This is a genomic window from Nonomuraea sp. B19D2 (assembly GCF_040137845.1).
GTDB lineage: Bacteria > Actinomycetota > Actinomycetes > Streptosporangiales > Streptosporangiaceae > Nonomuraea.
The window spans coordinates 1-55269 of the sequence record NZ_JBEFAK010000005.1; the positions used below are offsets into that span (position 1 = coordinate 1).

General features: G+C 71.1%; 56 protein-coding genes (1 of these 56 only partly in view). 25 read left to right on the forward strand and 31 right to left on the reverse strand.

The annotated features are described in order from the left end of the window. Positions 1 to 48: 48 nt before the first annotated feature. Positions 49 to 498, reverse strand: a complete 450-nt coding sequence (locus ABN273_RS11205) for a MarR family winged helix-turn-helix transcriptional regulator (protein WP_349448636.1) — start codon at positions 496 to 498, stop codon at positions 49 to 51. Positions 499 to 599: 101 nt separating this feature from the next. Between ABN273_RS11205 and ABN273_RS11210 the strand changes: the two genes are divergently transcribed. After that, on the forward strand, positions 600 to 2111 hold the full coding sequence (locus tag ABN273_RS11210; RefSeq protein WP_349448637.1) for an LLM class flavin-dependent oxidoreductase: 1512 nt from the start codon (positions 600 to 602) through the stop codon (positions 2109 to 2111). Here ABN273_RS11210 and ABN273_RS11215 read toward each other — a convergent pair. Beyond that, positions 2108 to 3298 (reverse strand): MFS transporter, encoded by a 1191-nt coding sequence (locus tag ABN273_RS11215; protein ID WP_349448638.1) that lies wholly within the window; start codon positions 3296 to 3298, stop codon positions 2108 to 2110. The genes ABN273_RS11210 and ABN273_RS11215 overlap by 4 nt on opposite strands. 54 nt (positions 3299 to 3352) lie before the next feature. Here ABN273_RS11215 and ABN273_RS11220 point away from each other — a divergent pair, with 54 nt between their 5' ends. After that, positions 3353 to 3745 (forward strand): MerR family transcriptional regulator, encoded by a 393-nt coding sequence (locus tag ABN273_RS11220; RefSeq protein ID WP_349448639.1) that lies wholly within the window; start codon positions 3353 to 3355, stop codon positions 3743 to 3745. Positions 3746 to 4019: 274 nt separating this feature from the next. Here the strand turns inward: ABN273_RS11220 and ABN273_RS11225 are convergent, their stop codons facing one another. Together ABN273_RS11225 and ABN273_RS11230 are read right to left on the reverse strand one after the other, a co-directional pair. Next, positions 4020 to 4361: a hypothetical protein gene (locus ABN273_RS11225; protein WP_349448640.1), complete on the reverse strand. Its 342-nt coding sequence runs from the start codon at positions 4359 to 4361 to the stop codon at positions 4020 to 4022. 617 nt (positions 4362 to 4978) lie between these two features. Beyond that, entirely contained in the window at positions 4979 to 5953 is a 975-nt protein-coding gene (locus ABN273_RS11230) for a helix-turn-helix transcriptional regulator (protein ID WP_349448641.1), read from the reverse strand. 100 nt (positions 5954 to 6053) lie between these two features. Here ABN273_RS11230 and ABN273_RS11235 point away from each other — a divergent pair, with 100 nt between their 5' ends. Both ABN273_RS11235 and ABN273_RS11240 read left to right on the forward strand, forming a co-directional pair. Next, entirely contained in the window at positions 6054 to 6437 is a 384-nt protein-coding gene (locus tag ABN273_RS11235) for a VOC family protein (protein ID WP_502910995.1), read from the forward strand. After that, positions 6434 to 7021, forward strand: coding sequence for a YdeI/OmpD-associated family protein (locus ABN273_RS11240; RefSeq protein ID WP_349448643.1), 588 nt, complete (start codon positions 6434 to 6436; stop codon positions 7019 to 7021). The genes ABN273_RS11235 and ABN273_RS11240 overlap by 4 nt, the downstream gene beginning before the upstream one ends. Positions 7022 to 7033: 12 nt before the next feature. On the opposite strand, the gene ABN273_RS11245 is transcribed toward ABN273_RS11240, so the two are convergent. From ABN273_RS11245 to ABN273_RS11255, 3 genes are read right to left on the reverse strand one after another with little or no spacing between them, the layout of a single operon-like run. Further along, positions 7034 to 7954, reverse strand: a complete 921-nt coding sequence (locus tag ABN273_RS11245) for a hypothetical protein (RefSeq protein WP_349448644.1) — start codon at positions 7952 to 7954, stop codon at positions 7034 to 7036. Further along, entirely contained in the window at positions 7951 to 9027 is a 1077-nt protein-coding gene (locus ABN273_RS11250) for a hypothetical protein (RefSeq protein WP_349448645.1), read from the reverse strand. Before ABN273_RS11250 ends, ABN273_RS11245 begins: the two co-directional genes overlap by 4 nt. Next, entirely contained in the window at positions 9024 to 9482 is a 459-nt protein-coding gene (locus ABN273_RS11255; RefSeq protein WP_349448646.1) for a DUF4188 domain-containing protein, read from the reverse strand. The genes ABN273_RS11250 and ABN273_RS11255 overlap by 4 nt, the downstream gene beginning before the upstream one ends. 253 nt (positions 9483 to 9735) lie before the next feature. Here ABN273_RS11255 and ABN273_RS11260 point away from each other — a divergent pair, with 253 nt between their 5' ends. Beyond that, on the forward strand, positions 9736 to 10056 hold the full coding sequence (locus ABN273_RS11260; protein WP_349448647.1) for a GYD domain-containing protein: 321 nt from the start codon (positions 9736 to 9738) through the stop codon (positions 10054 to 10056). A gap of 71 nt (positions 10057 to 10127) precedes the next feature. On the opposite strand, the gene ABN273_RS11265 is transcribed toward ABN273_RS11260, so the two are convergent. After that, positions 10128 to 10766, reverse strand: coding sequence for a maleylpyruvate isomerase N-terminal domain-containing protein (locus ABN273_RS11265; protein ID WP_349448648.1), 639 nt, complete (start codon positions 10764 to 10766; stop codon positions 10128 to 10130). Between the two features lie 483 nt (positions 10767 to 11249). Next, positions 11250 to 12791: a phenylacetate--CoA ligase family protein gene (locus ABN273_RS11270; RefSeq protein WP_349448649.1), complete on the reverse strand. Its 1542-nt coding sequence runs from the start codon at positions 12789 to 12791 to the stop codon at positions 11250 to 11252. A 200-nt stretch (positions 12792 to 12991) separates the two neighbouring features. Between ABN273_RS11270 and ABN273_RS11275 the strand changes: the two genes are divergently transcribed. The 4 genes from ABN273_RS11275 to ABN273_RS11290 are packed head-to-tail and all read left to right on the forward strand — an operon-like array spanning position 12992 to position 15133. Then, positions 12992 to 13393 carry a helix-turn-helix domain-containing protein gene (locus tag ABN273_RS11275; RefSeq protein WP_349448650.1) on the forward strand — a complete coding sequence of 134 codons (402 nt, stop codon included), beginning with the start codon at positions 12992 to 12994 and terminating at the stop codon, positions 13391 to 13393. Positions 13394 to 13421: 28 nt separating this feature from the next. Then, a complete protein-coding gene (locus tag ABN273_RS11280) occupies positions 13422 to 13778 on the forward strand; it encodes a DUF4180 domain-containing protein (protein WP_349448651.1) in 357 nt (118 codons plus the stop codon). Between the two features lie 32 nt (positions 13779 to 13810). Then, positions 13811 to 14398, forward strand: coding sequence for an ArsR/SmtB family transcription factor (locus ABN273_RS11285; RefSeq protein WP_349448652.1), 588 nt, complete (start codon positions 13811 to 13813; stop codon positions 14396 to 14398). Positions 14399 to 14401: 3 nt separating this feature from the next. Next, complete coding sequence (locus ABN273_RS11290) at positions 14402 to 15133, forward strand: SRPBCC family protein (protein WP_349448653.1); 732 nt, start codon at positions 14402 to 14404, stop codon at positions 15131 to 15133. Between the two features lie 509 nt (positions 15134 to 15642). On the opposite strand, the gene ABN273_RS11295 is transcribed toward ABN273_RS11290, so the two are convergent. Together ABN273_RS11295 and ABN273_RS11300 are read right to left on the reverse strand one after the other, a co-directional pair. Continuing rightward, complete coding sequence (locus ABN273_RS11295) at positions 15643 to 16662, reverse strand: ABC transporter substrate-binding protein (protein WP_349448654.1); 1020 nt, start codon at positions 16660 to 16662, stop codon at positions 15643 to 15645. Next, a complete protein-coding gene (locus tag ABN273_RS11300; protein ID WP_349448655.1) occupies positions 16617 to 17219 on the reverse strand; it encodes a UbiA prenyltransferase family protein in 603 nt (200 codons plus the stop codon). The genes ABN273_RS11295 and ABN273_RS11300 overlap by 46 nt, the downstream gene beginning before the upstream one ends. Positions 17220 to 17424: 205 nt before the next feature. Here ABN273_RS11300 and ABN273_RS11305 point away from each other — a divergent pair, with 205 nt between their 5' ends. Then, positions 17425 to 18717 carry an FAD-binding oxidoreductase gene (locus tag ABN273_RS11305; RefSeq protein WP_349448656.1) on the forward strand — a complete coding sequence of 431 codons (1293 nt, stop codon included), beginning with the start codon at positions 17425 to 17427 and terminating at the stop codon, positions 18715 to 18717. Positions 18718 to 18901: 184 nt separating this feature from the next. Here ABN273_RS11305 and kduD read toward each other — a convergent pair whose 3' ends face one another. Together kduD and ABN273_RS11315 are read right to left on the reverse strand one after the other, a co-directional pair. Continuing rightward, positions 18902 to 19663 carry a 2-dehydro-3-deoxy-D-gluconate 5-dehydrogenase KduD gene (gene kduD, locus ABN273_RS11310; RefSeq protein ID WP_349448657.1) on the reverse strand — a complete coding sequence of 254 codons (762 nt, stop codon included), beginning with the start codon at positions 19661 to 19663 and terminating at the stop codon, positions 18902 to 18904. Next, on the reverse strand, positions 19660 to 20700 hold the full coding sequence (locus tag ABN273_RS11315; RefSeq protein WP_349448658.1) for a zinc-dependent alcohol dehydrogenase: 1041 nt from the start codon (positions 20698 to 20700) through the stop codon (positions 19660 to 19662). Before ABN273_RS11315 ends, kduD begins: the two co-directional genes overlap by 4 nt. A 153-nt stretch (positions 20701 to 20853) precedes the next feature. On the opposite strand from ABN273_RS11315, the gene ABN273_RS11320 reads away from it, so the two are divergent. Further along, entirely contained in the window at positions 20854 to 22161 is a 1308-nt protein-coding gene (locus tag ABN273_RS11320; RefSeq protein ID WP_349448659.1) for an L-fuconate dehydratase, read from the forward strand. On the opposite strand, the gene ABN273_RS11325 is transcribed toward ABN273_RS11320, so the two are convergent. Then, positions 22134 to 22862, reverse strand: a complete 729-nt coding sequence (locus ABN273_RS11325) for a FadR/GntR family transcriptional regulator (RefSeq protein ID WP_349448661.1) — start codon at positions 22860 to 22862, stop codon at positions 22134 to 22136. The genes ABN273_RS11320 and ABN273_RS11325 overlap by 28 nt on opposite strands. A 220-nt stretch (positions 22863 to 23082) precedes the next feature. Here ABN273_RS11325 and ABN273_RS11330 point away from each other — a divergent pair, with 220 nt between their 5' ends. Both ABN273_RS11330 and ABN273_RS11335 read left to right on the forward strand, forming a co-directional pair. Continuing rightward, complete coding sequence (locus ABN273_RS11330; RefSeq protein ID WP_349448662.1) at positions 23083 to 24420, forward strand: MFS transporter; 1338 nt, start codon at positions 23083 to 23085, stop codon at positions 24418 to 24420. A gap of 94 nt (positions 24421 to 24514) precedes the next feature. Beyond that, a complete protein-coding gene (locus tag ABN273_RS11335; protein WP_349448663.1) occupies positions 24515 to 24742 on the forward strand; it encodes a hypothetical protein in 228 nt (75 codons plus the stop codon). On the opposite strand, the gene ABN273_RS11340 is transcribed toward ABN273_RS11335, so the two are convergent. Beyond that, the gene (locus ABN273_RS11340; protein WP_349448664.1) at positions 24684 to 25319 is read right to left on the reverse strand and encodes a TetR/AcrR family transcriptional regulator C-terminal domain-containing protein; all 636 of its coding nucleotides are present in this window, start codon (positions 25317 to 25319) and stop codon (positions 24684 to 24686) included. The genes ABN273_RS11335 and ABN273_RS11340 overlap by 59 nt on opposite strands. An 85-nt stretch (positions 25320 to 25404) precedes the next feature. Here ABN273_RS11340 and ABN273_RS11345 point away from each other — a divergent pair, with 85 nt between their 5' ends. Together ABN273_RS11345 and ABN273_RS11350 are read left to right on the forward strand one after the other, a co-directional pair. Beyond that, positions 25405 to 26817 (forward strand): FAD-dependent monooxygenase, encoded by a 1413-nt coding sequence (locus tag ABN273_RS11345; protein ID WP_349448665.1) that lies wholly within the window; start codon positions 25405 to 25407, stop codon positions 26815 to 26817. 127 nt (positions 26818 to 26944) lie between these two features. Continuing rightward, complete coding sequence (locus tag ABN273_RS11350; protein ID WP_349448666.1) at positions 26945 to 27304, forward strand: beta/gamma crystallin family protein; 360 nt, start codon at positions 26945 to 26947, stop codon at positions 27302 to 27304. Positions 27305 to 27316: 12 nt separating this feature from the next. Here the strand turns inward: ABN273_RS11350 and ABN273_RS11355 are convergent, their stop codons facing one another. Beyond that, positions 27317 to 28348, reverse strand: coding sequence for a lysophospholipid acyltransferase family protein (locus ABN273_RS11355; RefSeq protein WP_349448668.1), 1032 nt, complete (start codon positions 28346 to 28348; stop codon positions 27317 to 27319). Then, the gene (locus tag ABN273_RS11360; RefSeq protein WP_349448669.1) at positions 28345 to 29061 is read right to left on the reverse strand and encodes a GNAT family N-acetyltransferase; all 717 of its coding nucleotides are present in this window, start codon (positions 29059 to 29061) and stop codon (positions 28345 to 28347) included. Before ABN273_RS11360 ends, ABN273_RS11355 begins: the two co-directional genes overlap by 4 nt. A gap of 388 nt (positions 29062 to 29449) precedes the next feature. On the opposite strand from ABN273_RS11360, the gene fusA reads away from it, so the two are divergent. Then, positions 29450 to 31486, forward strand: a complete 2037-nt coding sequence (gene fusA / locus ABN273_RS11365; protein WP_349448670.1) for an elongation factor G — start codon at positions 29450 to 29452, stop codon at positions 31484 to 31486. Positions 31487 to 31527: 41 nt separating this feature from the next. On the opposite strand, the gene ABN273_RS11370 is transcribed toward fusA, so the two are convergent. Further along, the gene (locus ABN273_RS11370; RefSeq protein WP_349448671.1) at positions 31528 to 32043 is read right to left on the reverse strand and encodes a GNAT family N-acetyltransferase; all 516 of its coding nucleotides are present in this window, start codon (positions 32041 to 32043) and stop codon (positions 31528 to 31530) included. 139 nt (positions 32044 to 32182) lie between these two features. Between ABN273_RS11370 and ABN273_RS11375 the strand changes: the two genes are divergently transcribed. From ABN273_RS11375 to ABN273_RS11385, 3 genes are all read left to right on the forward strand, one after another. After that, the gene (locus tag ABN273_RS11375) at positions 32183 to 33670 is read left to right on the forward strand and encodes an FGGY-family carbohydrate kinase (protein WP_349448672.1); all 1488 of its coding nucleotides are present in this window, start codon (positions 32183 to 32185) and stop codon (positions 33668 to 33670) included. Positions 33671 to 33696: 26 nt separating this feature from the next. After that, complete coding sequence (locus ABN273_RS11380; protein WP_349448673.1) at positions 33697 to 34593, forward strand: hypothetical protein; 897 nt, start codon at positions 33697 to 33699, stop codon at positions 34591 to 34593. Between the two features lie 131 nt (positions 34594 to 34724). Further along, positions 34725 to 36737 (forward strand): M14 family metallopeptidase, encoded by a 2013-nt coding sequence (locus ABN273_RS11385; RefSeq protein ID WP_349448674.1) that lies wholly within the window; start codon positions 34725 to 34727, stop codon positions 36735 to 36737. Between the two features lie 37 nt (positions 36738 to 36774). On the opposite strand, the gene ABN273_RS11390 is transcribed toward ABN273_RS11385, so the two are convergent. The 5 genes from ABN273_RS11390 to ABN273_RS11410 form a co-directional block, all read right to left on the reverse strand. Next, positions 36775 to 37635, reverse strand: a complete 861-nt coding sequence (locus ABN273_RS11390) for a class I SAM-dependent methyltransferase (RefSeq protein ID WP_349448675.1) — start codon at positions 37633 to 37635, stop codon at positions 36775 to 36777. 201 nt (positions 37636 to 37836) lie between these two features. Continuing rightward, positions 37837 to 39615, reverse strand: a complete 1779-nt coding sequence (locus ABN273_RS11395; RefSeq protein ID WP_349448676.1) for a PA14 domain-containing protein — start codon at positions 39613 to 39615, stop codon at positions 37837 to 37839. A 133-nt stretch (positions 39616 to 39748) separates the two neighbouring features. Then, a complete protein-coding gene (locus tag ABN273_RS11400; protein WP_349448677.1) occupies positions 39749 to 40297 on the reverse strand; it encodes a hypothetical protein in 549 nt (182 codons plus the stop codon). 286 nt (positions 40298 to 40583) lie between these two features. Continuing rightward, entirely contained in the window at positions 40584 to 41366 is a 783-nt protein-coding gene (locus ABN273_RS11405) for a hypothetical protein (RefSeq protein WP_349448678.1), read from the reverse strand. Beyond that, positions 41363 to 42076, reverse strand: coding sequence for an ABC transporter ATP-binding protein (locus ABN273_RS11410; protein WP_349448679.1), 714 nt, complete (start codon positions 42074 to 42076; stop codon positions 41363 to 41365). Before ABN273_RS11410 ends, ABN273_RS11405 begins: the two co-directional genes overlap by 4 nt. 159 nt (positions 42077 to 42235) lie before the next feature. On the opposite strand from ABN273_RS11410, the gene ABN273_RS11415 reads away from it, so the two are divergent. From ABN273_RS11415 to ABN273_RS11430, 4 genes are read left to right on the forward strand one after another with little or no spacing between them, the layout of a single operon-like run. Then, positions 42236 to 43369 (forward strand): sensor histidine kinase, encoded by a 1134-nt coding sequence (locus ABN273_RS11415; RefSeq protein WP_349448680.1) that lies wholly within the window; start codon positions 42236 to 42238, stop codon positions 43367 to 43369. A 4-nt stretch (positions 43370 to 43373) separates the two neighbouring features. Then, on the forward strand, positions 43374 to 44021 hold the full coding sequence (locus ABN273_RS11420; protein WP_349448681.1) for a response regulator: 648 nt from the start codon (positions 43374 to 43376) through the stop codon (positions 44019 to 44021). A 20-nt stretch (positions 44022 to 44041) separates the two neighbouring features. Next, a complete protein-coding gene (locus ABN273_RS11425) occupies positions 44042 to 44722 on the forward strand; it encodes an alanyl-tRNA editing protein (RefSeq protein ID WP_349448682.1) in 681 nt (226 codons plus the stop codon). Beyond that, the gene (locus ABN273_RS11430; protein ID WP_349448683.1) at positions 44719 to 45312 is read left to right on the forward strand and encodes a helix-turn-helix domain-containing protein; all 594 of its coding nucleotides are present in this window, start codon (positions 44719 to 44721) and stop codon (positions 45310 to 45312) included. The genes ABN273_RS11425 and ABN273_RS11430 overlap by 4 nt, the downstream gene beginning before the upstream one ends. Before the next feature lie 61 nt (positions 45313 to 45373). Here ABN273_RS11430 and ABN273_RS11435 read toward each other — a convergent pair whose 3' ends face one another. The 4 genes from ABN273_RS11435 to ABN273_RS11450 form a co-directional block, all read right to left on the reverse strand. After that, positions 45374 to 46051: a carboxymuconolactone decarboxylase family protein gene (locus ABN273_RS11435; protein WP_349448684.1), complete on the reverse strand. Its 678-nt coding sequence runs from the start codon at positions 46049 to 46051 to the stop codon at positions 45374 to 45376. 13 nt (positions 46052 to 46064) lie between these two features. Further along, positions 46065 to 46883 carry an SDR family oxidoreductase gene (locus ABN273_RS11440; protein WP_349448685.1) on the reverse strand — a complete coding sequence of 273 codons (819 nt, stop codon included), beginning with the start codon at positions 46881 to 46883 and terminating at the stop codon, positions 46065 to 46067. A gap of 16 nt (positions 46884 to 46899) precedes the next feature. After that, positions 46900 to 47046, reverse strand: coding sequence for a hypothetical protein (locus tag ABN273_RS11445; protein ID WP_349448686.1), 147 nt, complete (start codon positions 47044 to 47046; stop codon positions 46900 to 46902). 257 nt (positions 47047 to 47303) lie between these two features. Further along, on the reverse strand, positions 47304 to 47903 hold the full coding sequence (locus tag ABN273_RS11450; RefSeq protein ID WP_349449001.1) for a TetR/AcrR family transcriptional regulator: 600 nt from the start codon (positions 47901 to 47903) through the stop codon (positions 47304 to 47306). Between the two features lie 83 nt (positions 47904 to 47986). Here ABN273_RS11450 and ABN273_RS11455 point away from each other — a divergent pair, with 83 nt between their 5' ends. Beyond that, entirely contained in the window at positions 47987 to 48964 is a 978-nt protein-coding gene (locus tag ABN273_RS11455; protein ID WP_349448687.1) for an SDR family NAD(P)-dependent oxidoreductase, read from the forward strand. Here ABN273_RS11455 and ABN273_RS11460 read toward each other — a convergent pair whose 3' ends face one another. After that, the gene (locus ABN273_RS11460; protein WP_349448688.1) at positions 48965 to 50986 is read right to left on the reverse strand and encodes a beta-galactosidase; all 2022 of its coding nucleotides are present in this window, start codon (positions 50984 to 50986) and stop codon (positions 48965 to 48967) included. 51 nt (positions 50987 to 51037) lie between these two features. Next, positions 51038 to 53314, reverse strand: a complete 2277-nt coding sequence (locus ABN273_RS11465; protein WP_349448689.1) for a beta-xylosidase/alpha-l-arabinosidase — start codon at positions 53312 to 53314, stop codon at positions 51038 to 51040. A 195-nt stretch (positions 53315 to 53509) separates the two neighbouring features. Here ABN273_RS11465 and ABN273_RS11470 point away from each other — a divergent pair, with 195 nt between their 5' ends. Next, on the forward strand, positions 53510 to 54520 hold the full coding sequence (locus ABN273_RS11470) for a LacI family DNA-binding transcriptional regulator (protein ID WP_349448690.1): 1011 nt from the start codon (positions 53510 to 53512) through the stop codon (positions 54518 to 54520). Positions 54521 to 54541: 21 nt separating this feature from the next. Here ABN273_RS11470 and ABN273_RS11475 read toward each other — a convergent pair whose 3' ends face one another. Then, positions 54542 to 54931, reverse strand: a complete 390-nt coding sequence (locus tag ABN273_RS11475; RefSeq protein ID WP_349448691.1) for a hypothetical protein — start codon at positions 54929 to 54931, stop codon at positions 54542 to 54544. Next, on the reverse strand, positions 54928 to 55269 hold the 3' portion of the coding sequence (gene add / locus ABN273_RS11480) for an adenosine deaminase (RefSeq protein WP_349448692.1). 606 nt of this gene lie beyond the right edge of the window; the window shows 342 of its 948 coding nt (coding positions 607-948); the start codon falls outside the window, past its right edge; its stop codon occupies positions 54928 to 54930. Before add ends, ABN273_RS11475 begins: the two co-directional genes overlap by 4 nt.

A 55269-nucleotide genomic window follows, 5' to 3' on the forward strand; every position in this document is an offset into this window, starting at 1 on the left:
CCCCCCGGGGGGACGCGGCTGGCGGTCGGCACCGCACGGGCGGCAGTGTCAGCGGCCGGGGGCGGGAGGGCGGGCGTGGGCGGTCAGGATGCCGCCGATGGTCGACGCCAGCAGCTCCCTGTGCCCCTCCGGCAGCTCCCCCGCCAACGCGTCCAGCCGCTGCGCGACCTCTTCGTGCGCCAGCACCCCGATCCGCGCCCCGTCGGGGGTCAGCTCGATGCGGCAGGCCCGCCGGTCACGGGAGTCACGCGTGCGGGTCACCAGCCCCCGTTTCTCGGCCCGGTCCACGAGCCCGGTCAGGCTCGACTTCTCCAGGTGCAGCGCGCGCGTCAGCTCCGTCATCCCCACGGGCCCGTCGATGAGCAGGCACAGCAGCTGCGCCTGCTGCGGCGTCAGGTCGTGCTCCCTGCTGACCTCTGCGAACACCTGCTGCACCAGGTGCGCCAGACGGACGAGCGCTTCGGTGAAGCGCAGGACCGGCTCCTTCGTCGTGACCACGGCACCGAGTCTACTTGACAATGGTTCATAATACGAACTAATTTCGTTCTCGTCATCAACTGTTCGTACAACCAACTAGCGGCCCGGCCAAGGAGCCACCAATGCCCGACTACGGCCACGACCTGCTCTTCGGCGCGAACTTCGCGCCCTCCGCCCACCAGGCCGACACTGTCGTAGCCCTCTCCCAGCTCGCCGAGCGCTCCGGGCTCGACCTCGTCACCTTCCAGGACCACCCGTACCAGCCCGCCTTCCTCGACACCTGGACCCTGCTCAGCTACGTCGCCGCCGCGACGGAGCGGATCCGGCTGGCGGGCAACGTGCATCCGCTGCCGTTGCGGCCGCCCGCCATGCTGGCCCAGGCCGCGGCCAGCCTCGACATCCTCAGCCGCGGGCGGTTCGAGCTCGCGCTGGGCAGCGGCGGGTTCAGGGAGGCCATCGCCGCCATGGGCGGCCCGCGCCTCACCCCCAGCCAGGCCGTGGACGCGCTCGAAGAGGGCATCGCGATCATCCGCGCCGCCTGGGACACCGACACCCCCGGCGACATCCGGCACGACGGCCAGCACTACCAGGTCAGCGCCCAGCGAGGCCCCCGCCCGGCCCACGACGTCGGCATCTGGCTGGGCGCGTACAAGCCCCGCATGCTCCGCCTGACCGGACGCCTGGCCGACGGCTGGCTGCCGTCCCTCCCCTACCTCCGGTCGATCGGCGCGATCGGCGAAGGCAACGCCGTCATCGACGAGGCCGCCGCCGAAGCGGGCCGCTCGCCCCGCGACATCCGCCGCCTGCTCAACCTCGCAGAAGAGCTCCCCGCCACCCAGCTCGCCGAGCTGGCCCTCACGTACGGCGTCAGCGTCTTCAACATCGTGGTCGACGATCCGCGCCAGATCCAGCGCTTCGCCCAGGAAACCGCCCCGGCCGTGCGCGAGCTCGTCGCCGCGGAACGCGACCGGCCCCGCCCGGCCACCGCGCCAAGCACCACCGAGCCGCCTGCCACCGCGCAGAACACCACGGAGGGCGCCGCGCTGCCTGCCACCCCGACCCCGGACGACGGCGTACGGCTCACCGAGATCCGCGTGTGGGACGAGACCACCCGCCCCACCGCCCCCCGCCCCGAACCCGAGCGGCGCTACACCCCCGCGGAGCAGGCCAACGCCCAGCACCTCATCGACGTGCACGACCACCTGCGCGGCGAGCTCGCCCGGCTGCGCGACCTCGTCGACCAGGTCGCCGCGGGAACGCTCGACGCGGGCGCCGCCCGCTCCCACATCAACACCATGACCATGCGCCAGAACAACTGGACGCTCGGCGCCTACTGCGAGTCCTACTGCCGTCTCGTCACCATGCACCACTCCGCCGAGGACGCCATGGTCTTCCCCAACCTGCGCCGCGCCGAGCCCGGCCTCGCCCCCGTGCTCGACCGCCTCCAGGAGGAGCACCACGCCATCCACAAGGTCATCGAACGGGTCGACCGCGCCCTCGTCGCCTTCGTCGGCGACCCGGCCGGCCTCGCCGACCTGCGTACCACGGTGGACCTGCTCACCGACACCCTGCTGTCCCACCTGTCGTACGAGGAGCGCGAGCTCGTCGAGCCCCTGGCCAGGCACGGCATCTAGGACCGGCGGGCGGGGAACGCGTGGCGGCGCGCCGCGACCACGATCGCCAGGGCCGCCGCCACCAGCGGAAGCGAGGTCCACGGCAGCGCACCCGCCCCCGCGCCCTCCAGCACCACCCCGCCGGCCAGCGACCCGGCCGCGATACCCGCGTTGTACACGGTGGTCTGCATGGACGTGGCCACATCCGCGTTCCCCGCGCCCGAGGCGTCCACCAGCGCCGTCTGCAGCAACGTCGGCACGCCCCCGAAGGCCGCCCCCCACAACCCCACCGCCGCGAGCAACGCCCAGCCCAGCCCCCCGAAGAGGGCCAGCACCGCCATGGCCCCCGCGACCACACCCAGCACGGCCAGGAGCGTCACCCGCAAGACCCGGTCGATCACGGCCCCGGTGATCCAGATCCCCACCACGGTCCCGACCCCGAACACGAGCAGCACGAGACTCGTCCCCCCGAAACCGGCGAAGGCCACGAACGGCACCAGGTACGTGTACATCGCCTGATGCCCCACAAGCACCAGCACCGTCACCCCGAGGATCGTCCGGACTCCCGGAAGGACCGCCACCCGCCGCAGCGGCACCCGGGCGGCGGCCGCCTCGCCGGGGAAGCGCGGCACCTTCCACAGCACCCACCCCACCAGCACGACCGCCACAACAGACAGGCCCAGGAAGGCCGCACGCCACCCGAAGGCCGACGCCAGCGCCGCACCGGCCGGAATCCCGGCGCACAGCGCCACCGTGATCCCCGCCGAGACGATCGCGATCGCCCGCCCCCGCCGCTCGACCGGTACCATCCGCGCCGCGTAACCGACCAGCATCGCCCACAGGATCCCGCCCATGACCCCGGCCAGCACCCGCGCCCCGAACGTCACCGCGTAAGAAGACGAGACCCCGGTCACCGCGTTGAACAGGGCGAACCCCACCAAAGCGGAAACCAGCACGGGCCGCCGCGGGAGCCCGCGCAGCAGCGCCGTCAGCGGGATCGCCGACAGGGTGGACGCCACCGCGTACGCCGTCACCAGGAACCCGGCCCGCCCCTCGGGCACCTCCAGCGCCTGCGCCATCCGCGGCAGCAGCCCCGCGGGCAGCAGCTCGGTCATCACCGCCGTGAACGCCGCCGAGAACAGCGCCAGCAGCCCCGACCACGGCATCCGCCCGACGCGGACCGCGTCGGTGATCGTCGCACCAGACATGCCGAATATACTGAAACCTTCACATCAATGTGAAGGCAAGCCGGGAGGCACGCCATGAAGATCGGGGAACTGTCGCGGCGCACGGGCGTGCCCACCCGCATGCTCCGCTACTACGAGGAGCAGGACCTCCTGCACCCCGGCCGCGCCGACAACGGCTATCGCCGGTATCCCGAGTCGGCGGTGTACCGCGTCCAGCAGATCCGCGGCCTGCTCGACTCCGGCCTGACCACGGAGATCATCCGCCGGATCCTCCCGTTTCTCAACGAGCCCGACGAGATCCACCTGCACCCGCAGTGCCTGACGCCGGAGCTGGCCGAGCTCCTGGAGGCGGAGGCGAGCCGCATCCAGCAACGCATCGACTGCCTCTCCCGCAACCGCGACGCCATCCGCGCGTACCTCGCCGCGGTACGGTCCGCTGGCCTTTACAACGTAGATTCTGAAAATTAGGCGACCTCACCTGCGGAAGTGCGGGTCAGTGAGCCGTGACACGTTAGTTGGAACATGGCCATGGTTATTGGCACTATCCAACTGTGCCGGCCCAGGTTCTGCCGCGCCGGTGGATCGTCGAGAGGTCCATCAGCTGCCTGAAGAGCTCGAGGCGGAACATCTGTCAGGGTCGATATCGAGATCACGGGCGACAGCGTGGTCTGCCTCCAGCTTCTGCAGGCCGTCGGCCGGAAGCTTCGGGCTCGTCGCGGGTGAGCAGGTCAAGCCGCGGTGGTCAGGCCGCGTAGGTGTAGTGGTGCGGCCAATCACCGGTCTTCGACTTCCCCCTGAAGATGGCCTGCAGGGCGATCCGCGCCTGCCCCGGCAGGGCGTCCTCATCCACTGGGGTGCTGGTCGCCTTGTGAATGCTCACCACGCCCACGAGGTCGTCGGGGCCTCCGCCGTACCCATAGGTCACGGTCTCCTCGGCTTCGGCGATCTTGACAATAAAGACTAAAAGTCCCACTTCACACTCCCACGGCGGCGGCCACCGCCCGATCGGCTCGGTAGTACCGATCAAGTGCCCGGATGCACCGGTCTCCACCGAGACCGGCACCTGGAGGTCCTCCCAGCTCACCAGATGCCACCACAACGGACCGCACCCGCTTGCCCCGCGTAACCCACCTGTCATCTATCGACCCAGGTTACGCATACGTACTAGCAAAGCGTGCAGCTCACGGCAACGCCTCGGTTCCAACTAACGTGTCACGGCACAGTCAGGTCCGCGTCCTGGCCGACGGCGTGGCGGGCGACTTGGGGAGGCCGGCCCTGGCCACGTGGAGCAGGCTGCGTGGGTCGGCGACGCCCAGCCGGACCGCCAGCACCTGCCGGGTCGGCTCGCAGTCGATGATCTGGCTCAGCGGGTGCGTGGTGCAGCCGTGCCTGGAAGGAGCCCGACGCCGCGTTGACCGAGTGGAAGAGGACCGAGGACCTGGCGTTCCTGTCCGAGGTGTCCTCGGTTCCGCTGCAGCAGACCCTCTCCGGGTCCTTCCTGCACGATCTTCAAAAAACGCGTTCTATGAAGAGCCTCGCCGCGTACTCCGCTTCACTGCCTTGGCCTCAGGGAGCGCGTAACCCGCGCCGCGACCCGGCTGACCAGTGGTCCCAACTGGCCCGTCGACCAACCCGCGCATGGTCCAGCGTGCCCCACCTGAGAACCTGCGTGCGGTCTCCCGCACGAGTTGGCGTACGGGGTCAACTGGTCTTGCGAGGGAAGCCGCGGATGGCGTTGCCCGCCCGCTCGGCGATCGATGCCAGGTGCTCGGCCAGGAGCGGCGGGTCGAGCAGGGTGTAGTCCATGGGCAGCAGGGTCAGACGGTAGGCCAGGTAGTGGGGCGCGTCGGAGTGGGTGCGCAGCCGGCAGGTGTGCTCGTCGACGGGTTCCAGCTCGCCCTGCCAGGCGGGGACCTGCTCGGCGGCCCGCTCGATCGGCGCGTGCAGGAGCACCGTGGCCCGGATGGAGCCCGCCGCGATCGCCTGCTTCACCCAGGTGAGAGCGTCGACGCCGCCGGGTAGCTCGCGGGCGGGCACGTGGACGCCGGTGCGCTGGACGTCGGTGAGGCGGTCCAGGCGGAAGGAGCGCCAGGCGGAGCGCTCGGCGTCGAAGGCAACCAGGTACCACAGCCGCCCCGAGGCCACCAGCCGGTGCGGCTCCACCAGGCGGCGGCTGGTCTGACCGTAGGCCGTGGTGTAGGCGAAACGGACCCTCTCGTGGATGACGCAGGCGGCCGCGAGCGCGGCCAGGGCCTCGGCGTCGGTGGTGGGTCCCTGGGTGGGCGGCAGGATGACGGTCGCGCGTGAGAGCGAGGCCACCCGGCGGCGCAGCCGTTGCGGCAGGACCTGTTCCAGCTTGGCCAGTGCGCGCAGCGAGGTCTCCTCCGTCCCTGCGATGGCCGCGGTGGCGGCGGTGCGCAACCCGATGGCGATGGCGACGGCCTCCTCGTCGTCCAGCAGCAGCGGTGGCATGGCCGTACCGGCGGTGAGGCGGTAGCCGCCGATGTTGCCCTGGGTGGCGTGCACGGGGTAGCCGAGCTCGCGCAGCCGGTCGATGTCGCGGCGAATGGTGCGGGTGGTGACGCCGAGCCGGTCCGCCAGTTCGGTGCCGGGCCACTCTTTCGGGGTCTGCAGCAGGGACAGCAGTTGCAACAGTCGTCCAGATGGATCGCGCATGTCTTCACTCTGCCGCACTACTAGGACATTCACTGACCTATTAAGGGTCTACTGTTCAGTTATCAAGCGAACGGCAAGGGAGAACACCATGTTGCGCGGAATGACCACCATCAGTTACTGGGCCGAGGACCACCTGGAGGCCGTCCGTTGGTACACCGAGCTGCTGGGCATTCGCCCCTACTTCGAGCGGCCCGGATACGCCGAGTTCCGCGTCGGTGACTTCCAGCACGAGCTGGGCCTGATCGACAGCCGCTACGCCCCCGAGGGTGCGGTGAGCGGCCCGGCGGGCGTGATCGTGTACTGGCACGTTGACGACGTGGCGGCCACGATGGAGCGGCTCATCTCGATGGGCGCGAAGGTGTATGACCCGCTCACCGAGCGCGGCCCCGGGTTCGTGACCGCCTCGGTGGTCGATCCCTTCGGCAACATCCTGGGCGTCATGTACAACGCCCACTACCTGCAGGTTGTGGAGTCGGCCCGATGAGCGCGGAGGAGGCTGTCCTCACCTTCGAGGACGCCGCTCAGTGGGAATACTGGCTGGCTGAGCACCACGACGGAGGGACGGGCGTCTGGCTGAAGATCGCCAAGAAGGGGTCGGGCGCGACCTCGGTGACGCAGCCGCAGGCGTTGGCCACCTGTCTGTGTTATGGCTGGATCGACAGCCACCGCCGTTCCTTCGACGAGAAGTTCTACCTGCAGCGGTACTCGCGGCGCCGTACCGGCAGCCCGTGGTCGCAGGTGAACGTCGAGCAGGCGGAGGCGCTGATCGCCGAGGGGCGGATGCGCCCCCCGGGACTCGCGGAGATCGCCTCCGCCCAGGTGGACGGGCGGTGGAGCGCCGCCTACCCCTCCCAGCGCAACGCCACCGCCCCGCCCGACCTGGTCGCGGCGCTGGAGGAGCATCCCAGGGCCAAAGCCGCCTACGACTGCCTGGGCAAGACGGGCCAGTACGCCGTGATCCTACGACTGGCCAAGACCCGTACTCCCCAGGGCAGAGCCACCTGCCTGGCCACGGTGATCGCAGGGCTGGAGGCCCAACCCGCGGCGGGCGGCAGGTCGAAGTCGTAGGAGGAGCGCCGGTCAGGTCCGTGTCCTGGCCGACGGCGCGGCGGGCGACTTGGGGCGGCCGACCCGGGCCACGTGGAGCAGGCTGCGCGGGTCGGCGACGCCCAGCCGGTCCGCCAGCGCCTGCCGGGTCGGCTCGCAGTCGATGATCTGGCTCAGCGGATGCGTGGTGTAGCCGTGCCCGGACAGCGTGAGCCAGTGCCGCATCAGCACGCGGCCCAGCTCCAGCTCGTCGGAGACCGGCCCCACCAGCACCAGCACGTCGCCGTCGTAGTCCAGCAGCCCCCGCGAGGCCCCTGCCAGCACCCTGGGCAGGCCCAAGCGGCGCAGCGCGGGATACAACGCCAGCGACGCGCGCAGCCCGGCCACCTCCGCCCGGCTGAGGGCCAGGGCGCGGTCGGTGAGGCCGTCGAGCAGGTAGCGGCGGTGGCGCCGGGTGAGCCGGAGCCAGTCGCGCAGCTCCCGCGTCACGTCCCGGTCCCCGAACTGGTGCAGGTCGGCCGCGTACAGCAGGTCCGCGAGGTCGCGGCAGGCGAGCCTGCGCATCCCGGTCAGCTCCGCGACCAGGGAGTCCGGCAGGCGCCCCGGGTGGTACTCGCCGCGGTTGGCTCCGCGGGCCCGGATGTCCGCCGTGGTGAAGGGCGTGGCGTACGGCTGCGCGGCGGCGTACAGGAAGCCCACCCGCCGGGGGCCCGGGTCGGGGCGGAAGGCGACGGACAGGCCCGCGCCGGCGCACACGATCAGGCAGCACTCGATGAACGCTCCGAGACTCAGGCGCAGGTCGCGGCCCGTGGGGTCGCTGACGGGCAGGGCACGCGACGGGTCCCATCCGATCTCGGCCTCGCCATCCGTGTAGGTGAGGGTCCAGGGCTGGGTGTTGTGGGCGCTGGGGGCGCGCCAGAAGTCCGGCTCCAGGCGCCGCAGCCGGTCTTTCACGGCTTCAGGTCCTTCTCGTAGAAGGTGTAGCCGTGCAGGGGGCCGCCGCCCATCGCGGTGTACTGGGCGGCGGAGCCGGGGTTGGTGCGCTCCACGTACGTGCTGCGCAGCGCCTGGTACCCGCCCCGGCGCAGTCCCTCGTGCAGCTCGCGCGAGAGCAGCCGCATGTAGCCGTGGCCCTGCTCCCCCGGGACCGTGCCCTTGACGATGAGCACGGCCTCGCGGCGGTAGCGGGAGCGGGTGGCCAGCAGGCGCAGCTGGTGCAGCAAGTGAAGATTGCCTCCAATTTTCGCGATAAATCGCGAAATGTCTGGCAAGCAGAGCACGAACGCGATCGGCCGCTCCGCCTTCGTCAGGTACAGCAGCAAGGATTCGTCGAGCAGGTACGCCAGCCCGTCCGTCTGCGCGGCCAGCTGCTGCGCCGAGATCTCCGTGTAGTAGCCGAGCTGGGCGAAGCTCGCGTTCAGCATCTCGCGCAGGATGGGGAGCTGCTCCCCGATCCGCCGGCGGTCGCCCCGGTGCACCCGCAGCCGCTCGGCCTCGATCCGTTCGTCGTCGAACGCGAACACCGGCTCGTCCGGCACCGGGCAGATCCAGGTGTCGGACTCGAAGCGGCGGGTGAAGCCGTACGCCTCGTAGGCGGCCGGATAGTACGGGTGGTTCCAGGCGCTGTCGATGAAGCCGCGTTCGCCGAAGCCCGAGGTGATGACGCCGCCCGACTGGTTGGGCAGCAGCGACACCGGCCCGAACGCCGCCTCCTTCCCCGAGGCGCGACCGGCGGCGAGGACGCCGTCGAACAGCTCCTCCGCCGCCTCCTCCGCGAACTCGGTCAGCCCGAACAGCTGCGTGGCCCGGCCCAGCTTGGCGTCCAGCGCGGCGTCGGCGTGCAGCGTGGTGCGCGCGACCACCTGCCCGCGCCGCCTGAGCACGTACAGGCGCACCCCCTGGCGGTGCCACGTGCGTACCTGGGCGTGCAGCGGCGGGATGAAGCGCGGCTCGTCCGCGTAGACGCGGTCGGTCAGCGCCAGGAAGTCACGCAGGTCGCGGCGGCTCTCGACGGGCTGCAGCGTCACCCGCGCCTCACTTGCGGCCCCTCGCCGTCCCCCTTGGACAGCTCGGTGGACAGCGGGGTGAATGTCTCGATGTGCGCCATCGGCCCGCCCTCCGCGCGCCAGACGCCGTTGCTGTAACCCTCGGGCTCGGCGGTGTAGAGCCGGATGTATCCGCCGGTGGCGTTCTTCGTGCCGTCCGTCACCCACTGCATGAGCTTGCGGTGGTGGCGGGAGCGGGCGAAGCGCAGCAGCGCGTCGCGGTCCTCGAAGAAGGCGAGCGTGCCGAGCGTGAACGGGAACTCCCAGTAGACCTTGTGCCAGCAGTAGCCGCGCATCCGCTTCATGTCGCGGACCATCCGGAACCACGTCAGCGTGAGCGTGACTATCGACAGCGGCCCACGGTAGCGGGTCGCGCCGACGAACATCGCCGCCGCCCGCCCCTGCGGCGGCGCCTTGCTGAAGTCGGTGGTCCTCATGCGTCCTTCACCAGATAGTCGGGCTCGGCCGACAGGCCCCCGTCGCGACGGAGACTCCGCATGGGAACAATATCGACCAAACCGATTCCCGCTCAGGATAGTGATGAGCGTCGTGGCGCTGGGAGGCTGTCGCCAGTTGCCGGAATGAAGCCCTCCCAGTGGGCTTACCGTCAACTGGGGCTGAGAACTTCGTCCACATGACCGCATTCGCGGTCGTCACCTGCGGGAGCGGTAGCACGGAAGGGGTTCAATCATGCCCAAATACCTCATTCAGGCGAACTACACGGCGGACGGCCTCAAGGGGGTGCTCCGAGAGGGAGGCACCGGACGGCGCCAAGCGGTGGAGCGCATGGCGGCGAGCGCCGGCGGCCGGGTCGAGCAGATGTACTTCGCGTTCGGCGAGAACGACGTGTACCTCATCGTCGACATGCCGGACAACGTGGCTTCGGCCGCCGTGGGGTTGAAGGTGTCGGCGAGTGGCGGAGCGCGGACGAAGACGATTGTCCTGTTGACGCCGGAGGAGATCGACGAGGCCGCGAGCAAGGACGTGGAGTACCAGGCCCCCGGCGCATGACAGGGCGCCCGGCCGACTTCAGCCTGGATCGGTCAGCCGTCGGCTGCGCTACGTGCCCAAGCAGCAGGTGGTCACGCGCCGTGCGTGCCGTACCAGCGCCACTCGGTGAGTCGTGGGCGATCAGGGAGGGCGATGCGTCCGGTTGCCCACAGCAGGACCTCCCAGGCGTCACCATCAACGGTGACATGGGGAAAGAGCCTCTTCATGACCCGTTCGCACAACTCTCTCGGCGGCGACCACTCCAGATCCAACCCCTGAGCGATGTCATGGGTGTGCACGAGGGTCTCAACAACGGCCATTGCGGCAAAGCCCTCTGGATCCGAGGGCCCGAAGACATGGTAAGCAACGGTGGTCGAGGGGGCAGCGCGTAGGACGGACGTGAGCAGCCCGCCACACGCCTCCAGGATGGTCATGAGGGCCTCGGGGCCTGAGTCCCGCTCAACGAAGATGACATTTGCCGGTCCACCGCTTCGCTCACTGCTCGTCCGGAACGGCAACACCGTGGACATCGGCGGCTTCGTGAGCCCGAACCTCGCAGCGTACGTGAACAGGTCATCGGCCAGATGCTCGAGCGTCTCCCAACACGTCCAGTCGAGGGTGCCGGCCTTGGCCTCCCACGCCTGGGGATCTGCACGCCTCAGAGCGTCGATGGCCAAGGTGACAACCCGACGCACGTCCTCTTCGTCGACCACGGTGTCTGCCTTGCGCATGCGGAGGATCTTGACCTGCACCTCGCCCTGAAGGGACGAGGATTCCCGTGCCGCCTTTGGCGGCAACCCACAGCGTTGGACGCCTAGGTTATGGAACGGGGTGCTTGACGCTTCACAGACCGGGCAACCCCAAAGTCTCCACGTCCTGAGACGACCAGCCCGGCCGCCTTGTTCCATAAAAACGATCTCCCGCGCGGCTTGGTTATCGCTCACTCGTTCGACCACCACCGACTGTAGACCCGGCCACGTCACTGCTGCAAGTGATTTCGGCAAGGTTCTGGGTCCGCGCTGTGCGCTCCGGCCTGCCCCGCCTTCGGCGGCCATCCCCTGGCGGGGCCGCATTCATCCACGGCCTGAAGGCCGATGGCTTTCTGCGGCTTCTTGGTAACAACGGCCGCCGTGGACCTGCGCCACGAAGGCGCGGACGCCGTCAGGCTGTAACCCCACAGATATCGAGGTCACAGGGACTCTTGGCTGGTCGTCTCAAACAAGATAGACGTTCTTCATCTTCGTGAACCCGGCGAACGGCCCCTCGCCCAGGTCGTAGATCTTGACCCGAAGGTCGGCGGCCGTCGGGTCCTCCTTGAGCGACTCGGCGAAGTCGCGCGAGACGGCGCTCAGGTGGGCGACCACACCCTTGCGGCAGATCTCGGCCAGTTCCTCGCGGTCGGCAGCGCCGATCTCCGGGCCGCGCAGCTCGATGTTGATCACTGGGCGGTACTCCAGACCGGGTAGTTCCTCCAGCGACAGGCAGAACCTGTTGATCGCGGCCGCGTACGGATTGCCCTGGTAGAGGCCGTACTCGACGTCCTGCGGATACAGGTTGGCCCCCATGTAGGAGATCGTCGAGTCCTTGCGCCCGAACAGGAAGAGCAGCGGCAGGTTCATCCGCTCATCGGTCCACGCCCGCTCGTACTCGTCGGCGCCGAGGGCCTGCTTGACGTCGGCGAGGGTGTGCAGCCTGGCCTCGTCGCCGACGTTGTAGCGGAGCTTGGGCTGCAGGCAGCTCTTGGTGTTGATGGTGCACAGGAGCTCGCCTTCGGCGTTCACCTCGAGGAACGTCTCCAGCGGGTTGTAGTGGAAGATCATCGGCAGCCGCTGCTCGCCCGGGCCGAGCAGCAGGTCGCGCAGGCGCTGGTCGATGGCCAGGCGCTTGCGCAGCCACACGCTGAACCCGCTCTCCGCCCCCATCCCGATGGTCAGGTCGCTGGCGCCGTAACCGGAGCGGACCTCCTCGAAACGCTCCTCCAAGTAGTCGCGCAACGCCTCGGTCATGCCCTCGCCACCGACCATGCCGCGGATGCGGTAGTCCCGCCACGGGAAGCCCGCCTCGTCGAGGCGGTCGCGCAGGTGCTTGAGGAACGGCGGGTACGCGGCCACCACGTAGTCATAGCCGGGCCCGAAGTGCTCCAGCGTGTCGGCGATCTTCTCCAGGTCGGGGCCGGTGTTCTTGACCATCGCGATGCGCGCCATGGCGGCGCCCGTGGTGGTGCCGGTGGCCCAGGCGCCCATCGAGTACGCGTTGATCACGAACAGCCTCTTGCCGGGGAAGACCAGCTCGATGTACCCGGCGGCGTTGCGGTAGATGCCCTTGAGCTCGCGCGGCCCGCGTACCCAGTTGTACGGCTTGCCGCTCGACCCCGACGACTCGTCCACGATCACGCCGGGGCGGTGCAGCCGCCCCTCCTGGCAGCGGCTCTCCTCGTCGTACCTGGCGGCGTAGTTCTGCTTGGTGGTCTCCGGGAAGTCCGCCAGGCGCCTGGCGTGCTCGGCGCCGTTCGCGCGCAGGAAGTGCCGGTACGCGGGCACGTCCACGGCGGCGAACTGGCAGGCCACCCGGGCGTGCCTGGCCGCTAACCAGTCGAGCACGGGATGGTAGCCGCGGGCGACGAGCCGCCAGACGACGGGATGCATCGCGCCCAGCCGGTAGGCGCCGGTCAGGGACCAGGAATATGCCTGCAGCCGAACCCTGCGCCAGCGCTGGCGGAGGGTGAGCGGCCCGAGGGCGGGACTGAGCCGGGTCATGGATCGTGAGACTAGCGGTGCCGGATAAAGGATCGCTTCATGCGGTGGGCGGCCGAGGCGTTCGGCGGCGCGGGCGCGGGCAGGCGGGCAGGCGGGGAGGTGATGGAGGGCCGCCCGCGTCTGACCATCGGTCCGGTCACGGTCGGCGCTCACGCTTGATTCCCTATTACTCCTTTATATATGGCATTATAGGGAGTGATATGGAGCAATACACCGTCGATCAGGCGGCCAAACTGCTGGGGCTGCACGTCAAGACCGTCCGCAACTACGTACGGGACGGGCGGCTGCCCGCCGTGCGCGTCGGCAAGCAGTACCGGATCGCCAAGGAGGACCTCGCAGCCTTCGCCGGGCTGCCGATCGGCGCCCCCGCCACGCCCCGCCACGCCGAGGTGTCCAGCATCGTCCAGATCGACGGCATCACCAGGGGCGAGATGGACCGGGTCAGCACGATGGTCCTGGGATCCCTGGCGGACCGCCCGCACGGCCTGCGCGTGGAGTTCGTCTACGACGAGGAGCGCGCCCACCTGAAGGTCATCGTGCTGGGCGGACTGGAGGAGAGCGCCCAGATCCTGCGGATCGTGGACGCGCTGGTACGTGACTGAAGCCCCCGAGAGATCATGGAGTTCCTGGATGCTTGACGACCGCGTGTACGTCTGCGAGCCGCACGGCGCGCCGCTGCGTGAGACCAGCGACGCATTGGACCTCCTCGGTGAGGCGTTCGGCAGGGGCGCCAGCTGGGTGGCCGTCCCGGCCGAGCGGCTCCACGAGGACTTCTTCGCGCTGCGCACCGGCGTGGCGGGTGAGTTCGCGCAGAAGTTCGTCAACTACCGCATCGGCCTGGCCATCGTGGGGGACGTCTCCCGCTTCACCGCCGTCAGTTCCGCGCTGCGCGACTGGGTGCTCGAGTCGAACCGCGGCCACCACATCTGGTTCGTCGGCGACCTTGCGGAGCTGGCGGCGCGGCGGTCAGCAGCCCGCTTGCCTTGACAATGATTTTTGTCGGGTGCCATCGTTTCTCCATGCACGAAGTCGCGGTGATCGAAGACGCAGCAGCGGCCGAGGCGTCGCTCGATCCCATGCGGTCGAAGCTGCTGGCCGCACTGGTCGAGCCGGGCTCGGCCACGTCGCTGGCGGCCAAGGTCGGACTGGCCAGGCAGAAGGTCAACTACCATCTGCGCACGCTGGAGCGGCACGGCCTGGTCGAGTTGGTCGAGGAGCGCAGGAAGGGCAACGTCACCGAGCGGGTGATGCAGGCCACCGCCGCGTCCTTCGTCATCTCGCCGACCGCGCTGGCCGCCGTCCAGCCCGACCCGGGCAAGTCCCCCGACCGGTTGTCGGCGCGCTGGCTGCTGGCGCTGGCCGCCCAGCTCGTACGCGATGTCGGCACGCTGATCACCGGGGCCGCCAAGGCGCAGAAGCGGGTGGCGACGTTCGCCATCGACGGCGAGGTGCGCTTCGCGTCGGCGGCCGACCGGGCGGCCTTCGCGGAGGAGCTGGCGCAGTGCGTGACCGAGCTGGTCAGCAAATATCACGATGAATCGGCTGAAGGCGGGCGCGATCACCGGCTGGTCGTCGCCGTGCACCCCGCCGTGAAGAAGGAGCGCTGAGCGTTGGGGCAATCGTTCGAACTCCCCCATGAGGCCGTGGTGGAGGCGACACCCGAGGAGGTGTGGGAGGCCATCTCGACGGGCCCGGGCATCGACTCGTGGTTCATGGGGCGCAACGACGTGGCGGACGGCGTCGTACGCACCGCTTTCCTCCACGGCGAGCTGCCCCCGTCCACGGTCACCGCCGCCGAGCCGCTCCAGCGCCTCGCCCACAGCAGCGACAAGGCGGACGACGGGCGGTTCGTCGCCTACGAGTTCCTCGTCGAGGCCCGCGGGCAGGGCAGCACGCTCGTGCGCATGGTGACCAGCGGGTTCCTGCCGGGAGACGACTGGCACGACGAGTTCGAGGCCATGTCGCTCGGGATTGAGATGTTCTTCGCGACGCTGGTCGAGTACCTCTCCCACTTCGCCGGGCGGGCGGCGAGGCCGGTCACGGCGTTCGGGCCGATGGTCCACGACTGGCCGCGCGCGTGGCAGACCCTGTACGCCGCGCTGGGCGGGCCGCCCTCCCCCGGCGACCGGGTGCGTTTCGGCCCGGCCGAGCGGCCGGTCGAAGGAGTCGTGTACCTGCGCAACTCCCAGACGCTCGGGATCCGCGCCGAGACCGCCGTCTACCGCTTCCTCCAGGGATTCAACGGTCCCATGATCGCTGCCCACGTGCTGTTCGACGGGCCGGACGAGGGGCCGCTGTGGCAGGACTGGCTGAAGGAGCTGTACGCGGACGACGGCGCGTGACGGTCCTGCCGGGGCACCACCCCGGCAGACCCTTCCTCAGGTTGACGGGGTCGTCTCGGCGCGACGCGCGCATCTTCAACCGTTCCTCGACACTGAGCAGGGATTGAGTCCTGCGCAGCGGCACGCCCCGAACGGTCTTGGGCGCACTGATCCCCCACGTACAACCCCAGGCGGCGATGCACGTCCCGCGTGCGGTCCGATCCAGGGAGGCAGGTTCCCTAACGACCCGGCTGTGCCAACACGGACAGAGGCTACCAAGGAGGCCCCGACCCATCGCTCCGGTGGAACGGGGGCCCGGAAAACCGACGCCGCGCCAGCTGTCCAGATCGCGCACACAACGTATACGAGCCACTTCAGCGTGTCAACGTAAACACTCACTCAAGCAAGCCCATGCTTTCTACATGAACAATTCCTCCGGCTCCCCCACGACCGCCGCCGCCAGCCGCACGGCACGCTGGGCCTGCTCACCATCGAGGACGGCGTCCTGACCCGCGCCGAGATCGTGCCCGTCACCTGACGAGGTCGTCGCGGGCCTTCTCGAGGTTGGCCTTGAGCTCCTCCATGACCTTGGCGTAGCCGAGGTGGCTGTAGCGCTCGGCCGCGTGCCACGGGTAGAGCTGGCCCGCCTTGACCGCGGGCAGCTTGGCCCAGGTCGGCTTCTTCGCCATTTCCCCGATCTTCATCGACTGCGAGCGCGCGTCCACGAGGATCACATCCGCCTGGTACTTGTCGGCGTTCTCCCAGCTCAGCACCTCCCAGAAGCCGCCCTCGCGCTCGGTCGGCCGCTCCGGGGAGACGATGTCGAGCCCGAGCTCTCCCCAGTACTTGATGTCGGGATGGTCCGGCAGGTAGGCGACGTACAGGTTGTCGGGCGTGGCGGTGACCACCATGACCTTGAGGCCGGGCTTGGCGGCGGCGAGGGCCTTGAGCGCGGCGGAGGCCGCGTCGAAGCGGTTCTTGGCCTCGACCACGGGCGCCGCCTGCGGGTCCGCGCCGAGCGCGGCGGCCAGCTGCCCGTACTTCTCGATGATCTCGACCAGGGGCTTGCCGCTGAGCTGCACGCCGACCGACCGGGCGATCTGGTCGACCGCCGGGGCGGACTCCTGGGGGACGTACCAGAGGGTGTTCTTCTGGTACATGCCCGCCACCAGCAGGTCGGGCTGGAGCGAGGCGTAATTCTCGACGTTGAACTCGCCCCACACGTTCCCGATCGACTCGACCTTGGCGATGTCCACCTCGCCCACCTCGGGGTCCCGGCCGCCGTCCTTGAGCCGGTGCGGGCCGAACACCGCGATCGGGCGTACCCCGAAGTCCCACAGGGCGGCCGCCGCTACCGACTGGGCGACCACGCGCTGCGGCCGCCGGGGGAGGAAGATGTTCTTGCCGCGGTCGTCGGTCCAGGTCCAGGCGCTCTGGCCGGCGGACGTGGAAGCAGTGGCGGGCGCGGGCCGCGCGGCCGTTCCGCCGCAGGCGCTGACGCCGATCAGGGTGGCGAGGGCGAGCAGGGTTCGTCGCGGGACAGCGGCCATGGATTCTCCTCGCTAGGGGTTTCTCCAGGGCATATTAGATTAGCCTTACCTAAGTAGGAAGCCTGCTCGGCCTGCCAGGCCAGCCAGCCCTGCCAGGCCAGCCAGTAGCTCATGGCGAGCAGCGCCAGCAGCACCGCGCCCCACACCACACGGCGCCGGGCCGAGATGACCAGCACCGCGGCCGCGTACGCGATGATCCCGAGCAACCCCACGAAGAGCACCCAGGAGAACACGGAAAGGGTTTCTGAGAGCAGGAACGCGGCCTCGTAAGCGGGCCACCACAGCGCCACCACGAACAGCGCGCCCACGATCACGACAGGCCAGGCGGGACGCACCCGGAAGAGATGCAGCGCCGCCCACGACACGGCGCCCGGCACCACGATCAGCAAGATCATCAGGGTCGGCTCGCTCAGACCGGAGATCGGAGCCAGTGCCATCGCCGCCAGGAACATCGCGACGAGCACGGCCATCCCCAGCAGGCCCGCGGCCGCCGCACGGGCCATCCGCCCGGGCAACGGCGGGCCGGACGGTGACGTGGACGGCGCTTTCATGATCATTGTTTCATGATGCCACGCACGGGTGACGTCGCCGCGCGGGCCATACGACCGCCGGCGTAGCGGAGAAGGCGACGGCGGGCGGATTCTGTCCGACCCGGTTGCCAGGATCCTGAGGACTTAAGGGCGGCGGTAAGGCGACGAGAACGGCGTCGTAAGCGCCCTCCAGCACAGTGGTCACAGATCACCGGAGAGAAGGGCCGAGAAGATGAGCCAGCCGTACATCGTCCAGGACGAGATCGCGCTTCCCGGGTTCGCCGGGGCCGTGCACCTGCCGGGCGAGGCCGGATACGACGAGCTTCGCCGCTCGCTCAACCCGCGGGTGGACTCCCGTCCGGCCGTGGTGGCCGAGGCGCACAGCGTGCGGGATCTGCGGACGGCGCTGCTGGCGGCGCGGCAGCACGGGGTGCCGTTCGCGGTGCAGGCGACCGGGCACGGCACGCACGCCGCGTGCGACGGCGGCGTGCTCGTCAGGACGTCCCCCATGGCGTCGGTGTTAGTGGACCCGGATCGGCGGATCGCCCGCGTCGGGCCGGGCGCGCAGTGGGGCGAGGTGATCGCCGCCGCCGCGCCGTTCGGGCTGGCGCCGCTGTCCGGGTCGTCGCCGTCCGTCGGCGTCACCGGTTACACGCTCGGCGGCGGGCTCGGGTGGCTGGCGCGCATGCACGGGTTCGCGGCCGACAGCGTGGTGCGGGCCGAGGTGCTGCTGGCCGACGGCCGCCACGTCGTGGCGAGCGCCGGCAACCACCCTGAGCTGTTCTGGGCGCTGCGCGGGGGCGGCGGCGGGTTCGGCGTCGTCACCTCGCTGGAGTTCCGGCTCTACCCGGTGGCGCAGGTCTACTCCGGGTTCGCGTACTTCCCCATCGAGGCGGCCGGCGAGACGCTGAGCGCGTACCGCGGCTGGATCGAGCACGCCCCCGACGAGATCAGCACGGCGGTCGTGCTCAAGCGGATGCCCGATGACGCGCCCGAGCCGGTCCGGGGCAGGCACGTCGTCATGGTCAAGGTGGTGCACGCGGGCGACGCGGCGCGGGCCAGGCGGCTGCTGGCGCCGCTGTGGCAGGCGGCGGGTCCCGCGCTGCTGGACGAGACGCGCCCCAGCACGTACGCGGCCACGTCCATGGGCGGCACGCCCAACCGGCACATGGACATGTTCGAGACCGTGCCCGACGAGGTGATCGGCACGCTGGTGCGGGCGGCCGAGGTGGCGCAGACCGTGGAGGTCCGCCACTGGGGCGGCGCGATGGGCCGCCCGGGTCCGGACGCCGGGCCGGTCAGCCACCGCGCCACCAAGCTGTCGGTCATCGTGGACACGCCGGTTCCGGGGCTGGCCGAGGCCCTGCGCCCGCACGCGGGCGGCGGCACGTTCCTGAACTTCCTGTCCGACACGTCCAGGACGGCGGCGGCGTTCGCGGCGCCCGACTACGGGCGGCTGCGCGACGTCAAGCGGGCCTACGACCCGGACGGCTTCTTCCGCGTCGGCCACGTGGTCTCCGCGTAGCTCCGCGGCGTTGGCGCAGATCCGCTCCACGGGCGATGTCCCCGTGGGGCCGGCCCATGATCGTCAACTCGGCGCCCCGCGCGCGCATGGGTGAGCGGCCGCACCCCGCCTGCCGGTGGCGCTGGCCAAGGTCTCCGGCATGGTCATCGACTACGCACGCCCAGGCCTACTCCGCTGAACACGGTCAGCGGGCGAGCCAGCCGCCGTCCACGGGGAGCACGATGCCGGAGACGTAGTCGGAGGCGCGGCTCGCCAGGAACACCGCGGCGCCGCCGAGGTCGCTCGCCGCTCCCCACCGGCCGGCCGGGATGCGTTCCAGGATGGACCTGCTGCGGTCGGGGTCGTCCCGGAGCGCCTGCGTGTTGTCCGTGGCGATGTAGCCGGGGGCGATGGCGTTGACGTTCACGCCCTTCGGCATCCACTCGTTGGCCAGCGCCTTCGTCAGCCCCGCGATCGCCGACTTGGACGCGGTGTAGCCGGGCACGTTGATGCCGCCCTGGAAGCTCAGCAGCGACGCGACAAAGATGATCTTGCCGCGGCCGCGCTCGATCATCGACCGGCCGACGGCCTGACTGAGCACGAACTGGCTGTTGAGGTTGGTCTCGATGACCTCGTCCCACAGCTTGATCGAGTGCTGGGCGGCGGGCTCGCGCTCGATGGTGCCCGCGTTGTTCACCAGGATGTCGACGCCGAGCCCTTCGAGGTGAGCGGCCAGCTCGGTGACGGCCTCCCGGTCGGAGAAGTCGGCACGGAACGGGGTGAAGGTCCGCCCCGCCGCTTCCACGCGGCGCGCCACCTCGCTGCCCGACGGCTCCATGGCCGCGCTGACGCCGATGATGTCGGCGCCCGCCCTGGCCAGCGCCTCGGCCATGGCCAGGCCGAGGCCGCGGCGCGCGCCCGTCACGACGGCCGTGCTCCCGGTCAGGTCGAAAAGTTCCGTGCTCATGCCGTACCCCCTGAGACGTCGACGAGGATCTTCATGGCCCGCCCCGACTCCAGGGCCGCGAACGCGTCCGCCGTCCCGGAGATCGGCACGATCCCGGTGATCAGGTCGCCGGCCGGGATCACCCCCGTGGCGAGCAGCTCGACGGCGCGCTCGAAGTCGGCGCGCTGGTAGACGCGCGCGCCCAGCAGCCGCAGCTCACGCCAGAAGACGCGCTGCAGGTTGACCGGCCTGGGCTGCGGGTGGATGGCCACCACGACGACGGTGCCCCGCACCTTCACCAGGTCCGTCACGCCGAGGATCGCCGCCGCCGCGCCGGACACCTCGAACGCCACGTCCGCGCCGGCTCCCTGAGTCCATTCCTCGACCCAGCCGACCTGGTCGGTGGCCGAGGGGTCGAGCACCTGGAACCCCAGGGCCGCCGCGGCCTGCCTGCGCAGCGGGTCGATCTCCACGACCACCACCTCGGCGCCCTCGTGCCGGGCGACCGCGGCGATGAGCACGCCGATGGGCCCGCCGCCGACGACCACCACGCGGTCGCCCGGCGCGAGCTCGGCGCGCCGTACGTCGTGAACGGCGACCGCCACGGGCTCGACCAGCGCCGCGTGGTCCAGGCGGAGGGTGGCGGGGAGGGGGACCAGAAGATCGGCGTCGACGTTCCACAGGCCCTGGAGGGCGCCGGGCGAGTCGATGCCGACGAAGTTGAGGTTCTGGCAGATGTGCTGGTTGCCCGCGCGGCACGCGGGACAGGTGCCGTCCCAGTCCAGCGGCATGACGGTGACATGGTCACCGGGGTCCCACCCGCTCACTCCGTCGCCCACCGCGGCGATGACGCCGCTCATCTCGTGGCCGACGACGGCGGGCCGTTTCACCCTGGCGTCCATGTGTCCGTGGAGGATGTGCAGGTCCGTGCCGCAGATGCCGGTGTAGGCGACCTTGATCTGCACCTGGCCGGCCTTCGGGGGCGACGGATCGGCCTCACGGATCTCGATCTTCCGGTCCCCCACGTAGTTGGCGGTCAGCACCGTTCGGGCTCCCATCGTTCTGGTGTCGCGGACAGCATACACAGGAGTACGCGGCAAACATCAGATGAAAGATGCTCGATCTGCCGAAGTTATCCCTGCAATGGCAGTTCGTGGCGGGCAGTCGTCAGATGTATTCTGGCGACGATCAACCTGAGGCAGGAGAGGTGAATGACCGCAATCATCGGCGTCGACGCCTACGACGTACGCTTCCCCACGTCATTGAGCCAGGACGGCTCCGACGCGATGAACAAGGACGGCGACTACTCGGCCGCCTACGTCGTGATCAGGACCGACGACCCGGACCTGTCCGGGTTCGGCTTCACGTTCACGATCGGCAGGGGCAACGACATCTGCGTGCTCGCCGCCGAGCAACGCGGCCTCCCCCTGATCGGCATGGCGGTGGAGGACGTGGTGCAGGACCTGGGCGGCGTCTACCGCCGGCTCAAGTCCGACTCGCAACTACGCTGGCTGGGGCCGGAGAAGGGCGTCGAGCACCTGGCCATGGCCGCGGTCATGAACGCCGTATGGGACCTGGCGGCCCGGGTCGCGGGCAAGCCGCTCTGGCGGCTCCTGGTCGACATGACCTCGGAGGAGCTGGCCGATGTCGCCGACCTGTCGTACCTGTCGGACGTGCTCACCCGCGACGAGGCGGTGGCGCTGCTCAAGGAGCTGGAGCCGAACCGCGCCGACCGCGTCGCCGAGCTGGCCCGGACCGGCTACCCGTGCTACACGACCAGCGCGGGCTGGCTCGGATACTCCGACGAGAAGCTGCGGCGGCTGTGCCAGGAGGCCGTCGACGCCGGATACAAGCACGTGAAGCTGAAGGTCGGCGCCAACCTCGACGACGACATCCGCCGGCTGCGCATTGCCCGCGAGGTGATCGGCTACGACGCCAACCTGATGATCGACGCCAACCAGGTCTGGGACGTGCCGCAGGCGATCGAGTGGGTACGCGCGCTCGCGGAGTTCAAGCCGCTGTGGATCGAGGAGCCCACCAGCCCCGACGACATCCTCGGCCACGCCGCGGTCCGTTCGGCCGTCGCGCCCATCGGCGTGGCCACCGGCGAGCACGGGATGAACCGGGTCCTGTTCAAGCAGATGTTCCAGGCCGAGGCCATCGACTTCTGCCAGCTCGACTCCGCCAGGCTCGCCAGCGTGAACGAGATCCTCGCGGTGTACCTGATGGCCAAGAAGTTCGGCGTGCCGGTGTGCCCGCACGCGGGCGGCGTCGGCCTCTGCGAGCTGGTCCAGCATCTGTCGATCTTCGACTACGTCGCCGTGTCGGGCTCGCTCGAGAACCGGGTGACGGAGTACGTCGACCACCTGCACGAGCACTTCGTGGACCCGTGCGTCGTCAGGAACGGCGCGTACGTGCTGCCGGACCAGCCTGGCTACAGTGCCCGGATGCACGACGCCACGCTGGAGACGTTCACCTTCCCCGGCGGCGGCTACTGGGCCAAGGTCACGGAGTCCTGATGCGCCGAAAGATACTGCTCCACCGCGAGCAGGTGCACCCCCATCCGTAGGCGGGCCGCGTCGGGATCCCGCCTCTTGAGCGCCTCGAGGATCGCCTGATGCTCCTTGTGGGTGTCGAACTCGGCCCGCTCCGCGTTGATGGCCCGCCACAGGCGGGCCCGCACGGTACGGCTGGCCAGCGCCTCGATCAGCGCTTCCAGCGTCGTGTTGCGTGACGCCGCGGCGATGAGGCGGTGGAACATGAGGTCGGCGTTCATGACCGCCTCATGGTCGATGGGCTCGGCCTGGAGCAGCAGCTCCATGGACGCCAGGATCTGCCCCGCCCGGTCGAGCTCCTCCTCGGTGACGCGCATCGCGGCGCGCCCCACGGCCTCCGTCTCCAGCACGCGCCGCACGGCCTGCAGGTCGGCGACGTTCTCCGGCCGGTGGAGGTCGACCAGGAACCCGATCGGGCTCAGCAGCATCCCCGGGTCGAGCGCGGTCACGTACGTGCCGTCCCCCTGCCGGGTCTCCAGCACCCCGGTGATGACCAGCGCGCGAACCCCCTCGCGCAGAGAGCTGCGCGAGACGCCGAGCTGGGCGGCCAGATCCTTCTCCACGGGAAGGCGCGATCCCGCCGTCAGCACGCCATTGATGATCATGCGCTTGATGCCCTCGACCACGATGTCGGACTGCGATGCGCGCGCCTCGCGGATAGTCATCCGACAAGTCTAAGACCCGCACCGAACCGCGATACCGGACCACCAACCAATCATCAGATCAATCTGGCCAGACAGGACGGTTAGATGGGCGAAATATGGCCGAAGCCTTGACGTAGCGCGACCATTCATCAGATGATTCCGGAAAGCTGCCGGAGGTCATCGCTGCCATTCATCAGGGCACCACCGGCGGCTCCTCCACCTGCACGAAGGAGGCGTCACAATGGCGCAAGCGCATCCCCCACCGGTCACTCAGCGCACGGGAACGACCCGGGTCCGCTGGATGATCATCTGGCTGGCCTTCGCCGGTCTGTCGATCAACTATCTCGACCGCGCGAGTCTCAGCGTCGCGCTGCCGTTCATGGGGATGGACTTCCACCTGACCGCGACGCAGCAGGGCATGGTCTTCGCCGCCTTCTTCTGGGCCTACGACGCCTGCCAGCTCTTCGCCGGATGGTACGTGGACAAGGTCGGGCCGCGGCGCTCCTTCTTCCTCGCCGCGGTGTGGTGGTCGATCTTCACCGCCCTGACCGGGCTCGCCCGCGGCTTCTGGTCCCTCATCACGCTCCGCTTCCTGCTCGGCGCGGGCGAGAGCCCGGCTCCCAGCACCGCGGCCAAGGTCGTGGGCACCTGGTTCCCGACCAGGGAGCGGGCCTTCGCCACCAGCGTCTGGGACTCCGGCTCCAGGGTCGGGGCGGTCATCGCGCTCCCCGTGGTGACCGGCCTCATCGCGCTGCTGCACTGGCGTGCCGTCTTCGTCGTCATCGGCGGGGCCGGGGTCGTCTGGGCGCTGATCTGGTGGAAGTTCTACCGCGACCCGCGGCAGCACCCGGCCGCGAACGCGGCCGAGGTCGAGTACATCGAGGGCGGCGGCGCCCGCACCGCGGAGACCGACGCCGAAGAGGCCACGCGGATCCCGTGGCGGTCGTTGTTCCGCCACCGCACCGTGCTCAGCATGATGTTCGGCTTCTTCTGCCTGAACAGCGTCATCTACTTCTTCATCACCTTCTTCCCGACGTACCTCGTGACCGAGCGCGGTTTCTCCCTGCTCAAGCTCGGCTTCTTCGGGGCCGTCCCGGGCCTGTTCGCGGTGCTGTCCGGCTGGGCCGGCGGCTTTCTGGCCGACCGGGCCATCCGCAGGGGCGTCTCGGTCACCCGGGTCCGCAAGACGGTCATCGTCGGCGGGCTCGCCGGCGGGTCGGTGATCATGTTCGCCGCGCTGGTGCCGGAGGCGTGGATGGCGCTGACCCTGCTGTCGATCTCGTATGGCAGCCTCACCATCGCGGGCACCGGCATCTGGTCGCTCCCCGCTGACGTCGCGCCCAGCTCCAGGCACGTCGGATCCATCGGCGGTGTCCAGAACTTCGCGTCCAACTTCGCCGGGATCATCACGCCGATCGTGGTGGGCGCGCTGGTCGACGCCACGGGGTCGTTCGTCGTGCCGCTGCTGGTGATCGGGGTGATCGCCCTCGTGGGGGCGTTCAACTACCTGGTGATCATGGGACGGGTCGAGCCGCTCAAGCTCGCCGGCACCACCCCCGCGAGCACCAGCGGGTCCTGACGAGGGCTCGCCGCGGCGTTCGGCGTGCTCGGCCCCGGCACGTGACAGCTCGGCGAACACGCCGGGCAGCCACGACACCAGGTCGAAGCAGGACGTGACCTGGCCCTACGCGATGATGACGGGTCTCGGCCCCCGCTCCGCGCTCGAGGCGGTGCGGCTGCAACTGACCGCCGACCGGCCCGAGCGCACCGCCGTCCACGCGGGTGAGGAGTGGGTGTACGTCGTGCACGGCCAGGTCCTCGCACGCGGCCCCGCCACCGTCATCATCGTCTCCGTCTCGCCTCCGCCGGCCCGTCCCCCGCACGGTCCGGCGGGCGGATGATCAGGTCCAGGCCGAAGTCGAAGCGTTCCTCGAACGTCCCCCCGGCGAGGTGGCCGAGCGCGCGGGACAGCGACGGATGCGCGTCCGGTGCCACGGCGCCGGAGAGCACGTCGCCGATCGAGGCCGGCGCGCCCTGCTCCTCCTGGGTCAGACCGAGCGTGAAGTACACGGCCGTCCACGCCGTCCACGCCGCCTCCCGCTCGTCCCGCCCGCACTCCAGCAGCGCGCCCACGATCGCCTCCGCCGCGCGCAGCGTGTGCTCCTCAGCCGCGTACGTCCCCGCCACCACCTTCGCGCCGTCGCGGACGGCCAGCAGCGCCCGCCGGTAGCGGCGTACCAGCTCACGGAACCGGTCGGCCGGCTCTGGCGGCAGGCCCTCCAGCGACATGCGCCCGACGATGGCGTCGGCCATCAGCTCCAGCAGCCGCCCCTTGGTCTTGACATGCCACGAGACCGTGTTCAGCCGCACGCCCATCCGCTCGGCCACCGCGCGCAGGCTCACCGCGTCCGCACCCTTTTCGTCGAGCAGCTCGAGCGCCGTCGAAACGATCTCGCTCTGGCGCCGCGCGTTCGCCATCGGGACCAGCCCTCCCCATCTCTTGGTTGGTGACCAAGAATATCTCGTGCATAATGTTGGTCACTGACCAAGAAATGAGATGACGATGGAAGATGTGATCGTGGTCGGGGCCGGACCGGTCGGCCTGTGGCTGGCGGCCGAGCTGCGCCGCGCCGGCGTGGCCGTCCTCGTGCTCGACCGGCTGGAGCGGCCGAGCCCGCACTCCAAGGCGCTGACGCTGCACCCGCGGACGATCGAGGTGCTGGCCATGCGCGGGATGGAGAAGGCGTTCCTGGACGAGGGCAGCGCCCTCCCGAACGGGCACTTCGGGATGCTGGAGACCCGGCTGGACTTCCGGCCGCTGCCCACCCGCCACCCGTACACGCTGTTCTTCCCGCAGGCGCGCACCGAGCAGCTGCTGGAGGAGAGCGCCGTCGCGCTGGGCGCCCGGGTGCTGCGCGGGCACGCCGTGACCGGGCTCGCGCAGGACTCCGACGGCGTCAAGCTGAGCGTCGAAGGCCCCGACGGCCCGTACGCGGTCCGCGCCCGCTACGTCGCCGGCTGCGACGGGGCGGGCAGCACGGTGCGCCGGGCCGCGGGCATCGGCTTCCCTGGCACCGACGCCACGGTGCACGGATTCCTCGGCGACGTCCACCTGGACGACCCGCCGCCCGGCCCCGGCACGTCCGCCCATACCGGGAACGGCGGCCTGATGGTCGTCGGGATGCCGGGCGGCTACCACCGCGTCGTCGGCGTCGTGCCCGGCCGGCCCGACGGCGAGCTGACCCTGGACGAGCTGCGCGCCCATGTGGTGCGCGTGATCGGGCGCGACCTCGGCATGCGCGACCCGGTCTGGCTCTCCAGGTTCGGCAACGCCTCCCGGCAGGCCGCGGCCTATCGCGCGGGCCGGGTCCTGCTCGCGGGCGACGCCGCGCACATGCACTTCCCGACGGGCGGCGTCGGGCTCAACGTGGGCGTCCAGGACGCCATGAACCTCGGCTGGCGACTGGCCGCGGTCGCCCAGGGACGCGCCACGGAGAGCCTGCTCGACGGCTACCACGCCGAGCGCCACCCCGTGGGCGCGGCCCTGCTGGAGAGCAGCAAGGCACAGACGGCGCTGATCACGGCGTTCACCCCCGAGGGGCAGGCGCTGCGGGCACTGCTCGGCAAGCTGATCGCGGCGCACCCCGAGCTCTCTCTGGACCTCGCCGCCAGGCTGGCCGCGCTGGACGTCGCCTACCCGGCGACCGCCCCCGGCACCCACCCGCTCACCGGCGCCCGCGTCCCCGACCTGCCGCTGCGCGACGGCCGTACCGTCTATGAGCTGCTGCACGAGGCCCGTCACGTGCTGCTCGACCTGGGCGCGGGCATCCCCGCCGCGATCGCCGGCCACGCCCGGGACCTGGGTGCGACCACGTACGAGGGGACGCTCGGCGACGACGCGCCCGCGGAGTGGCGGGACGTCCGCGCGGCCCTGATCCGCCCGGACGGTCACGTGCACTGGGCCACCCCGACCTGACGCACACGGCAGACTATGTTTACTCTACGTATTCAGTTGATTACACATCGCTATATGGTGTGAGCTGTCTGCCCGCCGGACCCGCGCGACGAGCGGCCGGCGGCCCCCAACAGCACGAGGAGTGAACATGAGAACTGCCCTCCGCAAGACGGCCCTGGGCGCCGCGGCCCTCGCCACGGCGGTCGCCTACCTGGCCGCGCCCACATCCCCCGCCTCAGCCCAATCCGGCTTCCCGTGTCCGCGGATCATGGCGATCTGCGCGTACACCGAGCCGGGCGGCCAGGGTGCGCTACGGCTGATCTTCGAGGACACGCCTGAGATCGAGCCGCCCTTCCTCAGCGCGCAGAACCAGACCTCCGGCCCCTGGTGCTTCTATTCCGAGCCGGGCTTCGCCGGCCAGCGCCGCGAGGTCTCGGCCGGGGAGGCCGTCGAGGACTTCGGATTCCCCGTCCGCTCCCTCAAGGAGGGGCTGTGCGAGGAGCCTTAGACAGCCCCGGCATTACGGAGACCCCGCCTCGGTGGCGGCCGCCTCCTCGTGATGGTGCGGTTCGAGCATGTTGGAGCGCACCCGGCTCTCGGCGGTCCTCGCCAGAGCCGCGCGGGCTTCCTGCCGTATGCCCGTGGCAGTGGCGGGCCGCACGGAGGCGAAGAGCGTGACCTCCACGGCCAGGTCCCGGGTCGCGGCCACCCGGACGATGGAGGCGAGCAGCGAGTCGTCCCCGACGTAGCAGGCCCGGGTCGAGGTCGCCGCCCCTTCGCGGTAGCGCAGCACGGCCGGGCGGACCGGGGCGCCCGCGTCCACGGCCGCCTGGAACACGGCCGGGCGGAACCGCCCCATCCCCCGCCCGCACCAGGTGGTGCCCTCAGGGAAGGCGACCACGGTGTCGCCCGCCCTGAGGGCGTCGGCGACCGCGGCGACGGCCGACGGCAGCGCGGACAGCCGCTCCCTGTCGATGAACAGCACGCCTGAGCCGGCGGCCAGCGTGCGGATGACGGGCCACTCGCCGATCTCCCGCTTGGCGAGCAGCCGCGACGGCACCGTGGCCGCGAGGACGAGCGGGTCCAGCCAGGACACGTGGTTCGCCACGACCAGAGAACCCGTCTCGGACGGCGCCCCGCCGCCCGGCGCCGCGCCCGCCCCCGACACCGCACAGGCTTTCGACTCCGCATCACTTCCCGACTCCGTGAACTCGAGCCGGATGCCGAGCGTCCGCAGGAGCAGTCGCGCCCAGGCCATCGTGAGCTCCGTCCGCCACACCGCCCGTACCCGCCCCACCAGGGACATCGGCACCCCGGCGAGCAGCACCACGAACGCCGCGGCCAGCCGGGCCGCGAGGCGGGCAGGCCCGGCGACGGCGACCGCGGCCTCCACGCAGGCGTCCACGGTGCAAGGGCCGAGCGGGCGCCACGGGTCGGGTGCCTTGGCCGGATCCGGCGCGGTGGGTGAGATCGGCGCCGTGGGTGAGATCGGCGGCGCGGGTGAGATCGGTGCCGCGGGTGAAATCGGCGCCTTCGCCGCGACAGCGCTCACAGCGACTCTCCGAGGAAGTACCGCAGGTAGCGGGTGTTCACGTTGGCCATCGAGAGCAGGACGAAGAAGTCCGCGGTGCCGAAGTCGCGGTCGTGCGCGGGCGCCCCGCACACCCACGACCCCAGCCGCAGGTAGCCGCGCAGGAGGGCCGGCGGTACGAACCGGTCGGAAGGGACCGCGCTCTGGGGACGCCACGGTGTGCGCGGCGTGACCCGGTACTCCTCCGGCCCGAGCGGCACCCGCTCCACCACCGTGGCGGCCAGCGCGCCCCGGTCGTCGAGCGGCACCGAGCAGCAGCCCGCCAGCCACTGGTGGCCGCCGGAGAGCATGTACCGGGCGATGCCCGCCCACATCAGCGCGACCACCGCGCCGCCCCGGTGATCGGGGTGCACGCAGGTGCGGCCCGCCTCCACCAGGCCGTTCCTGATCGGCGCGAGGTTGGCCAGGTCGAACTCGGCGTCGGAGTAGAGCCGGTCGGTACGCCCCGGGGGAAGCAGCCGGTAGGTGCCGACGACTTCGTGGCCGTCGCGTACGAGGAGGTGGTCGCAGTAGGCGTCGAACCTGTCCACGTCGAGACCGGAGAGCGGGCTGTCGAGCCGCGCCCCCATCTCCCCGGCGAAGACCTCGTGCCGGAGTCGCTGCGCGGCCTGCACGTCGGCGGCGCTGGTGGCCATGCCGACCGTGTACCGCCCGGTGTCAAGAGTGATCGTCATGGGCGCGCGTCCTTCCATGAAAACGTCTCGCGCCAATGTCGACATGCCGAAATGACGGCTGAGTCTCTCATCGGGGGCAGCCAGGCGACCTCGTGGTGAACCTCACATACAGCGGAAATAAATCGCTTTCTTCGCCCGCGCCCCTTCATTACACTCGCCAATGATCATCGACGAGGGAGAGGAGAACGGCCGTGCGCCACCGCACCGCTGCCGTCGTCCCCCCGTCGCGCTACGAGGTGATCCTGGTGTCTCCGTCGCCCCGGTGCCGGCTGCGCGCCCGCCGCTGGACGACGCCCTGACGAACACCTGACCCGCCATCCCGGGCCGTCTCGTCTGGGGAAATCGCGCTGCCCCTTTTTTCCGGAACGTCCCGAAAGGGTCATGGGCTGTGCGTGCTCACCTCTCGAATCAATCCAACCCGCTGGCCGTCGTACGCAACCTCGGCATCCTCGCCCACGTCGACGCCGGCAAGACCACCGTCACCGAGCGGATGCTGTACCTCGCCGGCGCCACGTACAAGCGCGGCGAGGTGCACGACGGCACGACCGTCACCGATTTCGACTCCCAGGAGCGCGACCGCGGCATCACGATCTTCGCCGCCGCGGTGAGCTGCGCCTGGGACGGGCACCGCGTCAACCTGATCGACACCCCCGGCCACGTCGACTTCTCCGACGAGGTGGAGCGCTCGCTGCGGGTGCTCGACGGCGCGATCGCGGTGTTCGACGCCGTCGCGGGCGTCGAGCCGCAGAGCGAGTCCGTGTGGCGGCGGGCCGACCGGTACGGCGTGCCGCGCATCGCGTTCGTCAACAAGCTGGACCGGGCCGGCGCCGACCTGGACGCGGCGGTCGAGTCGATCCGCCGCCGGCTGCACAAGGCCCCGCTGGTGGTCCAGCTGCCGATCGGGCAGGAGGACCGGTTCGCCGGAGTCGTCGACCTGGTCCGGATGCGCGCGCTCGTCTGGGAGGGCGGCGCGTGCCAGGAAGGACCGGTGCCCGAGGACCTGCTGGCGGAGGCGCGGCGGCGGCGCAGGCTGCTGGAGGAGTCGGTGGCCGAGTTGCACGCGGACGCGCTGGAGGAGTTCTGCGCGCTGCCGTCGATCTCGGACCGGACGCTGGCCGCCGCGCTGCGCGACCTGACCCGTGGCGGCGAGGGCCTGGTGGTGCTGTGCGGGTCCGCGTACCGCGACCGCGGGATCGAGCCGCTGCTCGACGCCGTGGTGGCGTACCTGCCGTCGCCGCTGGACGTGCCCGCGGTGCGCGGCGGGGACGGCGCGGAACGGGCCGCGGACCCGCGGGCGCCGCTGGCCGCGCTGGCGTTCAAGGTGAGCTCGACCGCCACCGGGCGGCTGACGTACGTGCGGGTGTACTCGGGAACGATGCGGAAGGGGGACACGGTGCTGGACACCGGCACGGGCCGCACCGAACGCGTCAGCCGCATCCTGCGCGTGCAGGCCGACCGGCACACCGAGGTGGAACAGGCGGTCGCCGGTGACATCGTCGCGGTGGTCGGGCTGAAGTCGGCCCGCACCGGGAGCACCCTGTGCGCGCCCGAGGCGCCGCTCGTGCTCGAACCGCCGAGCGCGGCGGAGCCGGTGGTGTCCGTGGCGATCGAGGCCCGCCGGAGCATCGACGCCGGCCGGCTGGCCCCGGCGCTGGCGCGGCTGGCCGAGGAGGATCCGTCGCTGGCCGTCCGCACGGACGCCGAGACCGGGCAGACGCTGCTGTCCGGCATGGGCGAGCTGCACCTGGAGATCGCGGCGGAGAAGCTCCGGCGCGACCACGGGCTGGCCGTCGCCGTGGGCCGCCCGCAGGTGGCGCTGCGGGAGACGGTGGTGCGCGGGGTGTCCGGGCTGCTGTACCGGCACGTCAAGCAGGACGGCGGCGCGGGGCAGTTCGCCCACGTCGTGCTGGACGTGGCGCCGCTGGACGGCGAGCCGGGCGGCGGAGGCTTCGAGTTCGGCTCGACCGTGGTCGGCGGCCGGGTGCCGCGCGAGTACGTGCGGGCAGTCGAGGCCGGCTGCCGGGACGCCCTGGCCGGCGGGCCGCTCGGCGGCCACCCGGTGACCGGCCTGCGGGTCACGCTGACCGACGGGGCCACTCATCCGAAGGACTCCTCGGACCTGGCGTTCCGCACGGCGGGGCGGCTCGCGCTGCGCGAGGCGCTGCGGGCCTGCGCGATGGAGCTGCTCGAGCCGGTGGTGGAGGTCACGGTCACCGTGCCCGGCGACACGGCCGGCGGCGTGCTGGGCGACCTGGCGGCCCGGCACGGCCGGATCTCGGGCTCGGCGGCCCGGGGCGGCACGGTGGTGATCACGGCCGTGGTCCCGCTGGCCGAGGTGTTCGGGTACGCGACCCGGCTGCGTAGCCGTACGCAGGGCCGCGGCACGTTCACCACCAGGCCCGCCGGTTACGCCCCGGCACGGTAGACCCCGGAACGGCCCCGCCCGCGCGGGCGGGGCCGTTCCGCTCAGACGGCGGTCTTGAAGGAGATCCACACGTCCGGCGGGTCGTTGGGCAGGTTCGGCACGGGCCTGCGCTCCTCGGTCCAGTCGTCTCCGGCGATCTCCGTGGCCACGCGCCGCCAGAAGGCCACGGCGCCCACGTTGGCGTCCTGGAAGGCGATCTCCCAGTTTCCCGGGTGGCGGACGACGATCTCCTTGACGGCTCGCAGCCCGATCCCGCCTCTGCGCGCGCCGCGGACCACGAAGAAGCTGTTCAGCACCCGCGCCGGACCGTCCAGGGCACGGACGAACGCCAGCCCCACGGGGTGGTCGCCGCTGGTGATGAGGTACGGCGCCCAGCCGGGGTCGTGGAAGGCCGAGTGGAGCCGTTCGCTCCTGAACGTGCCGTCGGGATGGGGCAGCCCTCCTTGGAACTCCGACATGTCGTGGCGGAACATCAGCCAGAGGCGTTCCACCGTGGCGTAGTCGGCGCCGGTCGCGAGCCGCACGGAGAGGTCGGGTACGGAATGATCAATAGGCATGAAAAAAGCCTCCCGGGCCGGAAGGCCGGAAGGCTTGAGCAGTGCGGAAACAATAGCAGACTAGGTGATCTCCCCGCGAACCCATCCGGCACGGCGTCGGTCACCAGGCGCTCGACCGCGTCCCTTTTATAGTGACAAGATGGCACGGCGAGCGCTGCTGGCAGGGATCGACGTGGGCACCACTCACGTCAAGGCGGGCTTCTTCGACGAGCGGGGCGCCTGCGTCGCATCAGTGCGCCAGGCCACCCCGCGCGAGCTGCCCGCCCTCGTCGCCGCCGTGTCCCGGGCGCTGGGCGAGTGCGCAGGACGGGCCGGGCGCGGGCCGGACGCGATCGGGATCGCGGGCATGGCCGAGACCGGCGTCCCGCTGGACGGTTCCGGCCGGCCGCTCACCCCGCTGCTGTGGTGGAACGACCCCCGCGCCACGCGGGAGGCCGCCAGGCTGAGCCGGGACGCCGAGGCTCTGTACGCGCTGACCGGCCGCCGGGCCGACCCCAAGTCGCCGCTGGCCAAGTGGCTGTGGCTGCGGACCCACTCCCCGGACGTGCTGGGGTCGATGCGGTGGTGGGCGCACGCGCCCGACGCCGTCGCGTACGCGCTCACGGGCCGGCTGCGGACGCACGAGACGCTGGCCGCCCGCACCCTGGCCTATGACGCCGGGGCCAGGACCTACGACCCGGACCTGCTGGCGCTGGCGGGGCTGCGGGTCGAGCAGCTGCCTCCCACAGCCGGGGCGGTGGAGCCGGTCGGCCCGCTGACGGCCCAGGTGAGCGGGGTGGCGGCCGGCGTCCCCGTGGTGATCGCGGGGCACGACCACGCGGTGGGGTCGTGGGCGGCGGGGGTGCGGCGTCCCGGCGACGTGGCCGACTCCCTCGGCACGGCGGAGGCGGTGATGGTGCTGTCGGACTCCCGGCCGGACCCGCGCACCGCGCTGGCCCTCGGCATCACGACCGACCCGTCGTTGGACGGCGCCCGCACCGTGGTGGTCGGCGGGCTCCCCACGAGCGGCGCCATGATCGACTGGCTGCTCGGCCTGCTGGCGCCCGAAGGCGACGCCCGCGATGGGACACACGCTCCCCAGACGCCTGATGGGCGGGAAGGCGAGCCTGCCACCACCGGCCGGGCCGGGTATGACGCCTTGCCGGAGCTGCTGGGCGGGGTGCGGCTGCCGACGGGGATCGTCGTGGAGCCGTACCTGCGGGGCCGGGTCGCGCCCGCGCCCGACCGCGACCGCCGCGTGACGGTGTCGGGGCTCGGGCCCGGGCACACACCGGGCGACCTGCTGGCGGCCGCCATCGAGGGCACCTGCCTGCATGCCCGCTGGATGCTCGACGAGCTCACCACCGTGGCGGGCACCGCCCCCGAGCGCCTCGTGGTCCTCGGCGGTCAGGTCAGGATCCCGCTGTGGATGCGGGTCAAGGCGGCGGTGGCACCCGTTCCCGTCGAGGTGGTGCGGTCCGGCGACGCGGTGTGCGCCGGTGCGGCGCTGATCGCCGGGCAGACCGGCGGCTCGCTCAACGACGTGCCCCTGCTCCCCCGTGACATTCCGCCGCACGACCCCGGCCTCGCCGCCGCCTACCTCCCCCTGTACGAGCGCTTCCTGGCCTCGGCCCGTGAGCCCAGATGACCAGCCTCCACCGGATCGGAGCACTCATGACCAGTCCGCAGACCACCCCCGCGCCGGCGCTCGACCTGCTGGCCCGCCCCTCCGGTGGGTTCGCCATGGTGGCGATGGACCAGCGCGAGAGCCTCAGGCAGATGTTCGCGGCGGCGACGGGCGAGCGCGTGGGCGATGAGACCTTGACCAGGTTCAAGCTGGCGGTGGCGCGCGAGGTCGGGCCGCACGCCTCGGGTTTCCTGATCGACCAGGACTACGGGTTCGGCCAGGTGGCCGCCGAGGGCCTGGTCCCCGGCGGCTTGATCGTCGCCGTGGACCGCCTCCGGCAGGACCCTGACGGTCCCGTCGAGGACACCTCCATCGATGAGCGGGTCGATCTGGCCGCCGCCCGCCGGGCCGGCGCCGTGGCCGCCAAGCTGCTGCTGATCTGGCGTGACGACGAACACCGCGGGCGGCGGCTGGAGACCGCCGCCGAGTTCGTACGGCGCTGCGCCGGCGCGGGCCTGCTCTCCGTCCTGGAAGGCGTGGCCAAGCCCCCGGCTCACGCCGGCGGCGCCTTTGATGGGACTGCCGCGATCCGCGAGGCCGCCCGGGAGCTGGCCGGGCTGCGGCCCAGCCTCTACAAGGCGCAGGTGCCGCTCGGCGGGGCCGCGCCCGAGGAGCGGCTGGTCGAGGAGTGCGCGCGGCTCGACGAGGTGATCCCGGTGCCGTGGGTGGTGCTCTCCCAGGGCGTCGAGCGGGACGACTTCCCCGCCGCCGTGCGCGCCGCCTGCCGCGCGGGCGCCTCCGGGATGCTCGCCGGGCGGGCCATCTGGAGCGACGTGGTGGGCTCCGGCGATGTGGCCGCCGAGCTGCGTGCCCGTTCCGTGCCCCGCCTGCGGCAGCTGGCCTCGATCGTCGACGCCTGCGCCCGCCCGTGGAACGCCCGCTGAATCATCTCCGGCGTCTTTCCGCCGGATGGGCGGCGGTCCTTGCCCGTTCGATCAAGTCAGCTTTCAATTGAGCCCCATACGGGTGATCCCTGGAGGGGCCGATGCGTGGCTTGCGGGCGTCCGCTGTCGCTTTGCTGATCGTTCTCACGACGTTCGCCGCCGCGAACTTCTCGGCACCGTCCGTCGCGGCGCCGGCCGAGGGGCCGGCCGATCCGGAGGCGGCCTCGCTGGTCACCCTCTCCGTGCCGGACCGCACGGCGATGGAGCGGCTGGCGGCCGCGGGCGCCGACCTCACCGAGCGGATGCGGCCGCAGCCGGACGGCAGCATCCAGGTGGACGCGGTGGTCACGCCCAGCCAGCTCGCGGCCTACCAGGCACTCGGCGCGGCCCTGGCTCCGGAGACGCCGCCCCCGCCCAAGGCGACGGCCACCACGGAGAAGGACCAGCTGGTCGTCGAGCGGGCGGTCTGGTTCAGGTCCCGCGACGAGTACTTCCTGTCCGTCGAGGCGTCCAGCAGCGCCGGCGAGGCCGCCACGCTCACCGTGACGTGGAAAGGCAAGAACGGCTCGACCGGCCGGGCCCCGATGGTCGCGTACGTGGACGCGGGCGCGTACCTGGGCCACCAGTTCGGCGACCCGGTGCCGGCCAGAAGCCGGCCGCAGTGGGTCACCGTCACCTCGGCGGCCGGCGGCACGGCCGAGGCGAAGGTCAGGGCGTGGCCCGACGGCCAGCGGCCGGACCGGGCCGGACCCGGCTACCAGAAGGACTTCGTCACCCAGTACATGCCGCCCGCGCAGCTCAACGAGCGGATCAAGGCGCTGCACCGGCGCTTCCCCAAGCTCACCGAGCTGATCACGCTGCCGTACCCGACCAACGGATACCGGCGGCACGCCCAGGCCCTGATCGGCACGCCGCCCGCCGCCGCGGTCGTCGTCACCTCCGACGCCTACGGCTCGGACGGCGGCAACGACCTGGCCGTCGAGCTGGTCGACCCGGGCGCGCCCGGCAGGGCGCTGCAGGTCACCGTGAACGGCAAGCTCATCACCGTCAGCCTGGCCACCGACGGCTCGGGCGCGCCGGCCGACACCGCCGCCCAGGTGGCCGCCGCGATCAACGCCACCGCGGGCACCGGCGTCAAGGCCACGACCTACCGCGCGGACCCGGGCGACGGAGTCATGGCGCCCGCACCGCCCACCCGGCTCAGCGACTTCCTCCGCGCGCCGGCCGGCGTCCCCCGGGCGCCCGCGCAGGTGCTGGCCCTGCGCATCGGCGCGCACCGCGACGGCACGCGCACCGGCGTGCTGGCCTACGCCCAGGAGCACGCCCGCGAGTGGGTGACGCCCCTGGTCGTCGTCGAGGCGGCCGAGCGGCTGCTGCGCAACCACGCCCGCGACAAGGCCACCCGCCGGCTGCTGGAGCGCACGGACGTCTTCATCGTGCCGACAGTCAACCCGGACGGCGCGAACTACAGCTTCTACGACTTCAACGCCCAGCGGAAGAACATGACGAACCACTGCCCGCCGCAGCAGTCCGACCCGGCGCTGCGCAACACCTGGGGCGTGGACGTCAACCGCAACTACGCGGCCGGCTCGCTGTCCGACGGGTACGCCGGCGCCTCGGCCAACTGCCAGAGCGGCACGTACGCGGGGCCCGGCGAGCACTCAGAGCCCGAGAGCCGCAACGTCATGTGGCTGGCGCAGACGTACCGCAACATCCGGTTCGCCATGAACGTGCACAGCTACGGCGGCTACTTCATGTGGCCGCCCGGCGCCTACAAGCTCGCCGGCCGCGTCACCCTGCCCAGGCCCACGGCCCAGCAGGAGGCGTACTTCCTGCACTCGGCCCGCGCGATCGAGGAGGCCATCGCCGCCGAGCGCGGCACCGTCACCTGGCCCCAGCAGACGGGGCCGGTCACGGACGTGCTCTACTCGGCCGCCGGGAACTCCGCCGACGAGCTCTGGTACGACCACGGCGTCTACGGGTGGGACTTCGAGGTGGGCGCCGACCTGTGGAACCCCGAGACGCGGGCGTGGGAGGGCGTGGGCTTCCAGCCGCCGTTCGCGGAGGGGCACGCCGAGGCCATGGAGTTCGCGTCCGGGCTGATCTCGCTGGTCGGGGTCGCCGCCGACTTCCGGGAACCCTGACGCGGCTCGCGGCGGCCCCGCCCATGGGGCCGCCGCGTCAGCCGGCGTCCGTGACGGTGGCTCTGGCCAGGCGGCACAGGTCGGCCGGCTGCAGGGTGTCGGAGCGCTCCCACAGCCCCGGATCGACGCAGTCGGCCTGCCGTACGTGCTCGACCGCCTCCAGCCCGTGCTGCTTGAGCAGGGCCGACAGCTCGTCGGGGGCGAAGAAGGACAGCCAGGGCTCGCCGCGCTCGGCGGCGGCGGGCAGGGCGAACTCGGCGTAGGCGCTGCCCCGCTCGTCACGCAGGCCGGGCGGGAGGGCGTACTCCATGATCAGCTCGCTGCCCGGGGCGAAGTGCCCGACGACGGCGAACGTGGCGGCGATCGCCTCCGGCGTGAGGTACATGGCCACGCCGAGCCAGCTCACCAGGGTGCGCTTACCCGGATCGAATCCCGCCGCGCGCAGCCCGTCCATCAGGTCGCCGGACTCGAAGTCCACCGGCGCGAAGGTCAGGCCGTCCGGCCGGGCGAGGCCGGCCGCGTCCGCCAGCTCGCGCTTCCACTGCTGCGTGGCGGGGTGGTCCACCTCGAAGACGCGCGGGCCGGCCGGGTCCGAGCGGTAGGCGAAGGTGTCGAGCCCGGCGCCCAGCACCACGTACTGTTCGAGGCCGTCGCGGGCGAGCTCGGCCAGGCGGCGCTCGGCGTGATGGCTGCGGGCGGCGACCTGGGCGCGCGTGCCGGACAGCACGATGTGGTCGCCGTGCATCCGGTGGTAGCCGAGCAGCTCCTCGGCGCGCTCGCCGAGCAGGGTCGCGGCGACGGTGTCGCGGAAGATGAAAGGCTCGTGGTCGACGATGAGGTGCGCCGCGCGGGCGGCGGCGGCGATGACCGCGGTCTGGCTGGGCTGCGCTTCATGCATGAGCGGCCGTTCCTTTCGTTAATCCGGGAACGCCGATGCTAAACGCAATTTTCAGCTTTATGCAGACATCATAACATAAGAAAATAAATTTCCGATCACGGGCCGATTAATAGGGCAACTCTTCTTTTCAGCGTTTATCCGGTAAAAGGCCCATGCTGCGGCCAGGAAGAACATTCCCGGCCGCAGCGGCCGAGGGGCGGGTCAGCTCGCGAGCAGCTTCTCCGCCGGGATGGTCTGGCGCGTGATCGTGGGGCTGGACCAGTGGAGCTGGGCGATGGCGTCGTAGCCGCTGTCGTAGAACTCCATCTTGATGTCGTGCGCTCCGGCGGTCAGCGCGATCTGGCCGCTGTCGTCGCGCTTGGAGTGGTCGGTCCAGTTGTCCACGACGAGCGTGCCGTCCACCCAGAGCCGGACGCCGTCGTCGCTCGTGGTGATGAACGTGTACGTCTCCGCGCGGTCCGCGATCACCTTGCCGGTCCAGCGCACGCTGAACGTGTCGGCGGACACGGCCGGGTCGGGGGCGTTCGCGCCCCAGTCGAAGTTCACGCCGGGGTCGATCCGGGTGAGCTTGGGCGCGGTCAGGTCGGCGTTGTCGAAGTACGTCGCCGACAGACCCTGCTGGTCGACGACCAGGGTCGTGACCGAGCCCGCAGGAAGCGTGAGCGTGCCCTTGCCGCCGGCGACGGTGACCGTGCCGGCGCGGTGCGGGGTCCACGCGGCGGCGGTGCTCTGCCAGATCGCGGCCGTGCCCGCCGTCAGGCCGGTGAACGTGAGCGCGGTCTCCAGCGGCTCGGTGCCGACGTTGACGAGCACGACGTTCCTGGCCGCGTCGGAGGCGAACACGTGCAGGAGGTCGCTGTCGGCCGTCGCCTGCACCATGGTCGTGCCGAACGGCCTGAACAGGCCCTCGCCGGTGAACATGCCGATGCCGTGATAGATCGGCAGCGGCTCGCTGCGCTGGATGCCGCCCTCGCCGTTCGTGCTGGTCAGGCCGAGCTGCCCGTTCTTGTCTCCGTACTGGTAGGCGGCGGCTCCGGCGTGCAGGATCTGGCCGAGCGCCGCCGCGCCCCACAGGGTGTTGAAGTGGGTCAGCGTGCGCTGGCCGCCCGGGTCGTCGTAGTCGGAGTTGAACTCGCCGATCTGGATGTCGATCTTGCGGCCGAGCACGGACTCGGCGAGGGCGCTCACCTCCTTGAGGTCCGTCTCGTAGCCCCGGACGACGGCGCCCAGGAGGTCCTCGTCGGTGACGGGGTCGGAGCCGTTGCCGTAGTCGTGGTAGTCGAGGAAGTCGACGCGGTCCTTCGAGCCCTCCAGGAACGTCCTGATGTAGGGGAGGTCGTTCCAGGCCGTGGCGGGGCCGCCGACACGTACCGCGGGGTCCTGCGCGTCGAGGGCGTCGGTGATCAGGTTGAACCGCCGGCTGTACTCAGATGCCGACATTTCCGGCTTTTCCGGGGTGCAGGTGCAGTTGAGCTCGTTGCCGAGGATGAACCGCCGCACCGGCGTGCCAGAGGCGGCGAAGTGCCGGTAGAGGGCGACCGCGTCGTCGCGGTTCACCTCGGCGCTCTGGCGGCCGTCCACCTGGAGGATCACGACCGGCTCGGCGCCCAGATCGCGGATGGCCGCGATCCAGGCGTCGCCCGAGACGGTGGTGTCGCATTTGTAGCCGCCGCAGACGATCGGGCCGGCATGGTTGCCCGGCTCCTGGTAGTGCAGCTCGATCCGCATCCGGCCCGGCTTGAGCACGCGCAGGCGCTCACGATGCTTGGCATCGTTCGTGATGTACGAGCCCTCGCCGTACCCGGTGATGCCGATGCCGTAGTCGGCGGCGGACAGCGTGCGGACCGGCCTGGTGAAGTCCACCGCGACGGCGGCGGACGCGGCCGCCTCCGCCGGAACCCCCGCCGGCCAGATCGCCGCGGCGGCGGCCAGGACGCCCGCGAGGGAGGCACGCAGCGCGCGACGCGCTAATCCAGTCATCCTTCTCCTGTCACAAGATCCGTGAGAACCCGTGGATCATGACATATGCGGATGACGGCGAGGTGAAGTCAAGGGCCGTACCGGCACGCGCAAAGGGCGCCCCTGGTCAGGGGCGCCCTTTGCGGAGGGGGGCTCAGTTGGCGGGGAGCTTCACCGACATCTGCTTGGTGACGGGGTTGGCGTCTTTCTCGCCCCAGGCGCCGGTGGAGAAGGCGACCGGGTAGTTCTTCTTGCCGACGCCGCCGCCCCACTTGGTGACGACGTACTCGACCTTGATGTGCCCCTCGCCGCCGACGCCGTCGACGCCGAGGGTGTCGGGGTTGAACGTGCCGCCGGTCAGCTCGGCGAACGTCTTGGCGTCCAGGTCGAGCATGACGCCGCGGTTGGAGGGGTTGCCGGGACCGCGGTCGCCGACGAAGAAGGGCATCTTCTTGCCCTTGTAGATCACGTAGCCCTCGGTCATGAGCGGCCAGCTCGGGCTGGCGACCAAGCCCTTCTGCATGGGCTTTCCGGCGGCGGGCAGGCCGGTGTCGCCGGCGCGGCCGGAGGAGTCGTCCCAGAAGTACGACGCGGTGGTCGAGCCCTTGAGCACGGCCTTCTGGGTGGTGCTGCCGGCGTCGGCGTCAGCGTGCGCCGCGGGCGCACCGACGGCGAGAGCCGTCAGCACGGAGGCGGTGAGCATGGCGAAAGGGCGCAGGCAAGCGGGCATAGGTAAACTAGGTCCTTCGTTCGACGACAGGGGGCAGGCTCGTGGACGCACGTAGCCGGGCATCCAGCCATACAGTCGCTACGTGGAGCGCTGCGGGATCCGCGAAACGGATCCCAGAGCCCGGACGAGTGATACCTTCCGCCTGGGTAAGGTCCAGGTCACTCGCCGGTAACGCTTACTACGTTATGTGCACATAACGGACAAAGGCAAACGAAACCCCATGAATCGGACAAAGATCTACGTTCGCGGGTAAAGCGCCTCAGCCGATGTCCTTCCTGGAGACGCGCAGAACGCCTACGGCCATGGGGATGGCGATCCAGACCAGCGCCGACGTGGCCAGCCTGGCGAGTTCGCCGCCGGTCATGCCGCCGTTCATCAAGGGGTTGGTGGTGCTGTTGAGGTCGAGCCATCCGGCCAGGACCTCCCCCACGTGGCCGAGCCGGCCCACGGCGCTCCACAGGATGGGAGCGGAAAAGTAGATCACGATCGCGGCGGGCGCGTTCAGCAGCAGCACGCCCATCGCCAGCCCTTCGGCGGTCAGGATCACCATCGCGGCGATCCAGCCGAGGACGGTGTGCGGAGCGACCTGCCAGTCGGCGGGCACCCCCTGGGCGGCGGCGACGGCGGCGGTCACCGGGACCGCGACCAGCAGCCCGAGCAGGCAGGCCAGCACGGCCGCGACCAGCGGCGGCAGGCACTTGGCCGCCAGCACGCGCCCGCGCCTGGGTTCGAGCGCGAACGTGGTCAGCGCGGTGCGGTGGCTCCACTCGCCGGTCATGGTGAGGATGGCGAGCACGGGAAGCAGTGTTCCGAACGCGATCGCCGAGGTCCCGGCGAGGGTGAAGAAGTGCGGGCCCGCGACGAGGCCGCGGGCGGCCACGGACCCGAGCCCGAGTGTCACCAGGATCGCGGTGAGGATCTTGCTGCTGCGGGTGTCGAACAGCTTGCGCGTCTCGACCCGTACCAGGGTCATGAAGGAACGACGGCTCGTGTGCCCCTCGGCGGCGGTCGCCGGGTCGGGCCTGGTGGCGGTGTCGGTCATGAGGCGCTCCGGTCGGCGTTCGCGGTCAGTTCGAGGAAGGTCTGTTCGAGGCCGCGGCCCCGGCTCAGCTCGGCGACCGTGCCCTGCGCGAGCACCCGGCCGCGCCCGATCATCACGATGCGGTCCGCCACCTGCTCCACCTCGTGCAGCAGGTGCGAGCTGAGCAGCACCGCGCACCCCGCCCCGGCCAGGTCGCGCAGCAGCCCGCGCATCCACTGGATCCCCTGAGGGTCGAGGCCGTTGGCCGGCTCGTCCAGGATGAGCGCGCGGGGCCGGCCGAGCAGGGCATGGGCGATGCCGAGCCGCTGCCGCATGCCCAGCGAGTAGCCGCCCACGGCCCGGCCGCCCTCCTTGCCGGTCAGTCCCACCAGCTCCAGGACCCCCTCCACACGCGACTTGGGCAGGCCGAGCAGCATCGCGCCCAGGGTGAGGGCCTCCCGTCCGGTGCGGCCCGGGTGCTGCGCCCCCGCGTCCAGCACCGTGCCCACCTCGAACCCCGGACGGTCCAGCTCGGTGTACGGCCGCCCGAGCACGGTCGCCGTGCCGGAGGTCGGGCGGCAGAGCCCGGTCAGGATGCGCAGCGCGGTGGACTTGCCCGCCCCGTTGGGCCCGAGAAACCCGGTGATGGTGCCCGGCCGTACGGTGAAGGACACGTCGTGGAGCGCCTTCACCCCTTTGTACGCCTTGCTGACGTGCTGAAATTCGATCACCGTCCCAGTCCACCGGAAACCCGGCCCCGCCTCATCGGACCTGGGTCGAGCGATGCGCGCGCCGGGGCTATCGTCATCGCCGCCGATGTAGACCTGGGGCGCTACGGAGATCGACCCGGGTCTCTAAGGGGAGGCCGCGATGGTCTCTAGGCTGAGATCGTGTACGACCCACTGCCCCTCGACAGGCTGGGCATCGCGCTGCGCTACCTGGTCGCCGCGGTGCCCCTGCTGATCTCCGCCCTCCCGCTGATCGCGATGGCCTGGCGCCCCGTGAGCCCCAGCGGGGTCCAGGCCATGCTGACCGACGTGGCACTCGGCGTGTTCGCGCTGGTCCTGATGTGGTGGCGGCGCCGGTGGCCCTGGCAGATCGCGCTGGCGACCGCCACGCTGACCGTCTACTCCTTCTCGGCCATCGGCCCCGCCCTGGTCTGCTTCGGCTCCCTGGCCATGCACCGGACGTGGCGCCAGTGCGTGCCGGTCGGGCTCACGTTCTGGCTGTGCATGGTCGGCTCGACCACGTGGTACGGCACCGACCAGATGACCATCGCCTACGGGGTGGCCGGGGTCGGCGTCCTGATCGGGGCCGCGCTCCTGGGCCTCTACCTGCGCGGACGCCGCGATCTGGCCGCCGTGCAGCGGGAGGCGGAGCACGCGGCGCAGCGGCAGCGGATCGAGCAGGCCCAGCTGGGGGAACGGCTCAAGATCGCCCAGGAGATGCACGATGTCCTCGCGCACCGGATCTCCCTGCTGGCGATGCTCGCCGGCGGCCTGGCCTACCGTACGGACCTGACCGCCGAGCAGACCCGCGAGACCGCCCTGGCGATCCAGGAGAACGCCCACCAGTCACTGAACGAGCTGCGAGCCGTCCTCGGCACGCTCCGGCGCGACGGCGGCATGGAGGCGCCGCAGCCGACCCTGGCCCAGCTGGACGCGCTGTTCGAGGAGGTGCGGGCGGCCGGGCAGCAGGTGGAGGTGGACGACGTCATCGACCGGCGCGAACTGCTGCCGACCCAGATCGGACGGCACGCGTACCGGATCGTGCAGGAGGCGCTGACCAACGCGCGCAAGCACGCGCCGGGCAGCCGCGTACGGGCCGAGCTGGGCGGGCGTCCCGGCGAGGGGCTGCGCATCCAGGTGAGCAACCCCGCCCCGTCCGGCGCGCCTGCGGGCCCCGGCGGCCGGCTGGGCCTGGTCGGCCTGGCTGAACGCACCCGGATGGCGGGCGGCACGATCACCCACTCCATCCACAACGGCCGCTTCGTCCTCGACGCCCGGCTGCCGTGGGAGGCTTGAGGTCATGATCAAAGTCGTGATCGTGGACGACGATCCCATGGTGCGCACCGGGCTGCGCCTCATCCTCGGCGGCGAGCCCGACCTGGACCTGGTGGGCGAGGCCGGGGACGGCATGCAGGCCATGACCGTGATCCGCGACCTCAGGCCCAACGTCGTGCTCATGGACCTCCGGATGCCCCAGCAGGACGGGCTGACCACCATCGAGCTGCTGCTGGGCCGCCCGGCGCCGCCCCGGATCCTGGTGCTCACCACGTTCGACGCCGACGACATGGTGCTGCGCGCCCTCCAGCTCGGGGCCGCCGGCTTCCTGCTGAAGGACACGCCGCCGCCGAAGATGATCGAGGCCGTCCGCACCGTGGCCAGGGGCGAGCCGGTGCTGTCGCCGAGCGTGGCGCAGCAGGTGATCGCGGCCGCCACCGGCAGGTACGCGGCGCAGCGGCCGGAGGCGCTGCGGGAGCTGGCCAGGCTCACCGAGCGGGAGCGGGAGGTCGCGATCGAGCTGGCCAGGGGCAGCTCCAACGCGGAGATCGCGACGAGCCTGTCCGTGAGCGTGGCGACCGTGAAGGCCAACGTCACCCGGATCTTCGCCAAGCTGGGGACCGACAACCGGGTACATGTCGCGATGAAGGTACGCGACGCGGGGCTGCTGTGAGCGTTCGATATGATGAACGTATGGTTCAACTTAGCGACCAGGTGGTCATGTACCTCGAGGACACGTACCTCATGGAGCTCACCACGGAGGTGATGGCGGCGGGGCGGCACGACGACGGCGCGGCGTGGGTCGCGGTGCGGCGCAACATCTTCCACCCCCAGGGCGGCGGCCAGCCCGCCGACCGCGGCTGGGCCGGCGAGCGCGAGGCAGCTGCCGTCCGGGATCCCGCGACGGGGCTGGTGGTGGTGCGCGGCGGCTTCGACGACCTGGCGGTGGGCGACGCCGTCCACACCCGGATCGACGCCGAGCTGCGCCTGCTGCACGCGGCCCTGCACACGGCGGGCCACCTCGTCGAGGCGGCCGGGCGCGTCGAGGGATGGACGATGGCCGGCAGCGTGCACTTCCCCGGCCAGGCGCGAATCGAGTTCACGCCGCAGGACGCCCTGGATGACCGGGACAAGGCGGCCGCGCGGCTGACCGAGTACGTGGAGGCGGCGGTGGCCGACGACCTGCCGGTCACCGCGGACCACGACGGTGCGGGGCGGCGCATCGTACGGCTGGGAGAAGCGCACGCCGCGCCCTGCGGCGGCACCCATGTTCGGAGCCTGGCGGACCTGGCACACGTGACGATCGGCTCGGTGAAGGTGAAGAAGGGCCGCGTCCGCGTCTCGTACGACGCCGCGCACAGGCCACGCGCATGACCCCCGACGAGCGGGACTCGAGCACCGCACGGGAGCGGCGGGCCGCGAGCAGCGCCGCCGCCGCGGCCGGGGCTCAGGTGCAGCGGCGACGGCAGCAGCGCGGGATGAGCCAGGCCGAGCTGGCCCGGCGGACCGGCCTGAGCAAGGCCACCCTGTCGCAACTGGAGGCGGGCGCGGGCAACCCGACGATCGACACGCTCGACGCCATCGCGGTCGCGCTCGCCATCCCGCTCACCGACCTCCTGTCGCGGGAGAGCGCCCCCACCGCGTTCCACCTCCAGGCGACCGCCGCGAACGAGGACGGCCCCACCCGTGAGCTGTTGCGCCGCATCAGCGGCGGGCACAGCCTGGAGCTGTGGCGGCTACGGCTGCCCCCGGACACCGCGGTGGACGGCGTCCCCCACGCGCCCGGCACGGTCGAGCACCTCCTGGTCGCGTCGGGCGAGCTCACCGCGGGCCCCGTCACGGACGCCCGCCTTCTCGGCCCCGGTGACCTGCTGGCGTTCGCCGGAGACGCCCCGCACCTCTACCGCACCGGCGACTCCCCCGCCGACGTCACCGTCGTCATCGCCTCACCGGCCATCGGCTGACCGGACGACGCGCTCGTGCGAGCCGGGCGCGTAGGCCGGCCGCCGCCGGTGATGACGGCGTTCATGTTGCGTTCTCCGTGTCAGAGTCTGGCTGAGGGAGCAGGGTCTCCGCGGCTGCCCAAGCTCGGGCGAGCCCGAACTCCGCCCAGCCGCGGATCAGATCGCGAAAGGTCTCCTCGGTGGCCCCGTCCGCCTGCGCCAAGGCGGCGTGCAGGCGCATCGACTGGCCCAGCGTCTGGTAGAAGACGTCCACGGTCAGGCAGGCGATCGCCCGTTCACGGAGGCTGAGGTGCGGACGGGCCCAGCGCTGGGCGAGCTGGTCCTCGGTGAAGGCAGCCAGCCCCGGGTCCACGTCCTCAAGATCGTGTACGGCGCGGGCCAGCGCTCCGGTCAGCGGCACCGGCTTGACCGGGTCGGTGTCCTGTGCCGGGGGCAGTCCGAGTTCGGTCAGGCGCTGGAAGGCTGGGACGAGGATGGGGTAGCCCACGTACGGGGCCAGGTGGCGGTAGAGCTCCCGGATGGATTCGGGGTCGACCCCGTTGGTCAGGGCCATCTGGACGTGCATGGCCAGGGGCAGGTCCAGGTGGGGGTGGCACAGATCGGCGGTCAGGCAGACGAAGGCCTTCTCGCGCATCGTCAGGTGGGTCAGACCCCACAGGTTGTCACCCGCGCCGACGGCGAGCTGGGCGAAGACGGGGTCGAGCGCGATGAGGGCGTCGGCTCCAGCGAGCTGGGTCATGGGTGTGCTCCGTTCAGGACAGTCCGAGCGCGCGCAGGCGCAGGCGGTCGAGGGTGTATTGGGGGACGACGCGGCCGAGTGTGCTCATCAGCCGGGATTTCTTGCCGACCGGGTAGCGGGAGCGGGGCTTGCGGGCGGTCAGGGCGTGCAGGACGGCGCGGGCGACCACATCCGGGTTGGAGCCCGAGCGTTCCTCCTTCAGCCCGGCGGTGGTCATGGTCCGGTAGGCGGTGCCGTACAGCCGCCTGCCTTCGGCGCCGAGGGAGGCCAGCCGGGGTTCGACCTCGTCTTCCAGCTTGTCGACCGCGTCGGTGTGGATGGAGCCGGGTTCGATGAGGACCGCCGCCACGCCGAAAGGCTTGACCTCCATGCGCAGCGCGTCGTTCAGCGAGCGGATGGCGTGCTTGGAGGAGCAGAGCGGGCCACCGAAGGGCAGGGTGATCCAGCTGCCCACCGAGCCGACGGTGACGACCCGGCCTTTCGACGCGCGCAGCTTCGGCAGCATGGCCTGGATGACGGCCACCTGGCCGAACACGTTGACCTCGTACTGCCGGCGCAGCGCGTCCAGCGGGACGAACTCCAGAGGCCCGGTGACGCCGATGCCGGCGTTGTTGACCAGGGCATCGAGGTGACCGATGCGCTCGGCGGCCTCGGCGATCTGGCCGGCGTCCGTGACATCGAGACGGATCGGGATGACGGCCGGGCCCAGGGCCTGGCCGTCGGCCTCCTTGCGAACGCCGGCGTAGACGGTGAAGCCCTCGCGGGCCAGCAGCAGCGCGCTGGCTCGCCCGATTCCGGTGGAAGCGCCGGTCACCAGGACGCTTTTCGACATGAGTGGTCCTTCCGGGTCAGTAGTAGGTGCGCATCAGCTCGGTCGCCCACTCCGGTTGCACCGTCGGGCCTTGCGGGCCGAATTCGGCCATATAGGGCTTGATGTCCAGGCTCCACCACAATGGTCCGCACAGCCTTCCTCCCGTGGTCAGATGGCTGATCACGACCGTACGGCCCGCCGGTTCCGGCCGAATCAGTCATGGTGGCTGAAGTCTCGCGAGGCTCCCACCGGCTGGTTAGGTAAGGAGCTGATCGAGCGGCCCGCTACCTGACCAGCGACTGAGCCTGCTGTTCCGCGGTCTTGAGCAGGCCAGGGAGGTAGCCACCCCTGATGATCGGGAATTCTCCGGCCGGTCCCGAGGCGAGTCGAACAGCTCGACGAGCTCGTGGGGGAAGCCGCCGGTGTACTCCTCGGCCAAAGTCAGGTGACGGATTGCGCCACCAAGGCCATGGCCTGCCGCATGGCGTTCCGTACCTCGTCGGGTCCGTCACCGCGCTGCAGCGCGGTCAGTGCGGATGCGCTGACCGCGCCCACCATCGCGCCGACCAGGGCGGAGGCGGTGATCGTGTCGAGTCTGTCGGGGAATGCCCGCTGCAGCGCCTGGGCCAGTTCGGCCTGCGCGGTGAGGTATCGCTGCAGCAGCCGGGCCTGCAGCGCCGGCACCGAGGCCGTCAGCCGTGCCCGAAGCGCCGCGAGTCCGCTGGGGAGGTCGCTGACCCAGGTGTCGGCGACCATCTGGTCCATCGCCCGCACCAGCACTTCGGGCAGCCGTTCCCCGGGGCGGCGCTCGGCTATCGCCTGCAGCGCCAGGTCGACGCGCACGTCGGCGTTGGCCAGGAGCACGTCCTCCTTGGCCGGGAAATGGAGGAAGAAGGTGCGGGGGGACACCTCCGCGGCGTCGGCGATCTCAGCCACGGTCACGTGGTCGTAGCCCTTGTCCTCGAACAGGCGAACCGCCGCCTCGATCAGTGCCTGCCGGGTGCGCTGCTTCTTATGCTCCCGCAATCCATGTTTCTCCATCACGCAGGGCAGTCTATTTCATCTTCTGAATTGCTGCATACTATGAATCGCTACAGAGACTGCATCCACTGAAGGGTGATCACATGGGAAGTCTGGACGGACGCGTCGTGCTCATCACCGGAGCAGGGCGCGGCATCGGGCGGGAGGAGGCGTTGTTCTTCGCCGCCGAAGGCGCCAAGGTCGTCGTCAACGACCCCGGCGTCGCCATCGACGGCACGGGCGGCGATGCCGGCGTGGCAGCAGACGTCGTCGAGGAGATCACCGCGCGCGGTGGGCAGGCCGTGGCCAGCACCGACAGCGTCGCCGACTGGGACGGCGCCCGCCGCATGGTGGAGACGGCCCTGCAGTCCTTCGGCGACCTGCACGCGGTGGTCAACAACGCGACCATCGAACGGAACATGGGCCTGGCCGACCTGTCGGAGGAGGACTTCGACGACGTCGTGGCCGTCAAGCTCAAGGGCACCTTCGCGGTGACGCACTGGGCGGCCCGCCACTGGCGCGACCAGCACCACGCGGGAGTCCACGCCGACCGCGCCGTCGTCAACACCTCCTCCGGCTCCGGACTGCTCAACCCGCTGCCCGCGCAGGTCTCCTACGCGGCGGGCAATGCCGGGGTCGCGGCGCTGACCACCGTGGCGGCCCTCGAACTCGGCCGGTACGGCGCGCGGGTCAACTGCATCTCGCCCTCGATGGCCCGTACCCGCCTCACTCTCGCCGTTCCCGGCATGAGTCAGGAACCGCCGGCGGGCCGGTTCGACCCGCTGGACCCGGCCGCCTGTGCGCCTGTCGCCGCCTACCTGGCCGGCGCGGCCTGTCCGCTCACCGGCCAGGTGCTGTCGGTGCGGGGCGGGACGGTCGCGGTCAACCACGGCTGGTCCCTCGGCGACCACATCCACAAAGACGGGCTGTGGAGCGTGGCGGAACTGGCCGAGAAGGTGAAGGAGTTGCCGATGGACGACCCGTTCGACAAGCTCGCCCAAGCCCTGACCGGCGCGCTCGGCACCGTCGGACGCACCCGGCTCCAGGAGATGATCAACGCCCTGCTGGACCAGGGGGGGTAGCTAGGCGCGGGCGCGCTGGATCACCGCGGCTCCAAGGGGCGCCAGATTGACCGAGCCCGACACGGTCTCGCCCGTGAGCAGGTCGGTCCCCTCCCCTTCGAGGGGCACGGACGTGCTCTCCTCCCCGCTGTGGTTGAGCAGGAACACGTACTCGTGCTCCGCGTCCCCCCGCACGGCGCACTCCACGTGGGCGGGCACCCCCGGGAAGGGCGAGCGGACGCCCGCCGCCTCCACGGCCGCGACCAGCTCGGCGTCGAAGGCCGCCTGCTCAAGCAGCGTGGCGAAGTACACGACCCGCCCCGCGCCGAAGCGGTTCTCCACCACGGCCGCCCGTCCGGCCAGCAGGCCGTCCCCGTACGTGGCCAGGGCCGTGCCGGTCTCCAGGTGGAGGTCGTCGCGCCACCAGGTCGAGGTCGCCCGCCGCCCGTCCGCGAACTCCACGGAGAAGACCTCGTGCGGCCTGGCCGGCCAGTACTCGTCGATCTTGGCCCCGATGAGCTGCCGGAACGCCCCCGGGTAGCCGTCGGGGCGCACCCGGTTGCAGTCGTCGACCACGCCGGAGAAGAACGACATGATCACCGTCCCGCCGTCGCGGGCGAACTCGGTGATCCGCCGCACGCCCTCGTCGTCGATCAGGTACGCGTTCGGCACCACCAGCACCTTGTACCCCGCCAGCGAGGACCCGGAGGACACCACGTCCACCGGGAAGTGCTGCGACCACAGCGGCGTGTAGTGCCGCATGACCGTGTCGGGATAGCTGAAGTCCTGGCGCGGCAGCCCCGCGGTCTCCTCCAGCCCCCACCAGCCGTCCCAGTCGAAGAGGACCGCGATCTCGGCACGCGAGGTCGTCCCGGCCACGGGGGCGAGCTGCTTCAGCTCCCGCCCCAGGTCCACGACCTCCCTGAACGTGCGCGAGTCCGGACCGGAGTGCGGCAGCATCGCCGAGTGGAAGCGCTCCTGCCCCCCGCGGCCGGCCCGCCACTGGAAGAACATCACCGAGTCCGCCGCCCGCGACACCGCCTGGAGCGAGCCGAGCCGCATCCGCCCGGGCTCCTTGACGATGTTGAGCGGCCACTGGCTGACCGCGCTGGCCGCCTGCTCCATCAGCAGCCACGGCTGCCCGCCCTTGAGCGAGCGGAACAGGTCGTACTGGAAGGCCGCCGAGACGTGCGAGTCGGCGTCGGCGGGGTTGGGGTAGATGTCGAGCGCGACCGCGTCCTCCTCGGGCGCCCACTTCCAGTAGTCGGCGTGCTTGAAGAAGCGCATGAAGTTGGTCAGCACCGGGAGGTCGTCGCGGAAGGAGCGGACGATGTCGCGTTCGGCGATGTAGCACTCGAGGAGGGCGTCGGAGGTGAACCGCTTGAAGTCCAGCCTGCGGGCCGGGTTCATCCAGTTGCGCGGGATGTGCGGCACCTCGATCTGGTCCCAGTCGGTGTAGCGCTGGCTCCAGAAGCGGGTGTACCACGCCTCGTTCAGGGTCTCCAGGTCGCCGTAGCGGCGCTGCAGCCAGCGCCGGAAGTTGACCGAGGCGGCCTCGTTGTACGCCGTGGGCCCGTACTCGTTGGAAATGTGCCACATCGCCAGCGCCGGGTGGAACGAGTAGCGCTCGGCGAGCTTGGTGGTGATGCCGGCGGCGTACTCACGGTAGATCGGCGACGACGGGTCGTAGTGCAGCCGGTTGCCGAAGCCGAAACGCTCGCCGTCGGCCATGATCGGGAACACCTCGGGATGCAGCTGCGTGAGCCAGACGGGCGGCGCCGCGGTGGGGGTGGCAAGGTTGACGCTGATGCCGTTCTCGTGGAGGAGATCCATGATCTCGTCCATCCAGCCGAACTCGTACTTGCCCGGCTCCGGCTCCAGCGACGCCCACGCGAACACGCCGAGGGAGACGACGTTGACGCCGGCCTCGCGCATGAGCCGGACGTCCTCCCGCCAAACGGCGGGGTCCCATTGTTCCGGGTTGTAGTCGCCGCCGAAGGCGAAGCCCCCGAGGCGGTTCCTGAAAGCGTCCAAGCGAGACATGTCATAGCTCCTGTAGGGATGGAAGGATCGTGAGGCAGAGTCCACCGGCCATCAGGCGTCCTTCCCCGGCTCGACGGACACGGCGGTCAGGCGCCGCTCGGAGCCGGTGATCTCATACAGGGGGCCGGTCAGCTCCACGGACTGCTCGGCGATCGGTTCCGCGACGGAGCGGCGCACCGACAGGCCGATCTCGCCGGGCTCGACGACGCGCCGCCCGTCCCGGCCGGTGAAGGCGAGCAGCCTCGTCGGCACGTCGAAGCCGACCTTCGCGCTCTCGCCGGGGGCCAGCTCGACCCGGGCGTACCCGACGAGCTGGGCGACGGGCCTGGTGACCGAGGCGACCTTGTCGGAGGCGTACACCTGGACCACCTCCGCGCCGGCCCGCTCGCCGGTGTTGCGCACGACGACCGAGCAGCAGATCGAGCCCGCCGTCTCGGCCGTCCCGGCGACGGTCAGGTCCTCGTAGGCGAAGCTCGTGTAGCTCAGCCCGTGCCCGAAGCTCAGCGCGGGGGCGGGGTCGACGTTGCTCACGGAACTGGCCGCGCCGAGCCTGGGGTGCAGGTAGCTGTAGGGCTGGCCGGCGGTCGTGCGGGGCATGCTCATGGGGAGGCGTCCTGAGGGGTTCACGGCGCCGGTCAGCACGCGGGCGATGGCGCCCGCGCCCTCCTCGCCGGGGAAGTACGCCTGCACGACGGCGGCGGCGTCCCCGAGCAGGCCCGGTACGGCGTAGGCGCGGCCGGTCATGAGCACCACCACGGTCGGCGTGCCCGTGGCGATGACGGCGTCGGCCAGCTCCTGCTGCGCACCTGGCAGGTCGAGGCTCTCCGCGTCGCAGCCCTCGCCGGAGGTGCCCCGCCCGAACAGCCCCGACCGGTCGCCGAGCACGAGGATCGCGAGATCCGACTCCTCCGCCAGTCGCGCGGCCGCGGCGATGCCCGTACGGTCGCCGTCGTCCACGCCCGTGCCCCGCTCGACCCGGATCGTCGCGCCGGGCAGCTCCTCGCGCAGCGCGTCGAGGAGCGTGGGCGCGGCGATGCCGGACTCGACCTCGGGGAAGTGCGGCAGGACGTGGTTGACGAACGAGTAGCAGCCGAACAGGGCGGTGACGCTGTCGGCGTTCGGGCCGAGCACGGCGACGGTCCTGCCCGCGGCGTCGCCGAGCGGGAGCACGCCGTCGTTCGTGAGCAGCACGACCGACTCCTCGGCCAGGCGCCGGGCCAGGTCACGGGACTCGGGGTCGTCGAGGTCCACCGGCCCCGACGGCTCGGGCTCGTAGCCGTCGGCCAGCAGGCCGAGCTGTGCCTTCTGACGCAGCACGCGGCGCAGCGCCCGGTCGACGTGGGCCTCGTCGATCCTGCCTTCGGTGACCGCCTGCTTCAGCGGCTCCAGGTACGCCACCCCGGTGGGCAGCTCGACGTCGATGCCCGCGGTGAGCGCCTGCACGGCCGCGTCCTCGGCGCCGGAGGCCACGGCGTGCAGGGTGTGCAGGAAGGCGACCGCGAAGTAGTCGGCGACGACCGTGCCCTCGAAGCCCCATTCGTCCCGGAGGATCCGGGTCAGGTAGTAGGGGTCGGCGGCGACCGGGATGCCGTCGATCTCCGCGTAGGAGTTCATGACCGAGCCCGCCCGCGCGTCCTTGACCGCGACCTCGAACGGGAACAGCAACGTGTCGGCCACCTCGCGGGCACCGGCGTGCACGGGGGCGAGGTTGCGGCCGGCGCGGGAGTTGGAGTAGCCGACGAAGTGCTTCAGCGTGGCGATCACGCCCGTGGACTGCACGCCGCGCACGTAGGCCGCGCCGATGGTCGCGACCTCGTACGGGTCCTCGGAGACGCACTCCTCGACCCGCCCCCAGCGCTGGTCGCGGATCACGTCGAGCACCGGGGCGAGGCCCTGGTGCACGCCGAGCGCCCGCATGCTCGCCCCGATCCTGGCGCCCATCCGCTCCACCAGGTCGGGGTCGAACGACGCGCCCCACGCCGGCGGCACCGGGTACGTCGTGGCCCGCCAGGCCGCCAGCCCGGTCAGGCACTCCTCATGCGCGAGCGCGGGGATGCCGAGCCGGGTGTGGTCGCGGAGCCAGCGCTGCCGCGCGGCCAGCGCCGTGCTCGCCCACTCCGGATCTACGGGCCGGGTGCCGTAGTGGCGGGTGATGTGGCCCAGGCCGTGGCGGGCGAAGCCCTCGAACTCGACGTCCTCGCCCTGCATCGAGTCCTGCAGCGGCGCGACGACGCCCTCCGCGCGGTTGACGTTCAGCCACACGCCCACGAGCTGAGCGAGTTTCTCGTCGAGCGACATGTCCGCGAGCAGTTCCTCGACCCGTTCCATACACCCTCGATCGGCGATTGTGGCTCGGAAAGTTTCTGACACACTTTCCGAAAGATTACCGTGACATTGCCGAGTCGTTACGCTAGGCTCGGGCCTGCAGAGATGTCAACAGCACTGATCGGGCAGCACCATGCTCCCAGGTCAGCGGGAGACCTGCGGTTTCCCGCAGTTTCCGAAAGTTGTCTGGGAGGCCCTGTGGCTCGAGCAACGCTGGCCGACGTCGCGGCCGCCGCCGGAGTGTCTGTGCCGACGGTCTCCAAAGTGCTGAGCGGGAAGAAGCACGTCTCGGCCGCCACCAGGGACAAGGTGCTCGAGGCGGTCAGGGCCTTCGGATACGAGGCCCCGCGCCCGCCGAGCACTCCCCGGGTCGGCCTCGTCGACCTGCTCATCGACGGGCTCGGCTCGCCGTGGGCCCAGGTGCTCATCAAGGGGGCGGAGCAGGCGGCGTCGCGGTGGGGGTTCTCGCTCGTGGTGACCTCTTCCGCCCGGGCCGACTTCGACCTGCGGCGCTGGATCGGGATCGTACGCAAGCGCAGCACCGACGGGATCGTGCTGGTGCTGTCGCGGGCCAACCAGGAGGAGATCGCGGCCATCGAGGAGCTGCTGCACGTCCCCCTGGTGCTGCTCGACCCGGTGGGCCAGCGCGATCCGCGCATCTCCACCGTCGGCGCCACGAACTGGTCGGGCGGCGTCATGGCCACCACCCACCTGCTGGAGCTGGGGCACACGAGGATCGGCTTCATCGGCGGGCCGCTCGACACGCAGTGCACGCTCGACCGGTACGAGGGTTACCTCGCGGCGCACCGTACGTTCGGGATCGACCCCGATCCCGCGCTGACCCGTTACGGCGACTTCCTCATCTCGGGCGGCAGGGAGTTCGGGGCCGAGCTGCTCAACCGCCCCGACCGGCCGACCGCCATCTTCGCCGGGTCGGACCTGCAGGCCGCGGGGGTCTACCAGGCGGCGACCGAGCGCGGGATCCGGGTGCCGGACGAGCTGTCGGTCGTGGGGTTCGACGACTCGATGTTGTGCGAGATGATGTCGCCGCCGCTCACCACCGTCCGCCAGCCGCTCGACGACATGGCCAACGAAGCGGTCCGGCTCATCTCGGAGGAGCTGACCCATCCGAGGGGCCCGGCGGGGACGCGCATAGAGCTCGCCACCAGCCTCGTCGTCCGGGCCAGCTCCACACGGCCCAGCTCGTGACGTGCGTGTCCGCGTCAACGGTCACGGTGCCCGGGACAGGATGAAGTCCTCATATCCGTCGGGCAGCCGCATGCCGCGCGACAACATCCAGTGCACCCGCCCGGCCCCCGTCAGCGCGAGCGTGGCGCGGTAGCCCAGCTCGACGTCCGCCCGCTGGAACCGGCCGCCCGCCCCGGCCAGGTAGTCCTCCACCGGATCCACGAACGTGCTCAGCGCCAGCGCCGCCAGGTCCGCCCCGACGGGAGCAGCGCCGAGCGTGGCCCAGTCGAGCACTTCGGCTCGCCACAACGTCTCGGGCAGGGACTCCACCGGCTTGAAGACCAGCGGGCCGACCTGCCACGCCCCGCCGAGGTCGACCGGCTCGCCCGCCACCTCGTAGGCCACGACGACGTCGGCCGAGGGCGGGGTCACGGGGCGGCGAGCCAGGCGTCCACCTGCGCCCTGAGCTCCGCCTTGAGCCCTTCGGCAGCGAACGACGCGTCGATCGAGGCCCGGGCCAGCTCCGCCAGCTCGGCGTCCCCGTATCCGAACACCTCCCGCAGCCGGGTGTACTCGCCGGCCAGCTCCGTCTCCCCGTCCGTGTTGATCGTGACCGCCAGCCCCGCCTCCCGCAGCCGGGGCAGCGGGTGCTCGGGCAGTGAGGGGACGAGCCCGAGCAGGACGTTGGAGGTGGGGCAGACCTCCAGCGGGATCCCGCGCTCGCGGACCTCGGCCACCAGCGCGGCGTCGTCCAGCACCCGGATGCCGTG

Coding starts and splice junctions, on each gene's coding strand:
- ABN273_RS11400 (WP_349448677.1), bottom strand. CDS start 40,297: ATGCTCACCGCCTCCGTGCTGACGGCTCTCGCCGTCGGTGCGCCCGCG.
- ABN273_RS11375 (WP_349448672.1), top strand. CDS start 32,183: ATGGCACGGCGAGCGCTGCTGGCAGGGATCGACGTGGGCACCACTCAC.
- ABN273_RS11320 (WP_349448659.1), top strand. CDS start 20,854: ATGACCGCAATCATCGGCGTCGACGCCTACGACGTACGCTTCCCCACG.
- ABN273_RS11420 (WP_349448681.1), top strand. CDS start 43,374: ATGATCAAAGTCGTGATCGTGGACGACGATCCCATGGTGCGCACCGGG.
- ABN273_RS11395 (WP_349448676.1), bottom strand. CDS start 39,615: ATGACTGGATTAGCGCGTCGCGCGCTGCGTGCCTCCCTCGCGGGCGTC.
- ABN273_RS11380 (WP_349448673.1), top strand. CDS start 33,697: ATGACCAGTCCGCAGACCACCCCCGCGCCGGCGCTCGACCTGCTGGCC.
- ABN273_RS11340 (WP_349448664.1), bottom strand. CDS start 25,319: ATGGCGAACGCGCGGCGCCAGAGCGAGATCGTTTCGACGGCGCTCGAG.
- ABN273_RS11360 (WP_349448669.1), bottom strand. CDS start 29,061: ATGACGATCACTCTTGACACCGGGCGGTACACGGTCGGCATGGCCACC.
- ABN273_RS11220 (WP_349448639.1), top strand. CDS start 3,353: ATGAAGATCGGGGAACTGTCGCGGCGCACGGGCGTGCCCACCCGCATG.
- ABN273_RS11465 (WP_349448689.1), bottom strand. CDS start 53,314: ATGGAACGGGTCGAGGAACTGCTCGCGGACATGTCGCTCGACGAGAAA.
- ABN273_RS11275 (WP_349448650.1), top strand. CDS start 12,992: ATGGAGCAATACACCGTCGATCAGGCGGCCAAACTGCTGGGGCTGCAC.
- ABN273_RS11215 (WP_349448638.1), bottom strand. CDS start 3,298: ATGTCTGGTGCGACGATCACCGACGCGGTCCGCGTCGGGCGGATGCCG.
- ABN273_RS11240 (WP_349448643.1), top strand. CDS start 6,434: ATGAGCGCGGAGGAGGCTGTCCTCACCTTCGAGGACGCCGCTCAGTGG.
- ABN273_RS11235 (WP_502910995.1), top strand. CDS start 6,054: ATGACCACCATCAGTTACTGGGCCGAGGACCACCTGGAGGCCGTCCGT.
- ABN273_RS11285 (WP_349448652.1), top strand. CDS start 13,811: ATGCACGAAGTCGCGGTGATCGAAGACGCAGCAGCGGCCGAGGCGTCG.
- ABN273_RS11455 (WP_349448687.1), top strand. CDS start 47,987: ATGGGAAGTCTGGACGGACGCGTCGTGCTCATCACCGGAGCAGGGCGC.
- ABN273_RS11405 (WP_349448678.1), bottom strand. CDS start 41,366: ATGACCGACACCGCCACCAGGCCCGACCCGGCGACCGCCGCCGAGGGG.
- ABN273_RS11440 (WP_349448685.1), bottom strand. CDS start 46,883: ATGTCGAAAAGCGTCCTGGTGACCGGCGCTTCCACCGGAATCGGGCGA.
- ABN273_RS11300 (WP_349448655.1), bottom strand. CDS start 17,219: ATGATCATGAAAGCGCCGTCCACGTCACCGTCCGGCCCGCCGTTGCCC.
- ABN273_RS11345 (WP_349448665.1), top strand. CDS start 25,405: ATGGAAGATGTGATCGTGGTCGGGGCCGGACCGGTCGGCCTGTGGCTG.
- ABN273_RS11460 (WP_349448688.1), bottom strand. CDS start 50,986: ATGTCTCGCTTGGACGCTTTCAGGAACCGCCTCGGGGGCTTCGCCTTC.
- ABN273_RS11265 (WP_349448648.1), bottom strand. CDS start 10,766: ATGCGCAAGGCAGACACCGTGGTCGACGAAGAGGACGTGCGTCGGGTT.
- ABN273_RS11430 (WP_349448683.1), top strand. CDS start 44,719: ATGACCCCCGACGAGCGGGACTCGAGCACCGCACGGGAGCGGCGGGCC.
- ABN273_RS11230 (WP_349448641.1), bottom strand. CDS start 5,953: ATGCGCGATCCATCTGGACGACTGTTGCAACTGCTGTCCCTGCTGCAG.
- ABN273_RS11450 (WP_349449001.1), bottom strand. CDS start 47,903: ATGGAGAAACATGGATTGCGGGAGCATAAGAAGCAGCGCACCCGGCAG.
- kduD (WP_349448657.1), bottom strand. CDS start 19,663: ATGAGCACGGAACTTTTCGACCTGACCGGGAGCACGGCCGTCGTGACG.
- ABN273_RS11330 (WP_349448662.1), top strand. CDS start 23,083: ATGGCGCAAGCGCATCCCCCACCGGTCACTCAGCGCACGGGAACGACC.
- ABN273_RS11390 (WP_349448675.1), bottom strand. CDS start 37,635: ATGCATGAAGCGCAGCCCAGCCAGACCGCGGTCATCGCCGCCGCCGCC.
- ABN273_RS11305 (WP_349448656.1), top strand. CDS start 17,425: ATGAGCCAGCCGTACATCGTCCAGGACGAGATCGCGCTTCCCGGGTTC.
- ABN273_RS11295 (WP_349448654.1), bottom strand. CDS start 16,662: ATGGCCGCTGTCCCGCGACGAACCCTGCTCGCCCTCGCCACCCTGATC.
- ABN273_RS11260 (WP_349448647.1), top strand. CDS start 9,736: ATGCCCAAATACCTCATTCAGGCGAACTACACGGCGGACGGCCTCAAG.
- ABN273_RS11255 (WP_349448646.1), bottom strand. CDS start 9,482: ATGAGGACCACCGACTTCAGCAAGGCGCCGCCGCAGGGGCGGGCGGCG.
- ABN273_RS11210 (WP_349448637.1), top strand. CDS start 600: ATGCCCGACTACGGCCACGACCTGCTCTTCGGCGCGAACTTCGCGCCC.
- ABN273_RS11425 (WP_349448682.1), top strand. CDS start 44,042: ATGGTTCAACTTAGCGACCAGGTGGTCATGTACCTCGAGGACACGTAC.
- ABN273_RS11325 (WP_349448661.1), bottom strand. CDS start 22,862: ATGACTATCCGCGAGGCGCGCGCATCGCAGTCCGACATCGTGGTCGAG.
- ABN273_RS11270 (WP_349448649.1), bottom strand. CDS start 12,791: ATGACCCGGCTCAGTCCCGCCCTCGGGCCGCTCACCCTCCGCCAGCGC.
- ABN273_RS11350 (WP_349448666.1), top strand. CDS start 26,945: ATGAGAACTGCCCTCCGCAAGACGGCCCTGGGCGCCGCGGCCCTCGCC.
- ABN273_RS11280 (WP_349448651.1), top strand. CDS start 13,422: ATGCTTGACGACCGCGTGTACGTCTGCGAGCCGCACGGCGCGCCGCTG.
- ABN273_RS11435 (WP_349448684.1), bottom strand. CDS start 46,051: ATGACCCAGCTCGCTGGAGCCGACGCCCTCATCGCGCTCGACCCCGTC.
- ABN273_RS11370 (WP_349448671.1), bottom strand. CDS start 32,043: ATGCCTATTGATCATTCCGTACCCGACCTCTCCGTGCGGCTCGCGACC.
- ABN273_RS11315 (WP_349448658.1), bottom strand. CDS start 20,700: ATGGGAGCCCGAACGGTGCTGACCGCCAACTACGTGGGGGACCGGAAG.